Source organism: Planosporangium mesophilum (genome assembly GCF_016863255.1).
GTDB lineage: Bacteria > Actinomycetota > Actinomycetes > Mycobacteriales > Micromonosporaceae > Planosporangium > Planosporangium mesophilum.
In genome coordinates this window covers 1-57671 of record NZ_BOON01000001.1, presented here as the reverse complement: position 1 = coordinate 57671, position 57671 = coordinate 1, and the positions used below count along the sequence as shown (strand labels likewise).

Below are 57671 nucleotides of genomic sequence, written 5' to 3'. Positions count from 1 at the left end.
CTTCGCGGTGGCCGTGCACGAGTTCGTCGGCACCGAGCGGCTCGAGGCGATCCGGGTCAGCGAGGTCACGGTGACCAAGGTCGACGGCCGCCGGGTCGTGACCGAGGTGCCGGGTACCGAGCGCAACCTGCCCGCGGACCTGGTTCTGCTGGCGATCGGCTTCGAAGGTACCGAGGAAGGCCCGCTGCTGGACCAGCTCGGGCTGGCCCGCAACCGGCGGGGCGCGATCGACTGCGGGCCGGACTGGCAGACGGCCACCCCGGGCGTCTTCGTCGCCGGTGACATGCACAAGGGCGCGTCGCTGATCGTGTGGGCGATCGCCGAGGGGCGGTCCGCGGCCGCGGCGATCCACCGGTACCTGGGTGGCGAGGGCGACCTGCCTGCCCCCGTGAGCCCGGCGTCGGCGCCGCTCACCGTCGCCTGACCGTTCTCTTCGTGATCGTGGACACCTGGCGCCCGCCGCCAGGTGTCCACGATCACGATTCAGGTCACTAGGCGACCTGGATGGAGCGCTTGGCCAGGCCGAGCCAGAAGCCGTCGATCTCCTGCTGCGGCGGGGCCTCCGGGTCGTCGCCCGCGCCGAGCGTGACGAACATCGGCGCGAAGTGCTCGATCGTCGGGTGCGCGTACGGCATGCCCGGCGCCCGGTTACGGAAATCGATCAGCTCGTCGACCGCGCCGCGGGCGAGTACCTCGCCGGCCCACGCGTCGAACTCCGCCGACCAGCCCGGCGGGGTGGCGTCGACCCGCCAGTCCCGCAGGAACGGCAGGCCGTGGGTGAGGAACCCGCTGCCGACGATGAGTACGCCCTCGTCGCGCAGGGGCGCCAGTCGCCGACCCAGGTCCAGGAGCCGCTGCGGGTCCAGCGTCGGCATGGAGATCTGGAGTACCGGGATGTCGGCGTCCGGGTACATGACGGTGAGCGGCACGTACGCCCCGTGGTCGAGGCCCCGGTCGGGCTGCTCGGCCACCGGTTCGGTGTCGGCCACCAGGGCCTTGACCTTCGCGGCCAGCTCGGGCGCGCCGGGGGACCGGTACTGCGCGCGGTAGTACCGCTCCGGGAAGCCGCCGAAGTCGTAGACCAGGGGCACGCCGGTCGCGGTGGCGCCGATGGTCAGCGGGGCGGACTCCCAGTGCGCGGAGACGATCAGGATGGCGGTCGGACGGGGCAGCCGGCCGGCCCAGGCCGCCAGCTCGCGGGTCCAGGTCGGGTCGTCCACCAGTGGTGGAGCGCCGTGGCCGAGGTAGAGGGCGGGCATCCGCTCCATGGTCGTCCCCAATCTTATTGAACTCTCAACTACAAGGTACACGTCATTTGGTTGAGGGTTCAAGTGATTCGCGAGACTCGCCGGAATGTCGGGGGCGTTCCCTAGAATTAGTACATGCGTACGATGAAGCGAGGCGATGACGTGACCTGGAGCCGTTCCTGTCGGGAGTGGATTCCCAGTCGGAAGTGATCAGGTCGGCAGCTGGTCGAACATGCACCGGCCCAGCCGGGCGTGCGCCTCGACCAGCGGGTGGGTGGCGCCGTAGTTGTGGCCGTGCCCGGGCAGCTCGCTGAACAGGCAGAAGATGACCCGGGCCGTGCCGTCGGCGTCGAACATGACCCCCGCCTCGTGCCGGCCGTCGTCGAGGGCGCCGTACTTGCTGACCGTGCGCAGTCGCTCGGTCGACGACATGGTGCGGCGCACCCCGTCGGTGTAGCCCCGCAGGACGTCGAGCAGGAACCGGGTCGACGCCGGCGAGACCATGCCACCCGGGACGATGCCACCAGGGGCGATGCCGCCCGGGACCGTGCCGCCCGGGACGATGCCACCAGGGACCATGCCATCCGGAATCATGGCGCCGCCGACGAGTCCGCTCAGCAGCGCGTGCGTCTCGTGCGGGGTGGTGGTTCCGAGGAACATGCGGCGCGGGTCGTCCGGCAGGGGCTCCACCCGGGTGTGCGTGAAGCCCCTGGTCGAGAGGTACTCGTTGACCTCGACGCCGGTACAGACGAGGCCGCACAGGCGCACAGCGGTGTTGTCCGACAGCATCAGCATCGCCGCCAGCACGTTGGCGAGGGTGAGCCGGTCACCCCACACCGGCTGCCGGTGGTAGATGCCGTCGCCGTCCAGGACGTCCTCCGGCCTCAGCTCGACCCGCTGGTCCAGGCGCAGCACCCCGCGATCGATCTTGTCCAGGACAGCGCAGGCGATCGCCAGCTTGTTGATGCTCGCGGCGGGTACGACCTGGTCGGCGCGGTCATCGACGGCCGGCAGGTGCGTTCCGTCGGGGCCGGCCATGGTCACCAGCGCGTGCCAGGTACCCCCGACCCTGGCGACCTGACGGCGGTAGGCGCGCCGGATCCGACGGCGGGCCGCGTCGTACCCGTTCTCCCGAGTGATGCCGGTGCCCTTTCGTGAAATGTCGGCCGGTGGTGCAACGGAATCCGACATCCGGTCGAACTCCTGGGTCAATGACCCCCTACCGCCCGGCAACAGTTAGCCTCATCTTGTGACACGTCGCGCGAAGATCGTTTGTACGATCGGCCCCGCCACCTCCAGTCCTGAACGCCTGCGCGGTCTCGTGGACGCCGGCATGGACGTGGCGCGGCTCAACTTCAGCCACGGCACCCACGGTGACCACGAGAAGGTCTACCACCTGGTACGCGAGGCCGCCGAGGCCAGCGGCCGGGCGGTCGGGATCCTCGCCGACCTGCAGGGCCCGAAGATCCGGCTGGGCACGTTCAAGGAAGGTGCGGTCGAGTGGCGCACCGGCGAGACCGTGGTGATCACGTCCGAGGACTTGGAGGGTACCCACGACCGCGTCTCCTGCACCTACCGCAAGCTGCCCGCCGAGGTGAAGATCGGTGACCGGCTGCTGATCGACGACGGCAAGGTGGCCGTCGAGGTCATCGCCGTGGAGGGCACCGACATCCGGGTCCTCGTGATCGAGGGCGGCCAGGTCTCCAACCACAAGGGCGTCTCGCTGCCCAACGTGGCGGTGAGCGTACCGGCGCTGTCCGAGAAGGACATCCGCGACCTGCGCTTCGCGCTCAAGCTGGGCGTCGACCTGGTCGCGCTGTCGTTCGTGCGCTCGCCCGACGACATCAAGCTGGTACACGAGATCATGGACGAGGTCGGCGTCCGCCGGCCGGTGCTCGCCAAGATCGAGAAGCCGGAGGCGGTGGCGCAGCTCGAGGCGATCGTCGCCGCGTTCGACGGCATCATGGTGGCCCGTGGCGACCTGGGCGTGGAGCTGCCGCTGGAGCGGGTGCCGCTGGTGCAGAAGCGCGCGGTCCAGCTGTGCCGCGAGGAGGCCAAGCCGGTCATCGTGGCGACCCAGATGCTCGACTCCATGATCGAGAACTCGCGGCCCACCCGGGCGGAGGCGTCGGACGTCGCCAACGCGGTGCTCGACGGCGCGGACGCGCTCATGCTGTCCGGTGAGACCAGCGTCGGTCGGTACCCGGTGCTGACCGTGTCGACGATGGCCCGGATCATCGCCACCACCGAGGAGGGCATCCGGGAGGTGCCCCGGCTGCAGCATGATCCGCGTACCACCGGAGGCGCCCTGACGGCGGCGGCGGCGAGGATCGCGTCGTCGATCGGCGCCAAGGCGATGGTCGCGTTCACGGTCACCGGCGACACCGTGCGGCGGCTGGCCCGGCTGCACTGCTACCTGCCGCTGCTGGCGTTCACGCCGGAGCCGACGGTGCGCAACCAGCTCACGCTGTCGTGGGGGGTGCAGACACACCTGTCGCCGTTCGTCCAGCACACCGACGACATGTTCCGCCAGGTCGACCAGGCGCTGCTCGAGATGGACTTCGCGTACAAGGGAGACCACGTGGTGATCGTCGCCGGCAGCCCGCCCGGTACCCCCGGCTCCACGAACACGCTTCGCGTGCACCGCCTCGGCGACCTGGCGGACTCCGAGTGAGCGAACTCGTCACGGGCCAGCAGGCGGTCGACGAACTCCTCGAACTGCTGGATCTGCGCAAGCTGACCGACACCACGTTCGAGGGCACCAGCCCGAAGATCGGGCTCCAGCGGGTCTTCGGCGGCCAGGTGGCCGGCCAGGCGCTCGTCGCCGCCGGCCGTACCGTCGACCCGGAGCGCCGGGTGCACTCACTGCACGGGTACTTCGTGCGGCCGGGCGACCCGACCGTGCCGATCGTGTACTCGGTGGAGGACGTCCGCGACGGGCGTTCGTTCTCGGTACGCCGGTCGGTGGCCCTCCAGCACGACAAGCCCATCTTCTTCATGTCGGCCTCGTTCCACGTCGACGAGGACGGCCTCGAGCACCAGGGGCGGGCGCCGCTCGACGTGCCGGGCCCCGACCAGGTGCCGACGATGGCTGACCGGCTGGCCAAGTACCCGGAGCGGCTGGGCATGTGGCAGCTCATCCCGCGCCCGATCGACGTGCGGTACGTGAGCGAGCCCGGGTGGCTACCCCCCGGCGACCGCCCCTCCGAGGCGCACCAGCGGGTCTGGATGCGCTTCGACGGCAAGCTGCCCGACGACCCGCTGCTGCACGCCTGCGCGCTCACGTACGCGTCCGACCTGACGCTGCTGGACTCCGTACTGTCGATGCACGGTGCCGTGTGGGGGCCCGGCGGGTTCCAGGGCGCGAGCCTGGACCACGCGCTCTGGCTGCACCGGCCGGTCCGCGCGGACGAGTGGTTCCTCTACGACTGCTGGAGCCCGTCGGCGTCCGGCGGACGGGGTCTGGCCAGCGGCCGGATGTTCACTGTGGATGGCAGCCAGGTGGCGACCGTGGTACAGGAGGGGCTGCTGCGTCCGGTCGGTCGCTGACCGGCCATAATTTGACCATGCGACTGTCGGCCCGGGTTGATTACGCGCTACGTGCGGTGGCGGAGCTCGCCGCGGCGGCGAGCGGTCCGGACGGCGGTGACCGCCCGGTGACCGCCGAACGCCTCGCGCAGGCGCAGCAGATCCCGCCGAAGTTCCTGGAGAGCATCCTGCTGCAACTGCGCCGCGGTGGCGTGGTGACCGCCCAGCGCGGGCCCGAGGGCGGGTACCGGCTGGCCCGGCCGGCCGGTGAGATCTCGCTGGCCGAGATCATCCGGGTCATCGACGGGCCGCTTGCCAACGTGCGTGGCCAGCGGCCGGAGCACGTCGACTACAAGGGCGCCGCCGAGGCGTTGCAGGACGTGTGGATCGCACTGCGTGCCAGCGAGCGGCTGATCCTCGAGTCGGTCACGATCGCGGACGTCGCGAGCGGTGACCTCCCGGATCGGGTACGCGAACTCGCGGCCGACCCCAGCGCCTGGGTGTGACCGGCGCCGGTCTGCGCCGGCCCGGTCTGCGCGCCGGTACTGTCCGGGGCGGGCCTGGTCCCGCCGCAGGATGCGTTCTTGGTCCCCAGCTCTGACGGTGTAGGTGTGCCGTCAGAGCTGGGGTGAATCCGCCACCCGGCCGGTGCGAGGCAACCGAAAAGGGTGTTCCAGATCGCTAAAGAATGAATGTCGTTGACAGCGTGTGCTGCTCTCACCCAGTATCCCTATTAATACAGTCGGGATTATGGGGATCGGGATGACCAGATTGAGGATGCGCAACCTGGCCGGCGTGATCGCAGTCGCCGTGGCCCTGGCGGGCCTCGCGGCGTGTGGCGGCAAATCCGGCAGCGCCGCGCCGAGCGGGCCGGTCACGCTGCGCCTCGGGTACTTCCCGAACCTGACCCACGCCACCGCGGTCGTCGGCGTCAAGAAGAACTTCTTCGCCGAGCGGCTCGGCGGCAAGGTCAAGCTCGACACCAAGACGTTCAACGCCGGTCCGGAGGCCGTCGAGGCGCTCTTCAGCGGTGCCGTAGACGCCACGTACATCGGCCCCAACCCGACCGTGAACGCCTGGCAGAAGTCCAAGGGTCAGGCCGTCAGGGTGGTCGCCGGCGCCGCGTCCGGCGGAGCGGCCTTCGTCGTCAAGCCCGGGATCACCACGCCCGAGCAGCTCAAGGGCAAGAAGATCGCGTCGCCTCAGCTCGGCAACACCCAGGACGTGGCGCTGCGGTACTGGCTCAAGCAGCACGGGCTCAACACCACCAAGGAGGGCGGCGGCGACGTCGCGATCCTGCCGCAGGCCAACCCCGACACGGTGACGGCGTTCGGCACCGGGGCCATCGACGGCGCCTGGGTACCCGAGCCGTACGCGTCCCGGCTGGTGAAGGCCGGCGGCAAGGTCCTGGTGGACGAGCGTGACCTGTGGCCGGGTGGCCGGTTCGTCGTCACCAACCTGCTCGTCAGCACGAAGTTCCTCAAGGCCCACCCGGACGTCGTCAAGAACCTCATCGCCGGCCAGGTCGACGCGAACGACTTCATCAACGCCAACCCGGCCGAGGCGCAGCAGGTCGTCAACGCCGCGCTCGGTGAGCTGTCCGGCAAGGCGCCCGACCCCGCCCAGACCGCCGACGCGTGGAAGACGCTGACGTTCCTCAACGACCCGATCGCTCCGTCGCTGCGGGACGGTGCCAAACACGCCGAGGAGGTCGGCCTGCTCCAACCGGTGGACCTCACCGGGATCTACGACCTCGGGCCGCTCAACGCGGTGCTCAAGGCGAGAGGCGAACAGGAGGTGAGGGCATGACCTCGGTACTGCCGGCCGGCGGCGTCGCCGAACAGCCCACCGACCGGACGGCGGTGCGGCTGTCCGGCGTGTCCAAGGTGTACGGTCGCGGGCCGGCCGCCGTGCACGCGCTCGACAACGTCTCGCTCGACGTCGCACCCGGTGAGTTCGTCTGCCTCGTCGGTGCCTCCGGCTGCGGCAAGAGCACGCTGCTCTCCCTGGTCGCCGACCTCGACCGGCCCACCGCCGGGACGATCGAGGTCGCCGGCGGCGCCCGTCCCGGCCTGATGTTCCAGGAGCCGGCGCTGTTCCCGTGGCTGACCGTCGCGGGCAACGTGGGCCTGCCGATGCGGCTGCGCAAGGTGTCGCGCGCCGAGCGGGCCGAGCGGGTGGCCGAGCTGTTGCGTACGGTCCATCTCGACGAGTTCGGCCGGCGCCGGCCGCACCAGCTCTCCGGCGGCATGCGTCAGCGGGTGGCGATGGCCCGTACCCTCGCGCTTGATACGCCGGTCCTGCTGATGGACGAGCCGTTCGGCGCGCTGGACGCCATGACGCGCGACATCCTGCACGACGAGATCGAACGGATCTGGCAGCAACGGGGGCTGACCGTTCTGTTCGTCACCCACAATGTGCGCGAGGCGGCCCGCCTGGGCGACCGCATCGTGCTGCTGTCCAGCCGGCCCGGCCGGGTCGTCGCCGACTGGCGGGTGGACGTGCCGAGGCCCCGGCGTATCGACTCGCCCGAGATCGCGGCCATCGCGGCGCAGGTCACCGACCGGCTGCGGGAGGAGGTGCGCCGCCATGGCAGTTGATACGGGCAGAGCAGTTGAGGTGGGAGCCGACCGGACCATCGCGGGGCTCGACGCGCTCGACCTCGCGGCGACGGCGAGCGGTGAGTCGAGGCTCGCCAAGGTCTGGGCCTCGGCCTGGCCCAAGCTGCTGGCGCTTGCGTTCGTGCTCGGCGTCTGGCAGGTCGTGTACTGGTCGGGCTGGCGCGAGCCGTGGGTGCTGCCCGCGCCGCAGGAGGTGTTCGCCGACCTCGCCCGGGCCGTGACGACCGCTGACTTCTGGCGCGCGATCGCTACCACGCTGCGCCGGGGGCTGGTCGGGTTCGTCCTGGCCGCCGCGATCGGCTTGGTCCTCGGGGTGGCGGTGGCCCGGGTCAGGCCGCTGCGCGCCGCGCTGGGGTCGGCCATCACGGCGCTGCAGACCATGCCGTCGATCGCCTGGTTCCCGCTGGCGATCCTGCTGTTCCAGATCAGCGAGAACGCGATCCTGTTCGTGGTGGTCCTCGGCGCCGCCCCGTCGATCGCGAACGGGGTGATCTCCGGGGTCGACTACGTGCCGCCGCTGCTGCTGCGCGCCGGGCGCAACTTCGGCGCCCGGGGCCTGAGCCTGTACCGGTACGTGGTGGCCCCGGCCTCGCTGCCGGCGATCGTGTCCGGTCTCAAGCAGGGCTGGGCGTTCGCGTGGCGCTCCCTGCTGGCCGGTGAGCTGCTGGTGATCATCGCGCAGCGGCCGGCGCTCGGCGTACGCCTCCAGGGCCTGCGCGAGCAGAACGACGCGGCCGGCGTCATCAGTACGATGATCGTGATTTTCGTGATCGGGGTGCTGGCCGACGCCGTGTTCTCGTCGGCCGACCGGCGGCTGCGCCGGGCGTGGGGACTGGATCAGGCCTAGCCGGCGTCCAGGTCATCGGCGGCCGCCTGGATCAGCTTCCAGGCACCCGCCGCGTGGCGCTCCTGGGTGGAGGGTGCGCCCACGGCGAGGCGCAGCACGTACCGGCCGCCAACCCTGGTATGGGTCAGGAAGGCCTGTCCGGTCGCGTTCACCCGGCGCAACAGCTCCTCGTTGGCGGCGTCACTGTCGTTGGCGGCGTCACTGTCGTCCGAAGCGCCACTGTCGTCCGAAGCGTTACTGTCCCGCAGGCGGAAACACACCAGCGAGAACGGGTGCGGCGCGGCGATCTCGAAGCGCTCGTCCGCGCGTACCCACTCGGCGAAGCGCTGCGCGGTCGCCACGCCGGAGCGGATGTGCTCGCGTAGCCCCTCGGCGCCGTACCAGCGCAGTACGAACCACAGCTTCAGGGCGCGGAACCGCCGGCCCAGCGGCACCTGCCAGTCCCGGTAGTCGATCACCTCACCGGACTCGGTGGCGGCGTTGCGCAGGTACTCCGGCAGTACGGTCAAGGCTTGCACCAGTTCGGCGCGGTCGGCGACCCAGAACGCGTCGCAGTCGAAGCCGGTCAGCAGCCACTTGTGCGGGTCGAAGCAGTACGAGTCGGCGTACTCGAGGCCGGCGTGGGACCAGCGCAGTTCGGGGCAGACCGCGGCCGCCCCGGCGTACGCGGCGTCGATGTGCAGCCAGACGCCGTACTCACGGCAGATCTCCCCGATCTCGGGCAGCGGGTCGACGGCCGTGGTCGACGTGGTGCCGATCGTGGCGACCACCAGGGCCGGGATTCTGCCTTCCGCCCGGTCGGCGTCGAGGGCCGCGCGCAGGGCGTCCGGCCGCATCGCGTACGCCTCGTCCACCTCGACCAGGCGCACATTCCGATCGCCGATGCCGGCGATGCGGGCTGCCTTCTCGATCGAGGAGTGCGCCTGGGTGGAGGTGTAGACGGTGTACTCCCTGCGGACGCCCTCGGTGCGCCAGGCCCCGCCGCCGGCACGGTGCAGCGCGGCCAGGGTCGCGACCAGCGCCGCCGAGGACGCCGAGTCCTGGATGACCCCGCCGCCGCTGCTCGTCGACCGGAAGCGCTTCGGCAGGTCGAGCAGGTCGGCCAGCCAGTCCAGCACGACCGTCTCCACCTCGGTGGCGGCCGGGCCGGTCGACCAGAGCATGCCCTGGACGCCCAGCCCGGCGGAGACCAGGTCACCGAGCACCGACGGGCCGGAGGTGTTGGCCGGGAAGTACCCGAAGAACGCCGGGTGCTGCCAGTGGGCCATCCCGGGCGTGATCACCCGGTCGAGGTCGGCGAGAACGGCGGTGAAGTCCTCGCCGGTCTCCGGCGCCTGTTCGGGCAGGCGCGCCGCGACCTCGCCGGGCCGCACGTCCGGGGTGACCGGCAGGTTCTCCAGGTTCTCCCAGTACCGGGCGATCCAGTCGACCATCTCGTGCCCGTACCGGCGGAACTCCTCGGGCGTCATGTGGGCTGCCACGCGACGACCCTATCCGGAGCGGTGATCGTCCTGGTCAAGGGACTGATCTGCGCCCGCCGCCCGGCTGTGGTACGCAGGATTTATGTTCTCGCCGCTGGCAGGGCTGCTGCCGGACCTGACCGAGCTGTACCAGGACCTCCACCGGCATCCCGAGCTGTCGTTCGACGAGCACCGCACCGCGACCGAGTTGGGCCACCACCTGCGCGACCTCGGGTACGAGGTGACCGGCGGGGTGGGGCGCACCGGCGTGGTGGGCGTGCTGCGCAACGGCGAGGGCCCGACGGTCATGTTGCGGGCCGACATGGACGCGCTGCCGGTCACCGAGCGCACCGGGCTGCCGTACGCCTCCACCCGGCCGGGGGTGATGCACGCCTGCGGGCACGACATGCACTGCGCCTGGCTGGTCGGGGCGGGCGCGCTGCTGGCCCACGGCAGGGACCGCTGGACGGGAACCGTGCTGCTGGTACTGCAGCCGGCGGAGGAGACCGGCGCCGGCGCCGAGGCGATGATCGACGACGGGCTGTTCGAGCGGTTCGGGCGGCCCACGGTAGCGCTGGGCCAGCACGTCGGGCCGGCGCCGGCCGGGCGGGTGCTGTCGCGTCCGGGGATGATGATGGCGGCGAGCGACTCGCTGCGGGTACGCCTCTTCGGCCGGGGCGGGCATGGCGCCCGACCGGAGTCCACAGTAGACGCGGTGGTGATGGCGGCCGCGACCGTACTGCGGCTGCAGACGATCGTCTCCCGTGAGCTTCCCGCCACCGAGACCGCGGTCGTCACCGTCGGTGCGCTCCAGGCCGGTACGAAGGAGAACATCATCCCCGAGGACGCGGAACTGAGGGTCAGCGTCCGTACCTTCGAGCCGCGGGTACGCGAGCGGGTGCTGGCCGCGATCGAGCGGATCGTCAACGGCGAGGCCGCCGCGGCCGGGGCACCGAAGCCGCCGGAGATCGAGGCTGTGAACGGGTTCGACCCGGTGGTCAACGACGAGGCGGCCACGCTACGGGTCAGCGAGGCGTTCGTCGCGCACTTCGGCTCGGAGCGGGTGGTGAAGGCCCCGCTGATGATGGGCAGTGAGGACTTCGGCATGTACGGGGCCCGGGGCGGGTTCCCGTCGGTGTTCTGGTTCGTGGGTGGGTCCGACCCGCAGGCGTACGCGCGGGCGGAGCAGGTGGGGCGGGTCGACCGCGACATCCCCTCCAATCACTCCCCGAAGTTCGCACCGGTACTGGAACCGACGCTGTCCACCGGGGTGGAGACGCTGGTCGCCGCCGCTCTGGCGTGGCTTTCGCCGGGGACCGTCGAGCCACAAGGGACCACAGGTTAGGCCGGTCGGTGTTGGGTAGGCGGCTGGGACGGGTGGAGCGAGCGAAAGGTGGTGGGCGGCGTGAATGCTCGATTCTGGGGCCGGGTGGCGCTGGGGGCGGCCGTCGGCGCCGTCGGCTATCTGGCCGTCCGGTCCGTACGGGTTGCCGCGGACGGCGGCCGCCGCTCGTACCTGGGCGCCGTCACGATCTACCGGCCGCCCGCCGAGGTGTACGCGTTCTGGCGGGACCTGCCCAACCTCGGCCGATCGCTGGGGCGCGTGGTCCGCGTCGACGAGATCGACGACCAGCGCTCCCGCTGGGTGGTGGAGGGGCCCGGCAGCTCCGAGGTCGACTTCATCGTCGAGCTGCTGGCCGACGAGCCGCAGCGGCTCCTCGCCTGGCGGGCGGACGGCGCGCCGGTGCCGCACGAGGGCCGGGTCGAGTTCACCCCGGCGCCCGGTGACCGCGGTACCGAGGTGCGGCTCTACGTGACGTTCACGCCGTCGGGCGCGACGGCGGTCGGCCCGCTCAGCGGCGACCGGGTCGGCCGGCTGCTGTCGGACGCGCTGCGGCGGGTCAAGCAGATCATCGAGGCCGGTGAGGCCATCACGGCCGAGGGTCGCAGCAGCGGGCGGGACGCTTACGACCGGCTGCCCGCGCCCGACGACGCCGGCTCGGCGCGTCTGACGCCGCGTCCCGACCCGGAGCCGTCGCCGATGCCGTGGCCCGCGACGGGGGGACCGGCGTGAAGGCGCTGTGCTGGGAGGGCGTCAACAAGGTCGCCGTGCGGACCGTGCCCGACCCCCGCATCGAGAACGCCGGCGACGCCATCGTGAGGGTCACGGCCAGCAGCGTGTGCGGATCGGACCTGCACCTCATCGGCGGGTACGTGCCCGCGATGCGCGAAGGTGACATCCTCGGCCACGAGTTCGTGGGCGAGGTGGTGGAGCTCGGCCCCGGCGTCCGTACGCTCCGGACCGGCGAGCGGGTCGTCGTCGGGTCGACCATCGGCTGCGGCGGTTGCTGGTACTGCGACACCGGCCGGTGGTCGCTGTGCGACAACACCAACCCGAACGCCGAGCTGTCCGAACGGTTGTGGGGGCAGTCGCCGGCCGGCGTCTTCGGCTCCTCGCACCTGACCGGCGGGTTCGCCGGCAGCCACGCCGAGTACGTGCGGGTGCCCTTCGCCGACCATGGCGCGTACCGGGTACCGCTGGGCCTCGACGACGACGCGGTCGTCTACGCCTCGGACGCGGTGCCGACCGGCTGGATGGCCGCGGAGATGTGCGACATCTCCGACGGTGACGTGGTCGCGGTGTGGGGAGCCGGTGCCGTGGGGCAGCTGGCGGCCCGCTCTGCCCTGCTGCTCGGCGCGGAGCGGGTCGTCGTCATCGACCGGTACCCGGACCGGCTCGCCGCCGCCCGCGACAATGCCGGGGCGCACACTCTGGACTACCGGACCACCGACGTGCAGGGCGCACTGCGCGAGCTGACCGCCGGCCGCGGGCCGGACGCATGCATCGAGGCGGTCGGGATGGGGGCCGACTCCGACGGCCTCACGGGCGTGTACGACCGGGCCAGGCACCTGATGCGGCTACGGTCCGACCGGTCGGGGGCGGTACGCGAGGCGATCCTGGCCTGCCGCAAGGGCGGTACGGTCGCGATGGTCGGCGTCTTCGCCGGGGCGGTGGACGGGTTCCCGCTCGGTGCGGTCATGCACAAGGGCCTGACGCTGCGGTCGGGGCAGCAGCACTCCCAGCGGTACCTTCCGGTCGCGCTGGACCGGATGGCGCGCGGTGACATTCCGACCGGGTACCTGACCACGCACCGGATGCCGCTGGACGAGGGCCCGCGCGGCTACGACCTGTTCAAGCACAAGACCGACGGATGCCTGCGTGTCGTCTTCCATCCTCAAGGCTGAGACCGAACCGTCTCCAGGTTCATTCGACTGAGCCCTAGCCGCCGGCCTCACCGGGGGTAAACAGCTCGGTCACCTGGTGCAGGGCTTCGGCCGCCTCGTCCTGCGCGTACTCGCCCTCGGGGAGGCCGTCGACGACGGCGAGCTGGTCGGGTGGCAGCTCCGCGATGACGGCTGCCCGGTGGATCTCGTCACGGGACAGGCGCTCCGTCCCGTGGTACGTAAAAACGTGGTCGAGAAACACGTCCAGGCTCATGACTACGGGCTACCCGGTTGAAAGGGTGCGAAACGATCCGACCTTTCGGCGGTGAGCAAAAGAGAGCGCGGCCGGTTACGAAGCCCGGAGCCGGGGTAGCGCAGGCGCCGTGCCAGCCTCGACCGGTTTCAATCCCATCCTCCCCGTCCCCGTCGCCAACCCCGTCCGTGCCGTTCGCAAGATCGCAGTGCTGCGGGCCAATGCGCTGGGCGACTACCTGTTCACGCTGCCTGCGCTGTACTCGTTGAGGGCCGCCTATCCCCGCGCCGAGTTGACCCTGTTGGGGGCGCCGTGGCATGCCCGCATCCTGTCCGGGCGGCCCGGGCCGATCGACTACGTGGCGGTCGTGCCGGCCGTGTCCGGGGTCCGCGACGGCGACAGCGCCCCGGGTGAGCTCGACGCCTTCCGCCGCTGGGCGATGGGGGAGGAGTTCGACATCGCGCTTCAGATGCACGGCGGCGGCAAGTACAGCAACCCGCTGGTCAGCGCCCTCGGCGCGCGCGTGACGGCGGGGTTGCGGGCGGTGGACGCCGCGCCGCTGGACCGGTGGATCCCGTACGTGTACTACCAGCCGGAGGTCTTCCGGATGCTCGAGGTGGTGGGCCTGGTCGGCGCCCCGCCGGTGACCCACAGCCCGGTGTTCGAACTGACCGACGACGACCGGGCACAGGCCCGTGCGCTGGTCGGATCCCCGACCCGCCCGCGCGCCGTGCTGCACCCCGGCGCGAGCGACGCCCGGCGGCGCTGGCCGGCGGAGCGGTTCGCCGCCGTCGGTGACGCGCTCGCGGCCGCCGGCGTCGAGGTGCTGGTCACCGGCGTCGGGTCCGAACGGGAGACGGTCGACGAGGTGTGCGGCCGGATGCGTTACCCCGCCCGCCCGCTCGTCGACGCGCTGACCATCTCGGGCCTGGCCGGGCTGCTGGCCGACTCGGCGCTGCTCATCTCCAACGACACCGGTCCGCTGCACCTGGCCGCGGCGGTCGGTACCCGTACCGTCGGGTTGTTCTGGATCGGCAACATGATCAACGGAGCGTTGCCGGAGCGCGGGCGGCACCGGGCGCTGATCTCGTGGACGATCCACTGTCCGGAGTGTGGCCTCGACTGCACCCGCGACATCTACCCGGCACGCACCGGCGGTACCGGCTGCCGGCACTCGCCGTCGTTCGTCGCCGACATCCCCGCGGTCGAAGCGGAGGCCGAGGCGCTGGACCTGCTCAACGCCCACCGGCAGGAGCCGGTGCTCGTGGCGGCCCGTGGTCGCTGAAGTTCCGGTCAGCGGACAATCACAACTATCGATATAGCTTTCGGTGTACTTTCTCCTGACCCGATGCACTGCTCGTCCGGACAGGGTTCGTCCGGACAGAGTTGGTCCGGACAGAGTTCGTCCGGACGGAGTTGGTCCGGACAGGGCCCGTCCAGTCAGGAGGACGCCGATGAGACGATCCGCGAGGAGGGCGCTGGTCATTCCGGCGCTGGTCATCCAGGTACTTGTCGCGCCGGCGCTCACCGCGCCGCCGGCGTCGGCCGCGGTGAGCGCCGCCGCCCCGGTCACCTTCCCGACCCCGACCGGCCAGGAGAACGTCACCGCCACCCGGACCGTCAGTGGCACGTTCGACGGCGGCCTGAAGCGGTACGTCCCGGTCGGCCTCGGTGACGGTACGTCGAGTGAGAGTCAGAAGCCGGTCTTCACCCTCGCCGACGGTGCCACCCTGAAGAACGTGATCATCGGTGCGCCCGGCGCAGACGGCGTGCACTGCAAGGGCACCTGCACGCTCCAGAACGTCTGGTGGGAGGACGTCGGGGAGGACGCGGCCACCCTCGAAGGATCCGCGCCGGCGGGCTCGGTCATGACCGTGACCGGCGGCGGTGCCCGCAAGGCGTCCGACAAGGTCTTCCAGCACAACGGCCCCGGTGCGTACGTCATCACGAACTTCTTCGTCGACGACTTCGGCAAGCTGTACCGCTCCTGCGGCAACTGCAAGAGCAACTACCAGGGCCGGCGCGACGTCGTGGTGCGGAACGTGATCGCGCAGGCCGGCCGGAGTGCGCTCGTCGGCATCAACAGCAACTACGGCGACACCGCGCGGCTGTCGCAGATCACGATCTACGGCGATCCCGACCGCAAACTCGTGATCTGCCAGCGGTACACCGGCAACAACACGGGTGCCGAGCCGCCCAAGGCCGGCTCCGGACCGGACGGCACGCACTGCCTGTACACAGCGTCGGACATAACGTACAAGTAACTGGAAAGTTTATTGACTGTTCGAGTCCTCGATGTGAGCATTCCTGACTGAGCATTCCTAGGAACGCGGAGCGCTTGCAAGCGCTCCCACGGGGACTTCGGGGGTTACCGTCCATGGCCGGTCAGCGCAGTGACCACCTGCTGCGGCTCGCGGACGCCGTGCTGCAGCCGGGCTTCGTCGGTACCACCCCGCCCGACTGGGTGCGTCGGCGGCTGGCCGGCGGGCTCGGCGGGGTGGCGCTCTTCGGCCGCAACATCGTCGATCCGGCCCAGGTCGCGGCGCTGACCGAGGCGCTGCGCGCGGAGAACCCGTACGCGATCGTCGCCGTCGACGAGGAGGCCGGCGACGTCACCCGGCTGGAGTCGCGCACCGGCAGCTCGCGGCCGGGGAACCTGGCCCTCGGCGCGGTCGACGACCCCGAGCTGACCGAGGCGGTGGCGCGCGACCTCGGGTACGAGCTGGCGGCAGTCGGTGTCACGCTCAACTACGCGCCGGACGCCGACGTGAACTCCGACGCCGACAACCCGGTCATCGGGGTGCGCTCGTTCGGCTCCGACGCCGGCCTGGTGGCACGGCACACCGCGGCCTGGGTACGCGGCCTGCAGTCCGCCGGGGTGGCTGCCTGCGCCAAGCACTTTCCCGGTCACGGCAACACCAACGTCGACTCCCACCACGCCGCGCCGACCATCGGGGCGACCCGCGACGAGCTGTACGCCTGCGAACTGGTGCCGTTCCGGGCCGCCATCGAGGCGGGTGTACGGGCGATCATGAGCGCGCATCTGTTCGTACCCGCCGTCGACCCGGAGTTACCCGCCACGCTGAGCCGCCGGCTGCTGACCGAGGTGCTCCGTGGCGACCTGGGCTTCGACGGCCTGATCGTCACCGACGGGATCGAGATGGCCGCCGTCGCCGAGCCGTACGGGTTGACCGGCGCCGCGGTGCGCGCGCTCGCCGCCGGGGCGGACGCCGTCTGCGTGGGCGGCGAGACCGCCGACGAGGAGACGGCCGCCGCGCTGCGCGACGCGATCGTCGACGCGGTGTCGGCCGGTCTGCTCACCGAGGAGCGGCTGGCCGAGGCGGCCGAGCGGGTGGGGCGGCTGGGCCGCTGGGCGGCCGAATGCGCATCCCGGACGGCGAGCGGGGTGCCGGCGGAGCTCAACGGCCATGGCACCGGTGACGGCGACGGCCTGAACGGGCACGCGGCGCCGCTCGGGCTGGTCGCCGCCCGCCGGGCGCTGCGGCTCAGCGCCGACGGTACGGGAGGACCGCTGCCGCTGGCCGCGTTGCCTCTGGTCGCCGCGCCGCACGTGGTCGAGTTCGTGGCGCCGGGCAACCTGGCGATCGGCCCCGACACGCCGTGGGGGGTGGCCGAGCCGCTGGGCGGGCTGCTGCCGGGCACGACCGCGGTACGGGTGTCCGCCGCCGAGCTCGACGTCGCTGGCCCGAGCGGCGCCGGCCTGAGTGAGGTCGCCCTGGCGCCGGCCACCGGCCGGCCGCTGGTCCTGGTCGTCCGCGACGCGCACCGCCACCCGTGGATGGCGGGGGCGCTGCGGACGCTGCTCGCCGCCCGCCCCGACGCGATCGTGGTGGAGATGGGCGTACCGGCCGTCCGCCCCGGCCGGGTTCACCTGGCCACCTTCGGCGCGAGCCGCGCCAACGGACTGGCCGCCGCCGAGGTGCTCGCCGGGGTCGCCTGACCGGCGACGGCGTGAATCTTACGGAGCCCGATGCGGGTTCCACTCAGAATCGCGCCGGACCTGTCGATAGAGTGCGGCGTGACTGTTTTCCGGGTGGGGATCGGCGCGAGCGTTCTCGCCGACTCGACCATGGCCGGTCGGCAGGCGGCCGAATCGGCGCTGAGCGGGCTGGCCGGCGGTGAACCGGCGCTCGTCGTGGTCTTCGCGACCGCGAGCCACGACCTGCCGGTGCTGCTCGCCGCCGTCCGTCAGGTCACCGGGGACGCCCCGCTGGTGGGCGCCAGCAGCAGCGGCCAGTTCTCCGCCGGTACGCTGATCCCGCCCGGGCAGGGCGTGTCCGTGCTGGTCCTGGGCTCCGGCCGGTACCGCTTCGGAGTGGCGTCGGTGAGCGGGCTGCGCGCCAACGCGTTCGAGGCCGGCCGGGAACTGGCCCGGTCCTGTCTGGCCGCGGCGGGCCCCGAACGCGATCGCCACGCGGCCCTGATGGTCTTCTCCGACGGCCTGGCCGGCGACCCGCAGGGCCTGCTCAACGGCGTGTACCAGGTCACCGGCGCGGCCGTACCGGTGGTGGGCGGCGCCGCTGCCGCCGACCGGGACCTCAGCGAGACGCTGGTCTTCCACGACGGTCGCGTGCTCGGTGACGGCGCGGTCGGCGTGTGGATCGACTCGCCCCGCCCGCTGCGGGTCGTGTCCGGCCACGGCTGGCAGGCACACGGGCTGCCGCTGCTGGTCACGAACGTGGACGGCCCGGTCGTCCACGAGATCGGCGGTCGTCCGGCGCGCGCGGTGTACGAGCAGAACTTCCGGTACGACGACCCGATGCAGGAGCTGCCCACGGCGTGGTCCCAGGGCTACCACTCGGCGCACGCCTTCGGGCTGATCGAGCCGGACGGCAGCCAGCTCATCCGCGGCGCCTTCATCGACGAGGACGGGCTCATCCGTACCTTCACGCCGCTGCCCCCGTACAGCGCGGTCCAGATCATGACCGCCGGCCCGGACGACCTGCTCGACATCTCCGAGCCACTGATCGCGGACGCGCTCGACGGCGCCGACGCCACGGTCCTGCTCACCTTCAGCTGCGCGGCGCGGATGGACATCCTGCGCGAGCGCGGCGCCGAGGAGGCGGTACGGCTGCAGAAGGCGGCCGGCCCGGTGGCCACGTTCGGTTTCTACACGTACGGCGAGTTCGCCCGCACGACCGGCGTCTCCGGGTACCACAACGCCACCCTCACCGCCCTGGCGCTGTGAGGAACGCGGTGGCCGGCGGCGAGGTGACCGACGAGGTCGCACAGCTGAGGACGCAACTGGTCGCCGCGACCGCGGCGGTGAGTGACGCGTACCGGCACAACGCCCGCATAGTCCGGGTGTTGACCGTCCTCGGTCAACCGTCCACTCCGGAGCAACTGGTCGAGCAGACCCTGATCGTCCTGTCCCAGGTGTTCGGCGCCGACGTGGCCGGGATGGCCCGGGTGGTGGGCGACCGGCTGGTCCTGACCGGCTGCTGCGGCCTGGCCGAGACCCACCCGATCCTCGACACGGGCTGGGTACTGGGCGGTGCCGCGGCCGAAGCGGTGGCCGGCGGTCGGGCGGTGGCCCGCGCCGAGCCCGATCTGACCGATGTGGACATTCCTGCCGACCTGGCGGAGCTGCGGCTGCGCTCCGGGGTGTGGGTGCCGCTCACCGGCGGTCCGGACGCCGACGACCAGATGCTGTTCCTGTTCAGCCGCAGCGCCGCCCTGCTGGGGCCGACCGAGCTGCACCTGCTCGCGTCCGTGGCCGACCGGCTGCGGCTCGCGGTGGACGCCCGCGAGCGCAGCGTCGCGGCGGAGCGGCTGGCCACGTACGGGCATCAGCTCAGCGGTTACCTCGAGCTTCCCCAACTGCTCGCCCAGGCGGCCACCATGCTGGCGCGGCTGCTCGGAGCGGACAGCGCGCGGGTGGTGACGGTCGATGGCGGCCGGGCCCGGCTCGGGTCGTCCGCGCCGACGGCGCCCCACCGGCGCAGTCGCTGGTCCCGCCCGGTCAGCGAGCTTCCGGGATGGTCGGCGGCAACGCGCGGCGAGGCGTACCGCGGCATCGATCCCGGCGACGGCGACGGTGATGCCCGGGCGCTGCTGTGCGCGCCGGTGATGCGCGACGGTGCCCCGGCCGCCCTGCTGTACGCGTACCGTGACCGCCGCCGCCCGTTCCAGGGTGAGGCGGTCGAGACCGCGAGGATCTTCGCCAACCACCTGGCCGCGGCGATGACCAACGCCGAGCTGTACCGCGCCCTGCGCGACAGCGAGGCGTCGCTGCGCCATCAGGCCACCCACGACTCGCTGACCGGGCTGGCCAACCGTTCGCTGGCGGGGGAGCACCTGGAGCAGGCGCTCTCCGGTACCGACCCGCACCCGGTCGGGCTGCTCTTCTGCGATCTGGACAAGTTCAAGGAGGTCAACGACCGGCTCGGCCACGACGCCGGCGACGAGCTGCTGTGGCAGGTCGCCGACCGGCTGCGCGGCTGCGTCCGCGGCAGCGACGTGCTGGCCCGCTTCGGCGGGGACGAGTTCGTGGTCATCCTGGACTCCGCCGCCGACCTCGACGAGGTCAACGAGGTCGGCCGGCGGATCGTACGGGTCCTGGAGGCGCCGTTTCCGCTGCGCGGCGAGCGGGTCCAGATCTCGGCCAGCGTCGGTGGCGTCCTCGGTGTCCGTGGCCGTACCACCGCCGGTGCGATGCTGCGCGACGCCGACGCGGCGATGTACACGGCCAAGAACAGGGGACCCGGCCTGGTCGAGGTCTTCGACGAGGCGGCCTCGCACCGGTCGCTGGACCGCCTGGCGCTGCGCTCGGAGCTCAGCCACGCCGTCGAGCGCGACCAGCTTCGGCTCAGGTACCAGCCGATCGTCAACCTCGCGACGTCGGAGATCCTCGGCTTCGAGGCGCTGCTGCGCTGGCACCACCCGGTCCGTGGCGTCGTCCCGCCGGACGATTTCATCCCGCTGGCCGAGGAGACCGGCGCGATCATCGGAATCGGCGACTGGGTACTGGCACAGGCCTGCCGGCAGCTCGCTGTGTGGCAGCGGCTGCCCGGCCGCAGCCGGCTCGGCATGAACGTCAACCTGTCCGCGACCCAGCTGCAGCAGCCGGGCGTCGCGGTCCACACGCTCGGGGTCATCAAGGACGCGGGGGTGAGCCCGGGCGACATCTGCCTGGAGATCACCGAGCACAGCTCCATCCGTACCGACGTGACCGAGTTCGCCACGACGCTGCGGGGGGCCGGGGTGAACTTCGCCCTGGACGACTTCGGCATCTCGTACTCGAACCTCAGCCACCTCAAGCGGCTCCCGGTCGGCACGCTCAAGATCGACCGACTGTTCGTCGACGGCATGACCGCCAAGGACACCGACCTCGGCATCGTCCGCGCCATCCTGGCGATCGCCGACTCGATCGGGCTCGCCGTGGTGGCCGAGGGCATCGAGACGGCCGAGCAGCGGGCGGCGCTGCTGGCGCTGGGCTGCGAACGGGGCCAGGGCTACCTGCTGGGCCCGCCGCTGTCGGACGAGGAGGCCACCGCGCTGCTGCTCGGCGCCGGCCGGCGGTCGGTACCGGCCCGGCACTGAGGCGATAACCTGCCGCCATGGGGTCCACCGTTCCGCCCGCGCGCCACCTGCTGCGCGCCAAGGACCTCGCCGACCGTGACTTCGCCCGAAACGAACGGCGAGCCGGCTCAGCCGGCGCGGGCGGCCTGGACCGCCTCGACCAGGTGGGCGCGGGCGCGGGCGACCCGCGACCGGATCGTGCCCACCGGCACCTGTTCGATCTCGGCGGTCTCCTGGTACGACAGGCCGAGCACCTGGGTGAGCACGAACGCGCTGCGCCGGTCGTCGGGCAGCGACCGCAGCAGGTCGTCGGCGACGAGCAGGCCGGCCTGGTCGGGGACGTGGGTCGGGCGCGGCTCGGCGGCCAACCGGTCGCCGAGCCGCCGCAGCCGGGTCAGCGAACGGATGTGGTCGGCGCAGGCCCGCCGGGCGATGCCCAACAGCCAGGTACGGGCGCTGGAGCGCCCCGCGAAGTCGGGCAGTGCCCGGAACGCGCGCAGGTAGGTGTCCTGGGTCAGGTCGTCGGCGGCGTCCCGGTCGACCAGCGCGGCGACGAACCGCCAGACCTCAGCCTGGGTCGCCCGTACGAAGTCACCGGCCGCCGCCTGATCCCCGTCGCGGGCGGCCAGCAGGAACCGCGTCGCGGGGTCGGAGGGTACTCCGGTCCCGGCCTCCGGCTCAACGCTCACGACGACCGACTGTACGTGGCGTAGGCCCCGGTCAGCATCCTTGGCGGGAACTTTTCCGGCCGAGGGCGCGACTACCCGGTCATGACAGCCCACCCCGCCATCAGCTGTGACCAGGCGCGCCTGGCCTTGTCCGCACGCCTCGACGGCGAACCGCTCGGCATGCCGGCCGACCGACTGGGTTGGCACGTCGAGACCTGCCCGGCCTGCGCCGACTGGCTGAGCCGGGCCGAGCGGGTGACCCGGCTGGTACGGGTCCAGCCGGCCCGGGTACCGGATCTCACCGAGACGATCATGGCTGCGGTCGCGGCCGAGCAGGCGGGTCTCGCGGTCGACCGGGCGAGGACCCGGTCCACGGGCCGCCGTGCGGCCGGCGCCGGTCGCCAGGCGCTGACGCGCGTGCTGCAGACCGCGATCGCCGCGATCGCCGCGATGCAGTTGTTCGCGATCACCTCGGTCGTTCTGGGTGTCAGCACGGACCAGCACGCCGACCACGAGGCCGGCGCGTTCGCGGCGGCGGTGGCCGCCGCCTTCCTGCTGGCCGCCTTCCGGCCGCGGCTGGCCCGCGCGTACACCCCGATCGCGGTCGTGCTGGCCGTGTGCCTGACCGTGACCAGCCGGATGGGCATGGGCGACCACCCGGTGACGATGCTGCATGAGATCGGCGGCTACCTCGGAGCGATCGTCCAGGCCGGCCTGATCTTCGCGCTGGGGCGGCTGTACCCGTCGTCGGACAGTTCGCCCGACCGGCCCGTCACCACCAACCCCGCAGGCATGGCGGCATAGCGGCCGGCCGCCGACCTCCCGGACTCGGGTACGGAGCTCTCCTAAGCTCCGTACCCATGGCACGCACCGCCTTCGGCACGTTGTCCCGATCATGGGGCCGCTGCGTCCACCTCGGGGAAGTTGCGTCGGTCACGGGACTTTGACTTCGCCTCCGCTTCGGCTAATCTGACGACATCGCATCCACCGAATGGTGGATGCGGCAGAGATGTTCGGTGCACATCGTCAAGAAGCGGCGGTCGTCACCAGCGAAACCATCTTGCGCCGGCACTCAAGCAACGGGTGTCGAGCGACGTTAGCTCCCTGGTCGGGTGCTGCCTACGCGTGCTTCCCGCATGCGTGTCTCACAGGCATCAAGCGCCCGCCGCGACCTGGCACAAGAAGGATGACGCTGATGACTGCCTCCACGACCCGTAGTGCCCGCATCGAGGACGCCCGTGTCGACACTGCTCTCGTCGACACTGCCCACGTCGACGACTTCATCACGACGATCGAGGTCGACGCCCCCGCCACCAAGGCCGAGGCTCCGGCTGCCAGCCCCTCGCGTGCCGCCAAAGCGGCCGACGCTGCGGCCAAGGCCCTGATCGCGGCGCTGGCAGACCTTCCGGCGGACAGCCCGGACCGCCCCCGCGTGCGGCAGCGGCTGATCGAGGCGTACATGCCGCTGGCCGAGCACCTGGCCCGCCGCTTCCGCAACCGCGGTGAGCCGCTCGACGACCTGGTGCAGGTGGCCTGCCTGGCCCTGGTCAAGTCGGTGGACGGTTACGACCACTCCCGTGGCGCCGCGTTCACCAGCTACGCGATTCCGATGATCCTCGGCGAGCTCAAGCGCCACTTCCGGGACAAGGGCTGGAACGTCCGGGTGCCGCGCCGGCTGCAGGAGCTGCGGCTGGACATCGGCAAGGCGAGCGGTGCCCTGGCCCAGCAGCTCGGCCACTCGCCGACCGTGGCCGAGCTGGCCGAGCACCTCGGCGTCGGTGAGGACGACATCATCGAGGCCATGGAGTCGGGCCACGCCTACCGGGCGCTGTCCCTGCACGCGCCGGTCGCCGGCGACGAGTCCGGTACGGAGCTGGCCGACATGCTCGGCGACGTCGACCCGGACATGGAGAACGTGGAGAACCGTGAGGCCCTGCGGCCGCTGATCGCCCGGCTGCCGCAGCGCGAGCAGCGGATCATCGTGATGCGGTTCTTCGGCAACATGACCCAGTCGCAGATCGCGGCGCAGCTCGGCATCTCGCAGATGCACGTGTCGCGGCTGCTCGCGCACGCCATGGGTGTGCTGCGCGAGGGTCTCGTCGCCGACGCCCGTCGCGCCTGAGCATCACGCGCTTGAGCAACACGCGCCTGAGCATCAACTGAACAGGCGTTACCGAACGTGGTCGCCCGCCCGCTGCCCCCCGTCAGCGGGCGGGCGATCCGCGTCTGACTCGTTCAGGACGCCGGTAACCCGGCCGCCGACACGGTCTCGCGTCCACACCACCGCGCCGGGTCGCGGCGACGCCCTCTCCCGGTACCTGCCCGCAGCATCGCGCGCCGGTCCGACAGACCGCCCCGATTCACCGGATGCCGAGCAGGTCGCGGAGGCGCAGGTCGAGCGGGTACCTGAGCGGATGAGACTCCCGGCTCATCTCCTCGATCTCGCGCAGGATCGCGTGCAGGGGCGGGAACCAACGGGACGTGATCTTGTAGAAGAGCCAGCCCACCAGTAGTCCGATGAGTTCGGCGGCGGCAACGGCGCCGATGGTCATCACGTACACCAGCTCCTTCGCGTCGTCGGTCGCGGGGCGCTTCCGGCGTCGTTGGTGTCAGCTAACCGAATCGGGCCCGTTGGAACCGATGTCACCACCGGTTTTTTCAGAACCAGGAAACCCGATCGTTCCCGTTGCCTTCACGCTCCCCTGAGCGGGCCACCGAAGGAAACCGACAGTTGGCTGTACATGCCCCGCCCTGCCGCATGTGGCACGAAATACCGGGGAGGCATCCGGTCCGCCCCACATGGGGGAGGACGGATGGGGGAGGAAAGAATGACAGGATCACCTTGTGAGCCGCGTCATTCCGGAGGTGTGGTCGGGCACGGTCCGGCTACGCGCGCCATCGGTCTCGCGGTACTCACGCTCAGCTTGACGCTCACCACCGCCTGCACCCGGTCGGGCGGCGCGGACGCGAAGTCCGTGGGTAACGAGTCGCTCAACGGTGCGGGGAAAGGACAGAACGCGAAGCCCGCCCTCTCGGTCTGGCCGGGTACGAACGCCACGCAGGTCTCCGTCGCCGACGCGGTGACGGTGACCGCCGTGTCCGCGGTCCTCGACACGGTCACGTTGACCGACGCGGAGAACAAGCAGGTCCCGGGCGAGTTCGACAATGGCAAGCGCAGATGGCACAGCACCCAACCGCTCGCGTTCGACAGTCACTACACAATCACGGTGGCCGGCACCGGCTCCGGCGGGCAGCGCCTGACCCAGACCAACCCGTTCACCACCGTGAAACCGGCCAAGCTGGCGACCCCGGTGCTGCGGGCCAACAACAACATGCTCCTGGAGGAGCGCAAGACGTACGGCGTGGGCCAGCCCGTCGTGGTGAGCTTCGACGAGCCCGTCACCAACCGGGCGGAGGCCGAGAACGCCCTCCAGGTCACCACCGAACCCCGGGTCACCGGGGCCTGGCGCTGGATCAGCGACCGCGAGGTGCACTGGCGGCCGCCGGAGTACTGGAAGCCCGGTACGAAGGTGAGCATCAAGACCAATGTGTACGGTCGGCACCTCGGCGACGGCCTGTACGGGGGGAAGGACACCTCCGGCGCGTTCACCGTCGGGCCATCGAAGATCGCGATCGCCGACGACAAGACGTTCCAGATGGAGACGTTCATCGACGGCAAGATGGTCCGCAAGATTCCCGTCGCGATGGGACGGCACGAGCAGATCGGAGCCATCGACCTGCGTACCCGTAGCGGCCCGCACGTGGTGCTCGGCAACGAGCAGGTGACCCGGATGACGTCGTCCAGCTTCGGGCTCGGCGGCGCGGAGGCGTACGACTCGATGGTGGAGTACACCACCCACATCTCCTATGAGGGCGAGTACGTCCACGCCGCGCCGTGGAGCGTGGGACAGCAGGGCAACAGCGACGCCTCGCACGGCTGCATCAACATCAACACCGAGAACGCCATCTGGTTCATGGAGAACTTCGGCCCCGGCGACGTGGTGGATGTGCGCAACACCGGCCTCCCGCTGCCGTTGACCGACGGGCTCGGCGACTGGACGCTGAGCTGGGCGGACTGGATCAAGGGCTCCGCCACCGCGCGCTGAGTTTCACCGGACCGGGCCTGATCGGACCCGGCCGGGCGGACCGGGACGGTCGCGCTCATGAGGCAGCGCGACCGTCCCGACTCGACAGCATTGATTCCCCGGGCCACGTACGGTGACCTGCTCGGCGGGCACATGATCAATATGTAGCGCTGTCCCCTGGTCGGGCGGAAAAGCCGACCGATCGCATGTCAGCCCGAACGGCGGTGGCGGGCAGGATATCTCCGCGTGACTTCTCAGGCTTCCCCCGCGACCCAGCATCCGAAGTGGTGGTTTCGGCTCCTGGTCGCCGGGGTGGTCGCCATCCTCGGGTACTACCTGCTCTCGCTGTTCACTCCGCCCGCCGCGGTGATGGACCTGGTCGCCCTGGTGTTCCCGGTGCTGGCCACCGGCGGCATCCTCGCCGGCGTCCTCATCCACCGGCCGGCCCGCCGGCTGCCGTGGCTGCTGCTGGCGGCGGGGGAGGGCGCGAACCTGCTCGGCGACGTGATCGGCACGGTGCAGCGCAACGTGTTCCACGTCGACGTGTACCCCGGCCCGGCCGAGGCGCTGTACCTGCTCGCGTACCCGCTCCTCGGGGGTGCCCTGGTGATGTTCGTACGCCGGCGTACGCCCGGCTCGAACACCCCGGCGCTGATCGACGCGTCGATGCTGTCGCTCGCGGTCGGCCTGCTCTGGTGGCTCTACGTCATCAGCCCGTTGACCACCGCGCACGTCTCCATTCAGGAGAAGGCCGTGTCGGTGGCGTTCCCGGTGATGGACGTCCTGCTGCTCGCCGTCGCGACGCGGTTGACGGTGGGCGTCGGTGCCCGTACGCGCTCCTTCGGGCTGCTGCTTGCCAGCCTGCTCACGACCCTGCTCGCCGACATGGTGTACGCGCTGCTGACCTCGAAGAAGCTGTACGGCAACGACGACACCTGGATGGAGTGGACCTGGCTGCTGGCGTACCTGCTGATGGGCGCCGCCGCGCTGCATCCGTCCATGTACCTGCTCGATCGGCGCGCCGCCGTGGTGGTGCGCGGCGTCAGCCGGGGCCGGCTCACGGTCCTCGTCGCCGCCGGCCTGCTGCCGCTCGCCCTGCTGCTGGCGCGGTACGTGCTGGGCGCCAGGCTCGGCCTCGGCGTACCGGAGATTGCGGCGGTGGCCGCGGCGCTGTTCGTCCTCATGGTCCTCCGGCTGCGCGGGCTGACGGAGGTCCACGAGAAGCTGGCCATCCACGATGGACTGACCGGCACCTACAGCCGGCGGTTCCTGGACGAGGTGTTCCGCGGCGAGTGTGCCCGCGCCCGGTCCAACCGCACGGACGTGGCGTTCGCGCTGGTCGACGTCGACAACTTCACCCTCGTCAACGAGATGTACGGCAGCGTGTCCGGCGACATTCTGCTCGCCGAGGTGGCGATCCGGCTGCACCGTGGCGTGCGCCCCGGCGACGTGGTGGCGCGCGAGGGCGCGGACCGCTTCATGGTGCTGATGCCGAGTACGGGGCTCCGTGACGCCGCGCTGCTCACCGAGCGGCTGCGGACCGTTGTCAGCGAGGACCGGATCGTACTCGGGGACGGCGCGCCGGTGCGGGCGACGGTCTCCATCGGCCTGGCCATGATGTCCCGTGACGGGGACACCCCACAGGCCCTGATCCACGCCGCCGACCAGGCGCTCCACGTGGCGAAGCAGGCTGGCCGCAACCGGGTGTACGCCGGTCGCGGCCCGGTGAACACCGCCGTCTTCGCCGCTCCCAGCCACCCCTGAACACCCCTTCCCCGTGATCCTGAGGGATTTTCCACGTTCCAGCACGGAAAATCCCTCAGGATCATGAGCGGGGTCGGTCAGCGCTTGCGGTGGCGGCAGACGTCGCCCACGTCGATGCTCTCGCCACGTTTGACGATCACCTGACGGACCGCCGCGATCGAGCCGCCGGGCCGCTCACAGGTGAGCGTCCACGCCTCGGTCACGCCGGCCACCGGGGGCCTCGGCCCCTTGAAGCTCACCCCGGGCGAGGTCCAGTCGTCGACCGGCTGGTTCGGTACCTGCGCGTAGTTGACGATGATCGCGCGGTATGTGCCGGGTACCGGGTCGATCATGACCGCGTCCTCCACGTTGGTGCCACCCTGGGCGGACTGGGTGACGACGCGGCCCCGGGCGTCCACCACGTACAGATCCCAGTCGGTGTTCGGGTTGCTCCACTCGATGCGTACGTGCGCCTCGCCGTTGTCGGCGGTCGGCGGCCCCGCCACGGTGAACGGGACCTCCTCGTGGGCGCCTTCGAACGGGGAGCCGGTGTTCTCCGCCGGCACTCCCGCCGGGTTGGCCAGCGGCTGCGTGCCCTGCGGCGGGGCGCTCGGGAGGCGACCGTACCGGCCGGCCACGTACGGCCGGGTCGACGGGTTGAGGTGCCAGGCGAACGGGCCCGCCGGCGCCGTGAACGTGCTGTCGAGCACGTCGGAGTAGACCTGGGCCGGCCCGGTCGTCCCGTCCGGCGCGATCACCGGTGAGGTCGGCGTCTGGAACTCCTTGTGGACCCGCAGCGTCCAGCCGGCCGGCGCGCGACCGGTGATGGTCGAGTGGTGGGCGGCGTTGGCGGTCGACTCCAGCATCGCGAAGTACGCCTCCCGGTTGCCGCCCTTGCCGGCCCCGGCGGCGGGCGCCCGGCCCAGGTACTCGGCGACCACGCCCACCTCGAACGGCGGGTGGAACTCGACGTTGCCGATCTCGAACGTGTACCCGAGGCCGCCGGTCACCCAGTACGACCAGTCCTCGGTCGTGCCGGTGGTGTCGTAGAGCTGCCAACTGCGGATGTTGTCGTACCCGTTCTTGTCGGCCATCTCCTCGCCCAGCCGGTACATCAGCGGCTCGTCGATCGGGTCGCCGGTGGCCAGTACGCCCGGCGGGCGCAGCACGAGGTTGGAGTACGTGTGGTTGGTGATCAGGTTGGTCACCTGCCGGCCGGCGATGAACTCCCGGACCGCCCGCACCTCCGGCTCGGAGAACGGGGCCGGGCCGCGGTAGGTCTGGCTGTTCCAGCTGGTGCTGGCGCCCGGACCGCCCCAGAAGCCGCCGTAGTTGCGGTTCAGGTCGGTACCCCGGGCCGCGCCGGCCGGGTTGAGCGGGCACAGCCCCGAGCGCAGGTCCGGCGTGGGCGCGTCGGCCGGGCTGCAGTTCTTGCGCTTGTACTCGTAGTCAAGCGCAGCGGCGTCGCCCCGCTCGGTCGCCTCGCGTGACACCGAGAACCCGTCGGGGTTGACGATCGGGACCACGATGTTGCGGGTAGCCGAGACCAGCCGGGTCGTGCGCTGGTCCCGCCCGAAGCCGTTGACCAGGTCGTGCGCCCACTCCATGGCGCTCTCGCCGGACGGCCACTCCCGGGCGTGGTGTACGCCCAGGTTCAGGAAGATCGGCTTGCCGTCGGCGGTGTTCGCCGCGTTCGGCGTGATCTCGATACCGTCGATGTCGCGGCCCTCGAGCGACCGCTGGGACAGCGTGACCGGCTTGACCAGGTCCGGGTGCCGGCGGGCGAGGTCCTTCATCTCGTAGTCGTAGTCGGCAAGCCGCCGGTACGCGGTACGCCCACTGGGCAGGTCCGACCGCGTGGCCGAGGCGGCGTAGCGCCGGTCGGCGTCCTGCGCCCGGGCGATGTACCCGGCGAGGTCGTCGATCTTCACGGTGTACTTGAAGCCCGCGTCGCGCAGCCGCTGCGCGTCGGCCGCGCCGTGCAGCACCACGTCGACGGTCGTGTCCGTGGCGGCTTCGGTGAGGTCGAAGTCGTGGCCGGCGAGCTTGGTCTTGTCGGCGCGCGCCGGGGTTTCGACCGCGACGAGCTGGGTCTTCTCGCTGGCCGTCGCGGGCTGCGCGACGAACGTGACCGACACGTTGACGGTACGGGCGTCGCCGGTGAACCGGCAGCCCTGTACCCGCAGCTTGTCGCCGGCCTTGACGAACCCGTCGGCCACCTCGTAACTGCGGAACCCGGCGGAGGCGGCGACCACCCGGCCGGTGGTCTTGTCGAAGACGGCGATGTCCCAGTCGTCGTCACGCCCGCGATCGCCGATCGGGTCGAGGCGGGCCCGGACCAGTCCGGTCGAGGCCGCGGTGATGTCGAATCCGTCGACGCTCAGCTGCCGGTCGGCCGGTCCCTGATGGCACTTGCGCGCCTGCGCCAGCCAGGCGGTGAGCGTCGACTTCCCGGCCGCGGACGCGTTCCGGGGCGGCGCACCCAGGACCGCGACCGTCGCCCCGCCCGCCGCCACGGCGACCAGCAGCGCGGTACCCGCGGCCGTCCTGCCACGTCTCCTCACTGTGTGCTCCCTCCCGTCGCGGGAGCGGCACGAGGCTCCCGGTCAGGGCAGGGACGCTATCACTGGTATCGATGGGTCGGACCCTCCCGGCGACCCTTCGCCGCTCGCCGATCCTGGGAAGGGCGCGGCCCTCAGGGCTCCACGGGCTCGCCGGTGTCGGCGTCCTCGATGGTGATCGCCTCCACCGGGCACGAGGCGACCGCGTCGAGGATCGCCTCGTCCGGCTCGATCTCGTCGGAGAGCGGGCGGGACCGGTTGTCGGAGCCGAGCGCGAAGTGGCCCGGCGCGACTCCCACGCAGCTACCCGAGCCGATACAGGCGCCGTCGACGCGTACCCGCCACATTGCGCCTCCCTCACCAGGTGACCGGCAGCGCTTCGAGGCTGCGCAGGGTCATGCCCGACTTGAACCTCAGCTCGGAGTCGGGCACGGTGACCCGCACGCCGGGCAGCCGGCGCAGCAGGCCGCGCAGCGCCTCCTGTAGCTCCATCCGGGCGAGCTGGGCACCGAGACAGTGGTGTACGCCCGCGCCGAAGCCCAGATGCGGGTTGTCCGCGCGTGACAGGTCGAGCCGGTCGGGCTGATCGAACGCGCGCGGATCGCGGTTGGCAGCCAGCAGGGCCGGGAGCACGGCGGCCCCGGCGGGCAGCCGTACGCCACCCAGCTCGACCTCCTCGAGCGTGACCCGAAGGAGGCCCCCGCCGCCCTGCCCGAGCTGTACGAAGCGCATCAGCTCCTCCACGGCGCGCGGGATGTCGTCGGGAGTGGTGCGCAGCCGGGCCAGCTCGTCGGGGTACCGCAGCAGGGTCAGCAGGAACATGTTGATCTGGTTGGCGGTGGTCTCGTGGCCGGCGATGAGCAGGCCGAGGCCGAGCTGGACCAGCTCGTGCTCGGAGAGCTTGTCGTCGCGGTCGCGGGCGGCGATCAGCGCCGTCATCAGGTCGTCGGCCGGCTCGGCCCGCTTGGCGGCGATGAGCCGGGCGAAGTACCGCGAGAGCTCCTCGATCGCCTCCTTCGACTTCGCGGGGTCGGCCCTCCAGTCGTTCATCACCGCGTCCGACCAGGCATGGAAGACGTGCCGGTCGGTGGCCGGGACGCCGAGCAGCTCACAGATCACCTGGACCGGCAGCGGGAGGGAGAAGTTCTCGACCAGGTCGACGGGGCGGGGGAGGGTCTCGACCCTGTCGAGCAGTTCGTCGACCAGCTTCGCCACCCGCGGGCGCAGCTCCTCGACGCGCCGCGCGGTGAACGCGCTCGCGACCAGCCTGCGCAGCCGGGTGTGCTCGGGTGGATCCATGCCGAGGATCGAGTCGTCCGCAGCGGCGAGCCCCAGCTTCGGCGTGTCCGGGCCGCTCGCCGCCTTGCGGCTGAACCGCGGGTCGATCATCACCTGGCGGGCCTCGGCATGCCCGGTCACCAGCCAGGCAGTCTTGCCGTCGGGCAGCGTGACCTGGGTTACCGGCCGGCGGTCGCGCAGTTCGGCGTACTCCGGCGACGGTTCGTACAGCGACGACGGCGGCGGGAACGGGAATGCGATCGGCTCTTCTGTGGGGGCGGTTTCCTGCAGGGCCATGCGCAGTACCTCCGAGAAGCGGCGTCCGTGCAACAGTGGCGCATCACGAATCTATCGACGTCCACGTATCCGGTCGACGGGCGCCGGCCGTCCGCGCAGAGTCTGCACAAAGCAGAGGCCTGCACAAACAGGCCTGCGCGAATGGGCGGCGGCGCGGCCGGTACCCTCATCTCATTGTGGCGTCGATCAGGCACTTACCGCACATTCGTACGTTCCACCCCCGACGCGGCCGGATGGGGGAGCGGCACCGTGCCGCCCTGGACCGCCTCTGGCCGCTGTACGGGGTGCCGGTCACCGGTGAACCGCTCGACCTCGCTGTGCTCTTCGGGCGCCGCGCCCCGCTGGTACTGGAGATCGGCTCCGGGATGGGGGACGCCACGGCCGACATGGCGGCCGCCGACCCGGACCGCGACTACCTCGCCGTCGACGTACACACGCCCGGCGTCGCCAACCTGCTCGCCCTCGTCGAGGAGCGGGGACTGGCCAATGTTCGGGTCGCCTTCGGTGACGCGCTCGACCTCCTCGGCCACCAGCTCGCGCCGGACAGCCTCGCCGCCATCCACGTCTTCTTCCCCGACCCGTGGCCGAAGGCCCGCCACCACAAGCGGCGCCTGATCCAGCCCCGCCACGTCGAGCTGCTGCGCTCGCGGCTGGTGCCCGGTGGCACGCTGCACTGCGCCACCGACTCGGCCGACTACGCGGAGGCCATGCTGGAGACGCTGACCGCCGACCCGGGGCTGACCAACGCCCACCGCGGGTACGCTCCGCGACCGTCCTACCGGCCGCTGACCAAGTTCGAGGAGCGGGGGGTACGGGCCGGTCGCGACGTCTTCGACCTGATCTTCACCCGCTCGCCGGCGCTCGTGTCAAGATCCTGACGGCCGCCCGCCCTCGCCCCACGATTCCGACAGTTTCGCCGAAACTGCGCGGATTCTGATGGGCTCACTGCCCAAGATCGCAAATCGGAGCGCGTTCGTGGCACGATTGATCGGCCATGACGCTCATTGACCAGCTACCGCGTACCGCCGACCCCGACGCCGTCTTCGAAGCCTTCGCCGGCTGGGCCAAGGAGCAGGGCCTGGACCTGTACCCCCACCAGGAAGAAGCGCTCATCGAGATCGTTTCGGGGGCCAACGTCATCCTCAACACCCCGACCGGGTCGGGGAAGAGCCTGGTGGCGGCCGGTGCGCACTTCGCCGCCCTGGCAGACGACCGGACCACCTTCTACACCGCCCCGATCAAGGCGCTGGTGTCGGAGAAGTTCTTCGCCCTGATCGACATGTTCGGCGCGAAGAACGTCGGCATGCTGACCGGTGACGCCAGCGTCAACGAGGACGCACCGATCATCTGCTGTACCGCGGAGATCCTGGCCAACATCGCGCTGCGCGACGGCGCCGAGGCCGACGTCGGCCAGGTCGTCATGGACGAGTTCCACTTCTACGCCGACCCCGAGCGGGGCTGGGCGTGGCAGGTACCGCTGATCGAGCTGCCCCGGGCGCAGTTCATCCTGATGTCGGCCACGCTCGGCGATGTCAGCTTCTTCAAGGACGACCTGGCCCGGCGCACCGGCCGGTCCACCGCCGTCGTCGCGGACGCCGAGCGCCCGGTACCGCTGATGTTCTCGTACGTCACCACGCCGCTGCACGAGACGCTCGAGGAGCTGCTCACCACCCACCAGGCCCCGGTGTACGTCGTGCACTTCACGCAGGCCGCCGCGCTGGAGCGGGCGCAGGCGCTGATGAGCGTGAACGTCTGTACCCGTGCCGAGAAGGACGCGATCGCCGCCGCGATCGGGAACTTCCGCTTCAGCTCCGGCTTCGGCAAGACGCTGTCGCGGCTGGTCCGCCACGGCATCGGCGTCCACCACGCCGGCATGCTGCCCAAGTACCGGCGCCTGGTGGAGACCCTGGCCCAGGCCGGGCTGCTGAAGGTCATCTGTGGCACCGACACCCTCGGCGTCGGCATCAACGTGCCGATCCGCACCGTCATGTTCACCGGTCTGTCCAAATACGACGGTACGAGGACGCGACTGCTCCAGGCCCGCGAGTTCCACCAGATCGCCGGCCGGGCCGGGCGGGCCGGGTTCGACACGATGGGGTACGTCGTCGCGCAGGCCCCCGAGCACGTCATCGAGAACGAGAAGGCCCTCGCGAAGGCCGGCGACGACCCGAAGAAGCGCCGCAAGGTGGTACGCAAGAAGCCGCCCGAGGGCACGATCGGCTGGGGCAAGCCCACCTTCGAGCGCCTCATCGAGGCCAAGCCCGAGCCGCTCAAGTCCAGCTTTGCCGTCAGCCACGCGATGCTGCTCAACGTCATCGGCCGGGGCAATACGGGCGGTGGCGGCGCGTTCAGCGCCATGCGGCACCTGCTCGAGGACAACCACGAGGACCGGCCGGCCCAGCGCCGCCACATCCGGCGCGCCATCGCCATCTACCGGGCGCTGCTCGCCGCCGGAGTGGTCGAGTCGGTCGACGGCGAGGTGCGGCTGACCGAGGACCTGCAGATCGACTTCGCGCTCAACCAGCCGCTGTCGCCGCTCGCCCTGGCCGCCATCGAACTGCTCGACCGGGAGTCACCGACATACGCCCTGGACGTGCTGTCGGTCATCGAGTCCACACTGGAGAGTCCGCGCCAGATCCTGTCGGCCCAGCAGCACAAGGCGCGCGGCGAGGCGGTCGCGGCGATGAAGGCCGAGGGTATCGAGTACGAGCAGCGCCTGGAGCTGCTCGAGGAGGTCACCCACCCCAAGCCGCTGGCGGAGCTGCTCGACGCCGCGTACGAGATGTACCGGCAGGGCCACCCCTGGGTCGCCGACCACGAGCTGGCGCCCAAGACGGTGGTCCGGGACATGTACGAGCGGGCGATGACCTTCACCGAGTACGTCAGCTTCTACGGGCTGTCCCGCTCGGAGGGGCTCGTCCTGCGCTACCTCGCCGACGCCTACAAGGCGCTGCGCCAGACCGTGCCCGGGGACGCCAAGACCGAGGAGCTCGTCGACCTGGAAGAGTGGCTCGGCGAGCTGGTCCGGCAGGTCGACTCCAGCCTCATCGACGAGTGGGAACGGCTGCGTAATCCGACCGACGACCCGTCAGCGGTGGCGGCGGCGACCGAGCCACCGGCGGTCACCCGCAACGTCCGGGCGTTCCGGGTACTGGTCCGCAACGCGCTGTTCCGCCGGGTCGAACTGGCCGCGCTGCGCCGTTACGATCTCCTCGGCGAGCTGGACGCCGGGGACGGCTGGGATGCCTCCGAGTGGGAGGCGGCGCTGGAGCCGTACTTCGACGAGTACGACGACCTCGGCACCGGCCCTGCGGCCCGCGGCCCGGCGCTGCTGATGATCGACCAGCAGCGGGACCGCTGGGTGGTACGCCAGATCTTCGACGACCCGGCGGAGGATCACGACTGGGGGATCAGCGCCGAGGTCGACCTGGCGGCGTCGGACGAGGCCGGTGCGGCGGTGGTACGGGTGACCGCCGTCGGGCCGGCCTGACGATACCGCCGCTCTTCGCGGTACATTTCTTCACGGTACATTGTGGACACCGTGTGCGTTGTGCTGTTCGGCGTCGTGTCATTGGCAATTGACGCCGTCTTCAGTAATTGACACCCGTCTTCCCAATTTAGGCTTATCGGCTTTTGTGCTGGAGCCTTGACCACATCGATCATCGCTGTCATGGTCGTGCCACGGCAGTCATGGTCGCTGTTGCACTGGGGAGATCCATGAACATGATGAACGCCGTTCCACCCGGCGAATGTCACGGCAGATCGTCCAATTTGGACACGCGGACGTGCGGCGTTCGCCTTCCTCCCTCGCTTCAGGCTGCCGTCCCCCGTCCCCGCCGCCGCTCGGCGCCGGGGACGCCTGCCACGCGGATCGACTGACGCCCTTCGCTCCGGAGAGCGTCGCCGCGTCGAGACTCCGTGGCGGCTCGTGCAACCAGTTCGTACAACCAATCCGGGCCCGGTGCCCACGGCCTGGCTTGCCGTGGTCACAACGGGATTCGGGCGGCGCGCGGTCCGAGGACATGCGCATTACTGGGGAGAATCTATGTTTAGTGCAGGGAAGTCTCGTGGGCGGCGCCCGCGGTTAGCCCGCCCGAGGCGGGTGTTGGCGGGCATGGGGGCGGTCGCCGTCCTGGTCGCGCTGGTGGCGTTGGTGGTGCCGGTGGGTCCGGCTCAGGCCGCTCCGCTGGCGGTGGACCCGAACGACGGTCCCGAGGTTGTGGTCAAGTCGGTGGCGCCGGGGCGTCTGGACCTGTTCACGGTGGGTGCGGACCGGGCGCTGCACCACCGGGCGTTCCGCGACGGGCGGTGGTCGGGCTGGGAGGACCTGGGCGGGCAGTTGGCCTCGACGCCCGCGGTGGGCTCGCTCGGGCCGGATCAATTCGACGTGTTCGCCCGCGGTACCGACGACATGCTCTGGCACACCTGGATCAGCGGCGGTGCCTGGCAGCCGTGGGCCAAGCTGCCCGGCTCGGTGGCCATCGACACCGCGCCGTCGGTGGCATCGTGGGGTGCCGGTCACATGGAGGTCGTCGCGCGGAGCAAGGCCGACGGCACGGTGTGGCACACCACGCTCGGCTCGTCCGGCTGGTCCACCATGGCGCAACTGACCCCTGGGAAGGTGACCACCGCGCCGGTGGTCGCGGTGTGTAACGTCAACTGTGCCGATGTCTTCGCCAGCTACACCGACGGCCGGCTGTACCACAGCTATCTCGTGAGCGGCTCCTGGCAACCGTGGAAGCTGCTGCCCGCCTCGACCACGGTCGCCTCGGCGGTGTCGGTCGGCTCGTGGTCAACCAACCACTACGACGTCTTCGTGCGCGGTACGGACAACGCGGTGTGGCACTCTTGGATGGACACCGCCGGCGCCTGGTACAACATGAGCAGCCTGGGCGGATCGGTCAACTCGGCGCCGTCGGTGACGTCGTGGGCCGCCGGCCGCTTCGACGTCGTCGCGCGGGGCACCGACAACGCGCTCTGGCACGTCTCGCACAACAACGGTGCGTGGCAGCCGGGGTCGAGCATCGGTGGCACGCTGAACTCCGCCCCGGCGGTGGCGTCGATGGGAGCCGGCCGCGTGGACGTGTTCTCGACCGGATCGCGCTCCGACGTGTTGCAGGCGACGTTCCAGAACAGCGCCTGGTCGGGGCCGGCGCACGCGTTCTCCCGGTGGCAGTCGATACCGGTCCAGCGGTACTCACGGTCGTCGGTGATGCAGTTGGCGCCGACGAACGGCGCCCGGGTGGGGATGGTCGAGTACTCCTATGTGGACAACCTCGGGCGGCTGCGGTACGCGCAGGGCGATCCCGACTCGACGGCGTTCACGGCCTGGTCGACGCTGTCGCCGGCCGCGGACGCGTACACGGGTCCGCCGGCGTTGACCCAGCAGCCGGACGGCCGGTTGCAGGTGGCCGGACACAAGACCGACGGTGACGTGGGGACGGTGACTCAGCAGGATCCGAGCATCCCGTCGTGGGCGGGTTGGAAGGACGCCGGTGGCTGGGTGACGTCGGACGTCACCAGCGGAACCCTGCCGGACGGCCGGATCGTGCTGTTCGCCGTGGACGGTGACGGTGTGCTGTTCGCCAACCAGCAGACCGCCGTCAACGGCGGGTACGGCATCTGGGCCGCTGTGGGCAGCCTGCGGGTTGCCGGGGCGCCGGCGGTCGCGCCGAGCCAGACGGGGCTGCAGTTGTTCGCGCGGGACACCTCGGGGATGCTGCGTACCGCGGGCTACGAGGTGTCGGGGTCGCTGTCGGACTGGTTGAACCTGGGCGCGTCCGGGTCGACGGGCGCGCCGTCGGTGGTGGTGTATCCGGGGTACCGGCTGCGGCTGTTCGTTCGGGCCGCAGACGGCTCGATCGCGACGATGATCCAGGACAACGGCGGGGCGTGGCCGGCGTCCTGGCAGTCGACGGGTGCGTTCACCGCGGCGGGCGCGCCGGTGGCGATCCTGGACCCGGTACTGGGCCGCACGGCGGTGGTGGCCCGAGGTACCGACAACGAGATCTACGTGTTGTGGGAGACCGGGCAGGACACCAGCGAGTGGGGGACGTGGGGGCGGGCGCTCAACCCGTCCGATCCGACGTTCTCCGATCCGGCAGCCACCGATCCGACGGTCGCGCCGGTGACCAACGCGAGCGGGGAAACCTGGTACATCGTGTTCCGCAACACCAACGACACCACCCGCGTCTACGAACGCAAGCTGTCCGCTCCGGCCGCGGCGGCGGCGGGGACGGCCCCGTCGGCGACCAGTCGGACGCCGTTCTTCAACGGCCGGTCGATGCCCAAGCCGCCGGCCTGAGCCGCCCGTGTGCCGGGCTCCCGGTCCGGTCATCGCCGTGGTGACGGCGACGGCCGGACCGGGGACCGGAGCCGGACGACGGCTGCCGCGCACGTCCTGCCGTACAAGGCTGACGGCGCGAGGTCTGCCGCGCGGGCCGGCCGCACAACGTTTGCCACGCAACGTACAGGCATGTTCGCTGTGGTACTGGGGAGATCCATGAACAGGCTAGACGTCCCTTCGTTCCTGCGTCCTCCCAAGTGGACGCGTCCACCATGGACTGTGCGCTGGACCGCCTTCGCGCTCGCGGCGGTGCTGCTGGCGAGCTCGTCCGGTGACGGCATGCGTGCCATGCCGGCCGGCGGTACTTCCACTCCCCGGCACCGCGCGACGCCGGCTCCGGCCCAGCGCTGGGGTTCGGCCGCCGGCCAGGGGCACCTGACCGGCTCCCCGGGCAACCGGACCGTGCCCGTGTCGCTGCGGGGCCAGTACCCGCCACACAAGCTGAACGACACGCCGGCAGCCGCACACAATACGGCGACGGTGGCGAAGACGACCGGAAACCAGCCACACGGATTCGACCAGGCGGCATCCCGGGAGGACGTGGCCGCGCGAGGCGTCTACGAGCGCACGTACGACAACCCGGACGGCACCCGGACCACTCAGTTCTCCGCCACGCCGCTCAACGTCAGGCAGCCCGACGGTAGCTGGAAGCCCGTCGACTCCGCGCTGTCGCCGCTGCCCGGAGGCGGCTGGCACAGCGGCGACGGCGGGTCCGAGGTGCGGCTGGCGGCCAGCGCCGACGCCACGGAGCTCGCACGGGTCGGCGTCGGGTCCGGCCAGGCCGTCGGGTTCGGGCTCGATGGCGCCGCATCCGCCGGCGGGCGGGCGGACGGTGACACCGTGACGTACCCGAACGTGCTCGACCAGGTGGACCTGCGGCTGCAGGCTGGCCCGGGCCAGGTGAAGGAGACACTGGTCCTGCGCTCGCCGCAGGCCCCGCACTCGTACCGGTTCCCGCTCCACCTCTCCGGCCTGTCGGCGAAGGTGGCCGGCGGCCAGGTCGTGCTGACCGACGCGTCAGGCCGGCAGCGGGCGGCGATCCCGGCCGGGTACCTCATGGACTCAGGGACGGCGGAGGCGGGCCCGGCCACGTCGACGGGCGTGACGTACCAGCTCGTGACCGAGGGCGGCCGGCCGGCGCTCCAGGTGACCCTGGACTCCGCCTGGCTGCGCGACCCGGCCCGGGTGTACCCGGTGATGCTGGACCCGACCGTCGGCCCGCCGGTCGACTCGAGTACCCCCGACGGCAGCATGCTCGTACACGGCAGCAGCTCGATCGCGAACCCGTCCGACCTGATGGTCGGCAATGTCGGTGGGGTGCCGGCGGCCTCGTACCTGAAGTTCGACGGTCTGGTCAACCGGCTGCGCAACCACACCATCTTCGGCGCGCAGCTACAGGTCGTGAACTACGACGGGCCGAGCTGCCGGGCGCGACCGGTCAGCGTCCATCCGGTGACCGCGGCGTGGACGCCCGGCACGGGGTACTCCTACCCTGGCCCGGGGGTCGGGGGCGCCCTGGCCGAGCGGTCGTTCGCGCACGGCTACATCGCGCAGGGGCAGTCCCGGTCGTCGTGTCCGGCCGCGGGCGAGCTGTTCGACCTGGGCGGGGCCGGCGCCTCGCTGGTGCAGCGCTGGGTCGACGGCACCCAGGCCAACTACGGCCTGTCGCTGCGCGCCTCCACCACCGACGCGCTGGCGTGGAAGACGTTCGCCGGCAGCCGCACCGCCAACGCCCCCTCGCTGTTCGTCACGCACAGCCCGTACAACGCGAGCTACGAGATCCCCAACCCGGTACCCGACCCGCCGGTGCTGCAGAACCAGGCCGGCAAGGTCAAGGTCACGGTGACGAACCTGAGCGCCGACGCCTGGGCCCCGAGCGACTACTACCTCGCCTACCGCGCGTACAACGTGGACAAGGGCGAGCCGGCGGGCCAGCAGCGCGCCGCGAACCTGACCGCCTCGGTGCCGCGCGGTGGCAAGGTCACGTTCGACGCCACGATCTCGGCGATGCCGCCGGGCAGGTACTTCATCGACTTCACCATGGTGCGCACCGGCGGCGCGGTCTTCACCGACCACCAGGTGCCGCCGGGCCGGATCGTGCTTCAGGTCTTCGACATCCCGCCGGTGGTGCAGGAGCTGTACCCGCCGAACGGGTACCAGACGCCGACCCTGACCCCGCAATTGTGGGCGCGCGCGCTCGACATCGACGCGCCGCCCGGATCGAGCCTGCAGTTCAAGTACGAGGTCTGCGACCGCGATGCGGGCGGCAACCCGGTCGGCTGCACCAACTCGGGGTACCTCGCCAGTCAGGCGTGGACGGTCCCGGCCGGCCGGCTGGCCTGGTCCAAGACCTACCTGTGGCGGGTCTTCGCCAAGGACACCGGCAACGAGGTGCCCTCGCCGTACTCGGCGCTGATCGCCGCGGTACCGCAGCCCGAGATCACCTCCCGGATCGCGGCGGCGCCCTACGGAACCAAGGACAAGGAGTTCGACCCCCAGGTCGGCAACTTCAGCACCGCGGCGGTCGACGCCGCGCCCACCACGGCCGGACCCGACCTGTCGCTGGTGCGCACCTACAACAGCCTCGATCCGCGCCGCGACGCCGCCTTCGGCGCGGGCTGGACGAGCCGGTACGACATGCGGCTGCTCGCCGATGACGACGGGTCCGGAAACGTCGTGATCACCTACCAGGACGGGCAGCAGGTGCGGTTCGGCCGCAACCCCGACGGCAGCTACGCCGCCCCGCCGGGGCGGGTCGCCTCCCTGACGTTCGACGGCTCGTACTGGAAGCTGCTCGACAAGTCGGCGACCACGTACCAGTTCTCCGCCTCCGGCCGGCTGATGAAGGTCACCGACGCGGACGGCCGGTCGGTGGTGTACAGCTACGACTCCGCCACCGGCAAGCTGGCCAAGGCGCAGGTCTCCAACAGCCAGACCAACACCGCCGGCCGGTCGCTGACGTTCAACTGGTCGGGCGGGCACATCGGCAGCATCACCACCGACCCGGTCGGCGGCGCGCCGCTGGCCTGGACGTACATGTACACCGGTGACCTGCTCACGAAGGTCTGCGCGCCGGACAGCGCCTGCACGAAGTACGACTACACCGCCGGTTCGCACTACCGCAGCGCGGTGACCGACTCCAAGCCCGAGTCGTACTGGCGGCTGGGCGAGTCGCAGGGGACGGGCGCCGGTAGCGACGTCGCGGTCAACCTCGGCAAGGACGCCGGCACCTACAAGAACGTCACGCTCGGCGCGGCCGGCGCGCTCGCCGGTGCGGGCAACACCGCGGCGACGTTCAACGGCAGTTCGTCCTATCTGGAGCTACCGAAGGGCCTGCTGAAGAAGAGCCGCGACGCGGCCGTCGAGCTGTGGTTCAAGACGCCGCTGACCAGCACCGGTGGGCCGCTGCTGGGTTACCAGGACGCCGCGCTGGGCAAAGCGTCCACCACCGGCGTGCCGATCCTGTACGTCGGCACCGACGGCAAGGTACGCGGCCAGTTCGCCACCGGAGCCATCGCACCGGTGGTGTCCTCCGGACCGGTCAACGACGGGAAGTGGCACCACGTCGTGTTGTCGGTGACCGGCTCGACCCAGACGCTGTACGTCGACGGGGCCAGGTCCGGCGAGGTGACCGGCGGCACGGTCGACAGCTCCCTGCTGACGTTCAACCAGATCGGCGCGGCGTACGCCAGCACGCCCGCCTCCTGGCCGAACTGGGGCAGCACCGCCCAGCGGTACTTCAACGGCGTCATCGACGAGGTCGCGGTGTACTCGCACCCGCTCGGGCCGGTGGCGGCGAGCGCGCACTACCGGCTGGGTACGGCCGCCGCCGACGAGATGACCAAGGTGACGCTGCCCAGCGGCCGGGTGGCCGCCGAGGTGTCGTACGACGGAAACCTGGACCGGGTCCAGCGCTACACCGACCGCAACGGCGGCACCTGGAAGATCGGCGCGCCGGCGGTGTACGGCGGCGACAGCGACCTGCGCCGCAGCGTGCAGGTGCTCGACCCGGCCAACCGGCCCAACCTGTACGAGTACGACGCGATCGCCGGGCGGATGCTGCGCTCGGGTACCCCGCTGGGGCTGGAGATCCGGGACGAGGACCGCCCCGGCTCGACCCCGTCGCCGACCCCGTCACCATCACCGACGCCGACGTGCAGCAAGCCCGACCCCAACGACCCCTCGTTCTGCACGGTGATCCCGGGAGACTCGGGCGGTCCGGTCTTCGTCAACCACCCCTTGAACGGGATGGCGATCCGCAGCTTCTCCTACAACGAGCAGGGCTTCCAGGACGTCGTCACCAACGAGAACGGCGACCAGGTGACGCAGACCTTCGACGATCGCGGCAACGTGACGTCGCGCAAGACCTGCCGCGACGCCAGCAGCAACGAGTGCTACACCACGTACTGGACCTACCCGGCCGCGTCGGCCAACCCGTTCGACCCGCGTAACCAGCTGCCGACCGAGCAGCGGGACGGGCGTTCGGCCAGCGCCACCGACAACACCTACCGGACCCGCTACACCTACACGCCGACCGGCAAGCTCGACACCCAGACCAACCCGGACGGCAGCTTCATCAGGCACACGTACACCAACGGCGCGAACGCGTCGGGCATCAACGGTGGCCTCACGCCGGCCGGCCTGCCGCTCACCACCACCGACGCCCGCAACCGGGTCACCAGCTACGCCTATTACTCCAACGGCGATCTGGGCCGGGTGACGAAGCCGACCGGCCTCGTCGTCGAGAGTACGTACGACGAGCTGGGGCGCAGTATCTCCAAGAAGGAGAGCTCCGACAGCTTCCCGGCCGGTGTGGTGACCACCTTCACGTACGACTACGCGTCCCGGCTGAAGACCGTCACCGAACCGGCGACCACCGACGCCGTCACCGGAGTACGCCACCAGCGCAGAGTCACCAACACCTACGACGAAGACGGCAACCTGGTCCAGGTCGACGTGAGCGATCTGCTCGGCGGCGACCCGACCAGGACCACGACGATGGAGTACGACAGCCACGGGCACCAGCGCCGGGTGGTCGACGCCGAAGGTCAGGAGACGACGTACGAGTACGACCTGTTCGGCAACAAGACGTCCATCGTGGACGCCAACGAGAACCGGTACGACTACGCGTACACCGCGCGCAACTCCGTCGCCGAGATCCGGCTGCGTTCGTGGAACGGGGATCCGAAGGGCTCGGGCGACCCGACCCCCGGCGCCGACTACCTGGTGCTGCACTCCTACTCGTACGACTACGCCGGGCGTCTGGCCAGCGACACCGACGCCATGGGCCGCCGGATCGAGTACCAGTACTACGACGACGACCTGCTCAAGAGCTCGGTCCTGAAGAAGTTGCACAACCCGGACGGCACGACCCGTGACTACGTCATCGAAACGGACACCTACGACGGGGCGGGTAACCGGATCAAGCAGGTGGCCGGAAACGGCAAGCTCACCACCTCGCAGGCGGTCGGCAGGAACGGGGAGGTCGTGTCCACCGTCACCGATCCCGGCGGCCTGGCGCGCACCACCAGCTTCGAGTACGACCTCAACGGGAACGTCACCAAATCCACCACGACGGGCAAGTCCTCCAACGTTCCCGGCTTCGACGCGGGCGGCAGCGAGGTCGTCAGCTACGCCTACGGCGACGACGGACTGGTCAGGACCCGGACGGTGCTCGGCGACGGCACCAGCCAGGTCACCTCGTACGCGTACGACCAGCGGGGGCTGCTCACCTCCACCACCGACGCGCGGGGCACGGCGACCGGTGCCGACCCGGCGGCGTACACGTCGACCTTCAGCTACGACGAGGCGGGGCGCCTGGTCACGGCGATCGGGCCGCCGGTCGCGGCGGAGAGCGGCGGCGGGGCGCCGCAGACGGTGCGGCCGACCCAGGTGACCGGCTACAACGCCTTCGACGAGGCGGTCGCGAGCAAGGACGAGCTGGGCAACGTCACCCGCACCGGGTACGACAAGCTCGGCCGCCCGGTGACCGTGACTGAGCCCACGTACACCCCGCCAGGCGGCAGCCCGGTCATCCCGGTCACCAGGTCCAGCTACGACGGGCTCGGTAACCTGGTCGAGACCGTCGACCCGCTGGGCAACAGCACCCGCTACGGGTACGACCGGCTCAACCGGATGGTGAGCCGGGACGAGCCGGGCACCACCAACGACGAGCGGGCGGTGTGGCGGTACACGTACACCCGCACCGGCGAACTCCTGTCGGTCACCGACCCGACCGGCGCGCGGGTCGAGACGACCTACGACGACCTCGACCGCAAGGTGACCCTCACCCAGGTGGAGCGCAAGCCCGTCGCCGACACCTTCACCACGAAGTTCGGCTACGACGACGCCAACAACCTGACCAGCATGGTGACGCCCGGCGGTGAGACCACCGTCAACGTGTACGACGCGGTCGGAGAGCTGATCAAGGCCACCGACCCGGCCGGAGTCAGCACCGAAATGGGCTACGACTTCGCCGGCCGCAACGTGCGCACCGTGGACGCGCTCGGGCGGGCGTCCGTCACCTCCCACGACGGTTTCGGCCGCGTCTCCAGCGAATCGGATCTCGCGCCCGACGGCACCGTGCTGCGCAGCCAGCGCTACGGCTATGACCCGGTCGGCAACCTGGCCTCGTCGACCGATCCGCTGAACCACACCACCAGCTACACCTACGACGCGGCGAACCAGCTCGTCAAGCAGGTGGAGCCGGTCAGCGACGGCAGGTCGATCACCACGACGTTCGGCTACGACGCGGCCGGTAACCGCACCCGCTACAGCGACGGCCGCGGCAACTCGACCATCTTCGGGGTCAACAGCCTCGGCCTGCCCGAATCCGTGATCGAACCGTCGACGGCGCCGCAGCCGAACGCCGCGGACCGGACCTGGACGGTCGGGTACGACGCGGCCGGGCAGGCGGTCACCCTCGCCGCGCCCGGCGGTGTCACCCGGCAGCGCGCGTACGACGCGGCCGGCCGGTTGACCGGCGAGACCGGCAGCGGCGCCGAGTCGGCGACCGCCGCGCGGAGCCTGGGTTACGACCTGGCCGGCCGGCTGACGAAGGTCAGCACGCCGAGCGGTACGAACACGTACGCCTACAACGACCGTGGCGCGCTGCTCACCGCCGCCGGACCGGCCGGGTCGGGCACCTTCTCCTACGACCAGGACGGCCGGCTCACCTCCCGGGCCGACGCCGCCGGCACGACCAGCTACACGTACAGCAGGGGGCGGTTGGCGACGCTGACCGACGCGCTCACCAGCACCAAGCAGACCGTCGGGTACGACGCGGCCGGCCAGTTCAAGACCGTCGACTACGGCGCCGGCCGGGTGCGCACGTACGAGTACGACAACCTGGGACGGGTCGCCTCGGACACCCTGCGCAACGCCGCCGGACAGACGGTCGCGTCCGTCGGGTACGGCTACGACCTCGGCAACCATCTGACGCGCAAGACGACGGCCGGCGTCGCCGGAGCGGGTGACAACACCTACGGCTACGACTTCGCGGGCCGGCTCACCTCCTGGACCGGGCCGGGCGGCAGCACGGCGTACGGCTGGGACGACTCCGGCAACCGGGTGCAGGCTGGCCCGAAGACCGCCCGGTACGACGAGCGCAACCGCCTGCTCTCCGACGGCGACTACACCTACGCGTACACGGCCCGGGGCACTCTCGCGTCGCGGACCAGCTCGGGGCTGACCGAGCGGTACTCGTTCGACGCGTTCGACCGGCTGGTCTCCGGTGCCGGGCAGAACTACACCTACGACGGCCTGGACCGGGTCGCCAGCCGGAACGGGACCCCGTTCAGCTACGCCGACGCCACCGACAACCCGGTCTCCGACGGCACCGAGACGTATGCCCGTGGACCGGCCGACGACCTGCTGGCCGTCTCGACGGGCAAGACGAAGAGGCTGACCCTGGCCGACCAGCACGGCGACGTCGTGGCCGCCCTCGACCCGGCCGACGCGAGCCCGACCACGCCGGCCGAGTCGACCACGTACGACCCGTTCGGCCAGGTCACCGCGCGCAGCGGCGACACCGGCCGGATCGGTTTCCAGGGCGACTGGACCGATCCGGGCACCGGCCAGGTCGACATGGGCGCCCGGTGGTACGACCCCGGCTCCGCCACCTTCGTCTCGCGGGACTCGGTCGACTACACCGGCGGGGAGTCCATCCTGGCCAACCGGTACACGTACGCCGGTGGCGACCCGCTGGACGCCAGCGACCCGGACGGGCACTGGCCCAAGTGGCTCAAGAAGGTCGGCAACGCGATCGTCTCCGGCGCCAAGGCCGTCGGCAACGCCATCGTGGCGGGCGCCTCGGCGGTCTGGTCCGGCCTCAAGGCGGCCGGGAACGCCCTGCTGGACGGCGCCCGGTGGCTGATCGACAAGGCCGCCAGCGCCATCAGCACCGCCGTCCACTGGGTCTCCAACCAGGTGCAACAGATCCGGGACAAGGGCTTCACCAACTGGGCCAAGGACAAGGCCGAGCAGGTCCGGGCCGCGGCGGTGGCCAAGGCAAAACAGATCACCGCGCAGGCCAAGCAGGCGGTCTCGTACGCCATCAAGCACAGCCCGCTGCCTGCGCTGGCGGCCGCCGTCAAGCCGCTGTACACCGGGCTCAAGACGGTGGTCTCCGCGGCCGCGCACCTGCCCGCCGCGGTGGTGTCCACCGTCCGCGACGTCGTCAACGACGGCTACAAGTCGGTACAGAACCTCTACAACAAGGCGGTCGAGGCCGCCGGCCCGCTGCTGGACACCCTCTCCAAGGCCGCCAGCGCCGTCGGGGACTTCGTGGAGACCCACGCGGCGACCATCGCGGGGTTCGCCGCGGGGGCCATCGTCGGCCTCGGCTGCGGCGCCCTGATCGGCTGGACCGGCGTCGGCGCGGTCGCCTGTGGCGCGCTCGCGGGCGCGGTCGGCTCGATCGTCCACGACATGGTCGAGGGCGGTCACGGCTGGAAGGAGATGCTCGGCAACGCCGTTACCCAGGGCGCGATCGGCGGCTTGACCGGTGGGCTGGGCTCGATCGGGGGCCAGGCCCTCGGCGCCGGCGTACGGGCCCTGAGCGGCGGTGCCAGGGCCGCGATCAGCGAGGGCGTCTCCGCCGCGCGCGCCGAACTCGGCAGCATGGTCAGCGGCAAGCTGAGCGGGGGCCTGCTCAGCGGAGCGGGCCGGTCCGGCGGCGCGAGCGCAGCCAGGGCCGGCGAGGGCTGCCTGGAGAGCAACAGCTTCGCCCCGGGCACGGCGGTGCTGATGGCAGATGGCAGCCAGAAGCCGATCGATCAGGTGGAGATCGGCGACCAGGTGCTGGCCACCGACCCGTCGACGGGTGAGAGCGAGGCCCGCCCGGTCGTGGACACCATCGTCGGGCAGGGCGACAAGAACCTGGTCGAGGTCACCGTCGACACCGATGGAACCGGTGGTGACGGGACCGGGGTCATCGTGGCGACCGACCACCACCCGTTCTGGGTCGAGGATCTGGACAGGTGGGTCGACGCCACCGAGCTGCGGGTCGGCTCGCTGCTGCGGACGTCGGCGGGGACGTACGTCCAGGTCACGGCCGTCAACCGGTGGACCGCTCACGACCAGCGCGTCTACAACCTGACCGTCGACGGTGACCACACGTACTACGTCGTCGCGGCGAACACGTCGGTACTGGTCCACAACTGCGGCAAGAGCTACACCGGCGCGCACCGCACGGACGACCCGGGCTACGAAGGTACCCACCGCGCGGACGAAGGCGACTACTCGCCCCGGCACGCAGCTCCTGAAAGAGGCCGTCACGGCCGGCTCAACGCTATTGACAAGATCAGACCGGATCTGGTGAGCGCCCAGGGCGGTGTGGAGCCGGGGGGCAAACTCGGTGAGACGCTCGATAACCTGGCGACGGGACTGGGCTCGGACAAACCATCATGGGCAGCACCCGTGCTAAAGGTTGCCGGTTACGTCCTCGAGATGGGTCAACGAGTCATCGTGGGCCGGCGCGGGAAGAGATGATCGAGGCGAGCATGGTGATGGTCTGGGTCCCCTCCATCGGTAGCGGGGTGACGGGCACGCTCGCCGCCTGTTACCGCACTGCGGCCAAAACGGGCGCCCAGACCGTGGGAACGGATGTGGTGCTCCGCGAATGCCTCGATCGCCTGGCGCGTTCCCAACCGAGCGTCGCCGAGGCTGTCCGTGCGCTACGGCGCGCGGACGGTGATCGGCCCCACGACGGCGGCTGGGCCAGCCCGGACCTCGATCCGGGCGTCGCCGCCTCGCACGAGGTGGATCTGGGCGCGGCGGCGGCGCTGCACGAAGCCGCCTGGCAATCCTGGGGCGCGCGCGGTGGGAAGGATTCCGACCAGGGGTCGCGCCCGATGCCGGAGTGGAGCGGCGCGGTACGGGCCGCCGTGCGGCTGGCGGTTGCCGACGCCCATGCTGAAGGGGTGGCGTACGTCAACGTCGCGCGTCTGCTGGTCGCGCTGCTCGGCATCGAAGGCAGCCGTGCCCGGGAGCTGATGGATCGAGGCGGGGTCGACGCGCGCGAGCTGGTCCGGCGGTTGAGACAGGATGGAGCCCTGCGCACCTATGTTCGGCCGTGGACGCCGACCCTGGATCTGCTGCGAGCCGTCGGACTCGTCAGCGGCGCTTCGTGGCCGGTACGGGTCATTGCCGCCGTAGTGCGTGCGCACATAGTCAGACGCACCGATGCGGGGCCCATCCTGCACGCGCTGGACGCCGAGGCGAACCGGCAAGCGGTCCGGCTCGGCCATCAGTGCGTCACGCCCGCGCATCTGGTGCTCGCGGTGTCCTCACTGGAGGATCAGCTTGCGGTACGCGGTGCCACCCTTCGGGCGGACCTTGCACCGCACAACGAAGCCGTAAGGATCCTGCGCAACCGGGTGGCGTACCGGGACCTCGCGGTCGAGGCGGCCGATCTGGCGGGCGACAGCGGCCGCGATCTCGCACCGGAGAGCCCGCGTACCGGGCGCCGCGGGCCTCCCTGGACCGTCGACGCGGTCCGGGCACGGGACCGGGCGAAGGCCATCACTTCCCGAGTGGGCCACGCCCATGTCGGTACCGATCATCTCATCGCCGCGGTCCTCGAGGCGCCGGACGATGACCTCTATTCGATCTTCCGGCTGTCCGGAGTAGAACTGCGGGTGGTACGGGACGCTGTCAACGCGGCCTTGGCCGGCAGATGACCTGCGATGCGGACGGTGACGCCGAAGCGGTGGACTCTCATCGGGCCCGTACCGCGACCGCTGCCGGCCGGGGCATCGGTCGGGCCGGCAGCGGGGAATCAACCGGGCATCCGGTCAACGGTTGTCTCTGATGCCGGCTGCGTTGCGTGTTATGGAAACCCTCGACCTCAAGGCTGTTGCCGGTCCCCAGCCACTGGAGCTCGGGGTGGCCGCTGATGAAGGATTTTGATGACTGATCTGATCGACTTTTACCGGCACGAGCGTGGGTTTGTCCTCTCCAGGAGTCGCGATGCTCACTATCGGGACCTCGGCTCGTGGTTGACGTCGGACATCCAGGCGTATGCGCCGGACTGTCTCGACGTGTTGTCGTGCGTGGAGGACGTCCGGTTCGGTCGGTCTGCTCTTGACGAGTGGGAGGGGAACTCGTGCTATACCCGGTTCACGCCCTTCGGTGTCACAGTGGAGAGCCTCAGCCCGGAGGGTGGGTCGACGACGTACACCCCTGACGAGGCGCACTCGGTAATGCTCCAGTACTGGCAGTTCCTGACGCCGACCGGGGAGAAGAAGAATCGGGCGCTGGCGAGCTGGGAGGGCGGGAACGAGCGGGAGCACCCGTGCCGACCTCATTTGTGGTGAGCCGCGGCTGTACTGACCAGACGCCCTCGGCCGGGGATAGGCTCGCAAATTGGATCCAGACAAATGGGCCTGGGCCGGTAACGGTCTGAACATCGAAGGCTTCTACAACAGGCAGGGCAAACACTGGGAGTCGGGCCGCGAGTGGGGGAGTGGCTAGGTGAGCGAGCCGATCGAGTTCTTTCGGGATGAAGACGGCTTCATCTTGCCCCCGACGAGTAACCCGCATTTCCGGGGCATCGGCTCGTGGCTGGCATCGGACATTCAGACCTACGCGCCGGACTCTCTCGATGTTCTGGCCCGCGTGGAGGATGTCCGATCGGGCCGGTCGAGTTTCGGGGAGTGGGAGGGCAATTCAGGCTGCACCCGGTTCACCCCGACCGATGTCACCGTGGAGAGCCTCGGCCCGCGAGGTGGGGAGACGACGTACACCCATGAGGAGGCGCACTCGGCGATGCTGGGGTACTGGCATTTCCTCACGCCGACCGAGGAGAGCAAGAAGCGGGCGCTCGCGACGTGGGAGGGTGAGAACGAGCGGGAACACCCGTGCCGGCCTCATTTGTGGCGAGCGTTGGGCGAGCCATACGCCGCCGACGGCCTCCCGTTCGAGGAGGCCGGTGGTGATAGGTGCGGTGACATTCGACCTCGCGGCTGATCTGCGGCTGTCGGCAGCGGAGATCGTCGACCTGCTGGTAGAGGCGGAAGGCGAGGCGCCGCCCGGAACCCGCCGGCATTGAGGGAGTCCATCAGATGCGTTGGCGACGTCGCGACCGGCGGAGCGCACCGTCGCCCACCTAGGTCATGGCCCAGTGGCTTCTCGCGATGGTGCGCGACAACCAGGAGGAGATGACCAGACTCCGTGACGATCCCGACCCGGAGCGGGGCTCGGCGGTGATGGATGCCGCCTTTGTGCTGGCTGTTCATCAGCGTTTCGCGGCCGGCCACGACGTGCGCGACATCGGCCGTTTCGTCGCCGCCCTGCGGGAGCCGTACCCCGTTGAGAAGTTCCGGCAGATCGACGCGGAGGCAGAGATTCGCGCGGCTCTCGGCGAGGGGGTCAACCTTGACGGTATCGATGTGGACACACGTACCTTCATCCGTATCATGACGTTCTGGGAGGTGGTCCGGCAGGAATCCATGTCGGACCGGGATGTCGCGGCGTTGCTCGTCGAAGCCGAACGACTGGCTTACCGTCCGTTGTCAGACGGCTGACCTGAGTCACGGATGTCGTGGCCGTTCTGGCCGCAAGGCTGCTCTTCCGTCCTCAAAGGGTAAGGACACCACCACAGGGCTGCGGCGGTGAGAATGTCTACTGTGGCAAAGGAATGGTTCGTTCGCGCGGGTGACCATGCCGGTTCCGCCAGGTGAGGTGTTCGGTCGGGTAGGCGCCACGACCCAGTGGGCGCTGACCGGCGCCTGCCGACTGGTCGATCGACGCCACCCGCGGAGTGTGGGTACGGACCATCTCCTTGTCGCCTTGGCCTTACGGTCGGGAGGGCTGAGGATGGCGCTGGGGTCGAGGATGCGGGATCTACGCAGAGGTCTCGGCAGGACTGGACAGCAACCGGAGCCTTCCCCGCCACCAGTGACTGCCGACACCGTCTCAGATTGCGATCTGGAGGTGGACGGCGGCCTACGCGAGGCGTACTGGCAGGTCTTCGGAGTGCCTCACGGGGAAGGCCCGGTGGCGACTACCTGGAGCCCGGATGCCCGGCAGGCCTTGCGGCGGGCGCTGGTGGCGGCGGGGAATGACGGCGGATACTGGGCCGGTAGGCGCTACCTGTTCGACGCCATCCTTGCCGACCCGGGCAACCGCGCCCACGCCCTGTTGAGCCGATGCCGGGTTGATCCGTCGATGGTTCGGACGGCGACTCGTGCGGACGAGAACGTGTCGGCCGAGGACCAACCCCGGTTGCCCGTAGTCGAAAGCCTGCAGACCTTCGGAGTTGTTCCGGCTCGGAACGCGACCCGCCCCTCGCGTCTGTTGGCGCGCATACTGACCGCCGGAGCAAGTCGCCTTGCTGACGCGGATCCCGTCCTGTACGTCATGGAGATGGAGGCGATCCGGCAGGCCGTTCGGCTGGGCAACTCACGCGTCACGACGGCTCACCTTGTGCTGGCTACCTTGGTGCTCCACGAAGAATTGGTGACGGCTGGGCCTTGGGAGCCGGAGACGGTGGGCGCGCTTGGTAGTGCGGGGGCGATCCTGGCCGCACGTGGTGTCACGTCGTTCTCCGTCGGGCGTCATCTCGCGACGCTGTCCTCCTTCGGTGACGCGGCCCCGAAGCAGCGTCACCGGGCCTGGAGGACGAATCCGAAGCATCCGAAGTGGACAGTGGCTGCGGCGCAGGCGGCGGAGGCGACTCGGAACGCTTCTCCTCAGGGCCAGGAGGACGTCTCCGCCGGTACCGCGCGTCTATTCGTGAGCGCACTGGCCGACGCCGATGACGATGCGGTGCGAATGCTGCACCGGCTGAGTATTGATCCCGCCGCGGTGGTGAAGGAGGCGGAACGGTTGATAGCGCCCCAGTGACCGACGGCGCTGGGCTTGGACACCGCTACGGGATCGATCTCCGACGCGATCACTCTCCCCAGGCGCCCACCCCCAGCGAGTACCGCAGCGCGAACAGCAGAAGCACGACGCCGACGACCAGCCACGCGATGTGTACCCGGTGCCGATGCGCCTCGTACGCGTGCCACCACGCCACCGCCGCCTCGGCCACCGGGCCGACCTCGATGCGGGCCTTCGGACGCAGGTACGGCGCCAGTCGGGTCGCCGCGTTCGACCTGGCCGGGGGTACCGTCGGGTCCGCAGGCGTCTCAGGTGAGGCCGGCGCGTTCGGCCAGTCGATGACGTCGCTCGTCGACACCCAGATCTCGACCAGTGGTTCGAACTCCACCGCCGAGCGCCACCGCTCGGAGCGGCGTTGGAAGGCCTGTTGAAGGTACTCGTCGGCGGCGCCCGGCCGGCGCAGGAGGGTACGGGACAGCTCCAGCCGGCCCCACCTCGCCGCCACGTCCGTCAACACATCCGGGTAGAGCAGGTCGGCGTCGCGTTCGTCGCCCACGACACGGGCGGCGTCGTGGCGCAGCGGAGTCAGATGCCGGGCCACGAACGCGACGTACTCCGGCGGCGCCTCGCGCGCCATGTGCGGCAACACCTGGAGCACGCTTCCTCCTCGGGTCGTGCCGGTCCGGGCGTCATGACAAGCGTGCAATACGTACGGGCGGGATGTCTCGCCGAGGAGTCCGCGAAACGACCCCCGCCTGCCGGAGACCGCCCGCGAAAACGCTATGGACGAGCTGACGGCATCGCGTTCTGACGGCATCGTGGCCTTGACGGTTTGCTGCGCCGCCGCAGCGGGCACACCTGCGGCATGAGCTCCCCCGACCCGACCGGCGCGGTCGTCACCCCGTGCGAGGACGGCCCGCTCCTGCTACGTGGCAACTTCACCCTCGTCACCCAGGACGGGGAGACGATCGAGCCGGGGAGGGCGACGGTTGCGCTGTGCCGCTGCGGCAAGTCGGCGATCAAACCGTTCTGCGACGGTACGCACAAGGTCATCGGGTTCCGGGCGCCGAGCAGTCGCGCGGGGTCCTGAGTAGTCAGGCGTACACAGCAGTCAGGCGTACGCGTCCACCCGCAGCGAACTGTCGGCCCGCTCCCAGCACGCGAGCAGGTGGCCGGCGAAGAGCCGGTCGAGCGCCAGGGCGCTGGCCGCCCCGAACAGGACGTCCGGTATCCGCTCGGGGTGGGCCAGGCAGAAGGCGCCGCACATGTCGCGTGCGGCGATCTGCTCGTGTACGGCGTCGGCCTCGACGTGCTCGTCGTAGAACCGGGTGGCCGTCGCGTTTCCGCCGAGCCGCCGCAGGCCATTGCCGTACCGGCGGTTGGGCAGCGACGAGGTCATCTCGAACGCGGCGAGGTGGCCCAGCAGCGCGCCGCGGTGACGCCGGTGCAGGCCGAACAGCGACATCACGTTGTTGGTCGCGAGCGTGATCGCCGGTACCACGTCCACATAGGCGCCGTAGCCGGTGTCCAGGCCGAGCTCCCGCATGGTGGTACGGAACAGCTCAGCGTGCATCCGGTCGGGCCGGCCGCCGCCGTACTCGTCGATCTGGATCTCCACCAGCGCCGCCTTCGGGCCGCCGTCCAGCCGGGGAATCGCCCAGGTGTGCGGGTCGGCCTCCTTGAGGTGGTAGACCGAGCGGTGCGTGACGAATTCGCGGAACTGGTCCATCGTGGCGTGGCGGTACAGGTACTTCGCCAGGGACGGCCCGTCGTCGGCCGAGGTGAGCTCGACCAGCGCGCGCGGTACGGCGTCCGGTGGCACCGGCGGGACCGGGCCGACGACCGCACGGAGGTCGCGTTCGAAGCGCTCCTCCACGGCGGCGCGCAGCGCCAGCAGCGAGGGGTTCCACTCCCAGCGCTCGTCGACCCCGTCCCAGCCCCGGTAGTGCAGTTCGTAGCAGATGAACAGCGTCAACTGCAGGTCGTCGTCGTACACGGCGCCGTCGTCGGCCAGGGCCGCGGCCAGCCCGTCGGGCAGCGGGTGTGGTTCGCGTCGCAGCGCATCCGTCAGTTCTTGCGACACCGGGCCGCGCGACCGTGGCAGTCTCATGGTCCCGCAGCGTTCCCTGGCGGGGACTTCAGCAAACGTGTGTCGATCGACCCCCCAGAGGCCGACCGGCTGCTGGTCCCGCCGTGACGCCCAGCCGAGCTGACCTGCGCCTGCCGGCGATAGGCTGGGAACTGATCATCATTCGGCCTCGGGGAGGACCCATGCCAGAGCGACTGGACGGCACAGTAGCGCTGGTCACCGGCGCGTCGAGCGGGATCGGGGAGGGCGCCGCGCTCGCGCTGGCCGAGCAGGGCGCCACGGTCGCGCTCGCGGCCCGCCGGGCGGAGCGGCTGGAGGCCCTCGCCTCCAAGATCCGTGAAGGCGGCGGCTCGGTGCTCACGCTCACCGTCGACGTCACCGAGGAAGAGCAGGCCCGCGAGGCCGTGAAGCGGACGGTGGCCGAGTTCGGCCGGCTGGACACGCTGGTCAACAACGCCGGCGTGATGCTGCTCGGGCCGGTGGTCGACGCGCCGGTACGGGAGTGGGAGCGCATGGTGCAGGTCAACCTGCTCGGCCTGCTGTACTGCGCCCACGCGGCCCTGCCGCACCTGCTGAGCGCCGCCGAGGACGGGCCGCGGCGGGTCGCCGACATGGTCAACGTCAGCTCGGTCGCCGGGCGGCGGGCACGCCGGGGATTCGGGGTCTACAACGCGACCAAGCATGCGGTCGGCGCGTTCAGCGAGTCACTGCGTCAGGAGGTCACCGGCCGGCACGTACGGGTGTCGCTGGTCGAGCCCGGCGCGGTCGAGACCGAGCTCTTCGGCCACAACCGCCCGGAGATCCAGGACCTGCTGAGCGAGCGGTACGTCGGGATGGAGCGGCTGCAGGCAGGTGACATCGCCGACGCGATCACCTACATCGTCACCCGGCCGCGGCACGTGGCGATCAACGAGATGCTGATCCGCCCCACCGAGCAGGAGGCATGAGGCCCGGGTACCGCAGACCCTGGTACCGCAGACTCGGGTACCGCAGACCCTGGTACCGCAGACCCGGGTACCCGCGTCAGCGGCGGGGTCGGAGCGGATGAACGCCGCCGCTGGCGGCGGGGGTGCTCGACCGCGGTGACGGTGCGCTCCCGGCGCGCTCGTCAGGGCCGCCGGACTCGGATCTGTCGAACTCCGATCTGTCGGATTCGGATCGGTCGAGCTCGGACCTGTCAAACGAGGCGAACCGCCCGTACCGTACATCCGTGCGGTTGTCGTTGCCGCCGTCGTTGGTCGTCACGAACACGGCCCGGAACGTGTCGTCGTCGGCCGCGAGCCCCTGGTAGTCGCCGAGGAAGTAACCGCCCGCGACCGGTGCCCGGAGGCCGTCGAAGACGGGTGCGATCTGTCGTTCATCGCCGAAGCGGGCTCCGCCGCGCGGGGAGACCGTCAGCCAGGTACCGGTGGGCAGCGTCGCGGTGTTCCCCGGCTTGAGGGTACGCAGGTCGTAGTAGGTGACCCCGACGTCGCCGGAGTCGGTGACCGCGACGGTGGGCGTGAAAGCGGGGGTACCGGTGTCGCGGTTGACCCGGACCGGCGTACTCCAGGTGCGACCGCCGTCTCCACTGTGGACGAGCTGAATCTGGTTGTACGCGCCGCCGGTGAAGTCCGATCCCTCATAGGCCACGTACAGCTCACCGGTCGCGGGGTCGATCGCGGGCGACGGCAGGCCGGCGCCGGTGCGCAGCGCCGCGCCGGTGTTGGGGTCGGTGTCGAGCACGCCGGTGTCGCGGGCGACCACGGCCGGCCGACTCCAGGTGCGGCCGGCGTCGGCGGAGCGTACGACCTCGAACCGGCTGAACACCACGTTGCTTGCGGTCTCGTCGGTGTACTGAATGGACGTATAGAAGTCGTACAGCACGCCGGTACGCGGATCGCCCACGATGACGTTGCCGATCGTCTGCTGGTACGGCGCCATCTCCACGATGACCCGCGGTGCGCTCCAGGTACGGCCGAAGTCCCGGGTGACCGACAGGTACGTCGGCCCGTTGACGAACCGGGTGCCGTCGGGACTGGTCGTGAACCGGTCCCACACCTGGTACGCCGAGCCGGCGCGGACCGGGTCGGCGGTCACCGAGTTCTTGTCGTTGAAGTACGCGATCTCGGTGTCCCTGATGACCTCGGTGGTGTTGCGCCACGTCCGCCCACCGTCGTACGACGTGACGGCGACGACCGCGTTGCGCGGACTGCTGCCGTCGAAGCTGAGGGCGCTGCCGTACACGGTTCCGTCCGGACCGATGCTGATCCACGGATCGGAGGCTCGCTCGTAGTGCAGCCCACCCGGCGCGCAGCGCGAGACCGGCCAGGTGAAGCGGCGGAACGACCGCCCACCGTCGCTGGAGTACGCGCCCGCGAGGCCGTGGGCACCGCCGTCGCTCCACCGGTCCTGCTGCCAGGCCGCGACGACCTGCGCGGGGCGCCGGCGGTTGACGGCGATCGAGGGCTCGACCTCGGCGCCGGGGTAGAGCACCGAGGTCGGAGTAGCGCCGATGGTGCAGCCGGCATAGGGATCACCCTGGGACAGCCGGGTGGGTTGTGCTGTGGCGGGCGCTGCTGTGCTGGGCGCTGCTGTGCTGGGGGCTGCTGTGCTGGGGGCTGCGGTACTGGGCGCTGCGGTGCTGGGGGCTGCGGTGGCGGGGACCGGGGCGAGGGTGGCAGCCAGGGTGAGAGCCATGGTGAGAGTCATGGTGCCGAACGCCTTGGGTGTGCGCATGTACCCTCCCTCGGTCAGGAGCGTCACCGATCGCGCTGTTGCATGTACGCATCCTAATCGACGTTAGTTGATGTGTTTGGCGATTTCGGGGTCTTCCCGGATGGCGGCGCTTGCGCCCGCGCGTCACTCTGGAGTTCGGTGGCGGAGGAGGACCTATGAACACGGCACGCTTGCTGGCTTGGCTCGTCCTGCCGGTGGTGGCCCTGGTGGCGCTCGGCACGCTGGCCATCTGGTTGCTCAAGGCGCTGTTCGGCCTGGTGTTCTACCTGATCGCGGGCGCCCTCGTGGTGGGGGGTGGGCTCTACCTCTACCGGCGGGTCAAGCGGTCGGTTGAGCCCGGCAGTCGCAACCGGCGGCGCATCGAGGCGGCGTCCGAGACGTATCGGATGCGCAACCGCTGACGGCGCCTTTCTGACGCGGAAAGAATCTCGCGTACGGGCGTCCGATAGGCGGAATACGGGCGCGGGGCCGGTTCGGAGAGGCCGGTCCCGCGGCGCCCGGAGCCCGGCGATGCGACCGACAGCCGTCCCGATTCCGATGGGTCCCGATCGGCGGGGTCCGAGTCGGCGGGGTCCCGTTCGGTAGGGCCTGAATCGGGCGCCTGCCGATCGGCACAGCCCGATGCCCCAGCACAGTCCGATGCCCCGGCACAGCCCGATGCCCCAGCGCAGCCTGACGACGACTCGGAGCGGCCGGATGCCTCGGCCCGGCCCGATGGTCCCGACGAGTGCTACCGGCCCAGCCGGGATGCGCCTCGACCGGTTGTTCGCATTGCTATGGAAGCCAGGCACACGCAGGATCGCCTCCTTGCCGGTTGGTGAGCCCTACGCGGCCGGGT

General features: G+C 70.7%; 43 protein-coding genes (1 of these 43 running past the window's edge). 31 read left to right on the top strand and 12 right to left on the bottom strand.

Going from position 1 to position 57671, the window contains the following annotated elements:
• Nucleotides 1-424, top strand: partial view of a glutamate synthase subunit beta gene (locus Pme01_RS00215; protein WP_168113248.1) — the final stretch only. 1079 nt of this gene lie to the left of the window's left edge; only the last 424 of its 1503 coding nucleotides appear in the window; its start codon lies beyond the left edge, outside the window; the stop codon is at nucleotides 422-424.
• A 67-nt stretch (nucleotides 425-491) separates the two neighbouring features.
• Here Pme01_RS00215 and Pme01_RS00210 read toward each other — a convergent pair whose 3' ends face one another.
• Together Pme01_RS00210 and Pme01_RS00205 are read right to left on the bottom strand one after the other, a co-directional pair.
• Nucleotides 492-1259: a dioxygenase family protein gene (locus Pme01_RS00210; RefSeq protein ID WP_168113249.1), complete on the bottom strand. Its 768-nt coding sequence runs from the start codon at nucleotides 1257-1259 to the stop codon at nucleotides 492-494.
• A gap of 198 nt (nucleotides 1260-1457) precedes the next feature.
• Nucleotides 1458-2438, bottom strand: coding sequence for a serine hydrolase (locus tag Pme01_RS00205; RefSeq protein WP_168113250.1), 981 nt, complete (start codon nucleotides 2436-2438; stop codon nucleotides 1458-1460).
• Nucleotides 2439-2496: 58 nt separating this feature from the next.
• Here Pme01_RS00205 and pyk point away from each other — a divergent pair, with 58 nt between their 5' ends.
• The 6 genes from pyk to Pme01_RS00175 all read left to right on the top strand — a co-directional run bounded on the left by pyk (nucleotide 2497) and on the right by Pme01_RS00175 (nucleotide 8243).
• On the top strand, nucleotides 2497-3921 hold the full coding sequence (gene pyk / locus Pme01_RS00200) for a pyruvate kinase (RefSeq protein WP_168113251.1): 1425 nt from the start codon (nucleotides 2497-2499) through the stop codon (nucleotides 3919-3921).
• Nucleotides 3918-4796 (top strand): acyl-CoA thioesterase, encoded by an 879-nt coding sequence (locus tag Pme01_RS00195; RefSeq protein WP_168113252.1) that lies wholly within the window; start codon nucleotides 3918-3920, stop codon nucleotides 4794-4796. Before pyk ends, Pme01_RS00195 begins: the two co-directional genes overlap by 4 nt.
• 17 nt (nucleotides 4797-4813) lie before the next feature.
• Complete coding sequence (locus Pme01_RS00190) at nucleotides 4814-5281, top strand: RrF2 family transcriptional regulator (RefSeq protein WP_168113253.1); 468 nt, start codon at nucleotides 4814-4816, stop codon at nucleotides 5279-5281.
• A gap of 256 nt (nucleotides 5282-5537) precedes the next feature.
• Nucleotides 5538-6584 carry an ABC transporter substrate-binding protein gene (locus tag Pme01_RS00185; RefSeq protein WP_203935353.1) on the top strand — a complete coding sequence of 349 codons (1047 nt, stop codon included), beginning with the start codon at nucleotides 5538-5540 and terminating at the stop codon, nucleotides 6582-6584.
• On the top strand, nucleotides 6581-7375 hold the full coding sequence (locus tag Pme01_RS00180) for an ABC transporter ATP-binding protein (RefSeq protein ID WP_168113255.1): 795 nt from the start codon (nucleotides 6581-6583) through the stop codon (nucleotides 7373-7375). The genes Pme01_RS00185 and Pme01_RS00180 overlap by 4 nt, the downstream gene beginning before the upstream one ends.
• Complete coding sequence (locus tag Pme01_RS00175) at nucleotides 7365-8243, top strand: ABC transporter permease (RefSeq protein ID WP_168113256.1); 879 nt, start codon at nucleotides 7365-7367, stop codon at nucleotides 8241-8243. Before Pme01_RS00180 ends, Pme01_RS00175 begins: the two co-directional genes overlap by 11 nt.
• Here Pme01_RS00175 and Pme01_RS00170 read toward each other — a convergent pair.
• Complete coding sequence (locus tag Pme01_RS00170) at nucleotides 8240-9724, bottom strand: aminotransferase class V-fold PLP-dependent enzyme (protein WP_239087921.1); 1485 nt, start codon at nucleotides 9722-9724, stop codon at nucleotides 8240-8242. The two genes, Pme01_RS00175 and Pme01_RS00170, sit on opposite strands and share 4 nt — an antisense overlap.
• Before the next feature lie 82 nt (nucleotides 9725-9806).
• On the opposite strand from Pme01_RS00170, the gene Pme01_RS00165 reads away from it, so the two are divergent.
• Genes Pme01_RS00165 through Pme01_RS00155 form a run of 3 tightly spaced genes read left to right on the top strand, consistent with a single transcriptional unit; the run spans nucleotide 9807 to nucleotide 12949 of the window.
• Nucleotides 9807-11048: an amidohydrolase gene (locus Pme01_RS00165; protein ID WP_168113257.1), complete on the top strand. Its 1242-nt coding sequence runs from the start codon at nucleotides 9807-9809 to the stop codon at nucleotides 11046-11048.
• Nucleotides 11049-11108: 60 nt separating this feature from the next.
• The gene (locus Pme01_RS00160) at nucleotides 11109-11777 is read left to right on the top strand and encodes an SRPBCC family protein (protein ID WP_168113258.1); all 669 of its coding nucleotides are present in this window, start codon (nucleotides 11109-11111) and stop codon (nucleotides 11775-11777) included.
• The gene (locus Pme01_RS00155; protein WP_168113459.1) at nucleotides 11774-12949 is read left to right on the top strand and encodes a zinc-dependent alcohol dehydrogenase; all 1176 of its coding nucleotides are present in this window, start codon (nucleotides 11774-11776) and stop codon (nucleotides 12947-12949) included. Before Pme01_RS00160 ends, Pme01_RS00155 begins: the two co-directional genes overlap by 4 nt.
• 34 nt (nucleotides 12950-12983) lie before the next feature.
• Here the strand turns inward: Pme01_RS00155 and Pme01_RS00150 are convergent, their stop codons facing one another.
• Complete coding sequence (locus Pme01_RS00150) at nucleotides 12984-13202, bottom strand: hypothetical protein (protein ID WP_168113259.1); 219 nt, start codon at nucleotides 13200-13202, stop codon at nucleotides 12984-12986.
• A gap of 109 nt (nucleotides 13203-13311) precedes the next feature.
• On the opposite strand from Pme01_RS00150, the gene Pme01_RS00145 reads away from it, so the two are divergent.
• The 5 genes from Pme01_RS00145 (at nucleotide 13312) to Pme01_RS00125 (ending at nucleotide 20744) form a co-directional block, all read left to right on the top strand.
• Nucleotides 13312-14466, top strand: coding sequence for a glycosyltransferase family 9 protein (locus tag Pme01_RS00145; protein ID WP_373315421.1), 1155 nt, complete (start codon nucleotides 13312-13314; stop codon nucleotides 14464-14466).
• Nucleotides 14467-14635: 169 nt separating this feature from the next.
• The gene (locus Pme01_RS00140) at nucleotides 14636-15445 is read left to right on the top strand and encodes a pectate lyase (RefSeq protein WP_168113260.1); all 810 of its coding nucleotides are present in this window, start codon (nucleotides 14636-14638) and stop codon (nucleotides 15443-15445) included.
• A gap of 113 nt (nucleotides 15446-15558) precedes the next feature.
• Nucleotides 15559-17142 carry a glycoside hydrolase family 3 protein gene (locus Pme01_RS00135; RefSeq protein ID WP_168113261.1) on the top strand — a complete coding sequence of 528 codons (1584 nt, stop codon included), beginning with the start codon at nucleotides 15559-15561 and terminating at the stop codon, nucleotides 17140-17142.
• 78 nt (nucleotides 17143-17220) lie between these two features.
• On the top strand, nucleotides 17221-18390 hold the full coding sequence (locus tag Pme01_RS00130) for an FIST signal transduction protein (protein ID WP_168113262.1): 1170 nt from the start codon (nucleotides 17221-17223) through the stop codon (nucleotides 18388-18390).
• Nucleotides 18387-20744: a putative bifunctional diguanylate cyclase/phosphodiesterase gene (locus Pme01_RS00125; protein WP_168113263.1), complete on the top strand. Its 2358-nt coding sequence runs from the start codon at nucleotides 18387-18389 to the stop codon at nucleotides 20742-20744. The genes Pme01_RS00130 and Pme01_RS00125 overlap by 4 nt, the downstream gene beginning before the upstream one ends.
• Before the next feature lie 107 nt (nucleotides 20745-20851).
• On the opposite strand, the gene Pme01_RS00120 is transcribed toward Pme01_RS00125, so the two are convergent.
• Nucleotides 20852-21412 carry a sigma-70 family RNA polymerase sigma factor gene (locus Pme01_RS00120; protein ID WP_239087920.1) on the bottom strand — a complete coding sequence of 187 codons (561 nt, stop codon included), beginning with the start codon at nucleotides 21410-21412 and terminating at the stop codon, nucleotides 20852-20854.
• Between the two features lie 81 nt (nucleotides 21413-21493).
• On the opposite strand from Pme01_RS00120, the gene Pme01_RS00115 reads away from it, so the two are divergent.
• Both Pme01_RS00115 and Pme01_RS00110 read left to right on the top strand, forming a co-directional pair.
• Nucleotides 21494-22195: a zf-HC2 domain-containing protein gene (locus Pme01_RS00115; protein ID WP_168113264.1), complete on the top strand. Its 702-nt coding sequence runs from the start codon at nucleotides 21494-21496 to the stop codon at nucleotides 22193-22195.
• A 478-nt stretch (nucleotides 22196-22673) separates the two neighbouring features.
• A complete protein-coding gene (locus tag Pme01_RS00110; RefSeq protein WP_203935360.1) occupies nucleotides 22674-23513 on the top strand; it encodes an RNA polymerase sigma factor SigF in 840 nt (279 codons plus the stop codon).
• A 238-nt stretch (nucleotides 23514-23751) separates the two neighbouring features.
• On the opposite strand, the gene Pme01_RS00105 is transcribed toward Pme01_RS00110, so the two are convergent.
• A complete protein-coding gene (locus Pme01_RS00105) occupies nucleotides 23752-23943 on the bottom strand; it encodes a hypothetical protein (protein WP_168113266.1) in 192 nt (63 codons plus the stop codon).
• 372 nt (nucleotides 23944-24315) lie between these two features.
• Here Pme01_RS00105 and Pme01_RS00100 point away from each other — a divergent pair, with 372 nt between their 5' ends.
• Together Pme01_RS00100 and Pme01_RS00095 are read left to right on the top strand one after the other, a co-directional pair.
• A complete protein-coding gene (locus Pme01_RS00100; protein WP_168113267.1) occupies nucleotides 24316-25497 on the top strand; it encodes a L,D-transpeptidase in 1182 nt (393 codons plus the stop codon).
• Between the two features lie 225 nt (nucleotides 25498-25722).
• Complete coding sequence (locus Pme01_RS00095) at nucleotides 25723-27240, top strand: GGDEF domain-containing protein (RefSeq protein WP_168113268.1); 1518 nt, start codon at nucleotides 25723-25725, stop codon at nucleotides 27238-27240.
• 77 nt (nucleotides 27241-27317) lie between these two features.
• On the opposite strand, the gene Pme01_RS00090 is transcribed toward Pme01_RS00095, so the two are convergent.
• The 3 genes from Pme01_RS00090 to Pme01_RS00080 all read right to left on the bottom strand — a co-directional run bounded on the left by Pme01_RS00090 (nucleotide 27318) and on the right by Pme01_RS00080 (nucleotide 31355).
• A complete protein-coding gene (locus Pme01_RS00090; protein ID WP_203935352.1) occupies nucleotides 27318-29783 on the bottom strand; it encodes a M14 family metallopeptidase in 2466 nt (821 codons plus the stop codon).
• Between the two features lie 131 nt (nucleotides 29784-29914).
• The gene (locus tag Pme01_RS00085; RefSeq protein WP_168113269.1) at nucleotides 29915-30127 is read right to left on the bottom strand and encodes a ferredoxin; all 213 of its coding nucleotides are present in this window, start codon (nucleotides 30125-30127) and stop codon (nucleotides 29915-29917) included.
• A 10-nt stretch (nucleotides 30128-30137) separates the two neighbouring features.
• A complete protein-coding gene (locus Pme01_RS00080) occupies nucleotides 30138-31355 on the bottom strand; it encodes a cytochrome P450 (protein WP_168113270.1) in 1218 nt (405 codons plus the stop codon).
• A gap of 233 nt (nucleotides 31356-31588) precedes the next feature.
• Between Pme01_RS00080 and trmB the strand changes: the two genes are divergently transcribed.
• The 9 genes from trmB to Pme01_RS00035 all read left to right on the top strand — a co-directional run bounded on the left by trmB (nucleotide 31589) and on the right by Pme01_RS00035 (nucleotide 52047).
• Complete coding sequence (trmB, locus tag Pme01_RS00075) at nucleotides 31589-32233, top strand: tRNA (guanosine(46)-N7)-methyltransferase TrmB (RefSeq protein WP_239087919.1); 645 nt, start codon at nucleotides 31589-31591, stop codon at nucleotides 32231-32233.
• Between the two features lie 116 nt (nucleotides 32234-32349).
• A complete protein-coding gene (locus Pme01_RS00070; protein WP_168113272.1) occupies nucleotides 32350-34845 on the top strand; it encodes a DEAD/DEAH box helicase in 2496 nt (831 codons plus the stop codon).
• A 624-nt stretch (nucleotides 34846-35469) separates the two neighbouring features.
• The gene (locus Pme01_RS00065; RefSeq protein WP_168113273.1) at nucleotides 35470-37659 is read left to right on the top strand and encodes a DUF8189 domain-containing protein; all 2190 of its coding nucleotides are present in this window, start codon (nucleotides 35470-35472) and stop codon (nucleotides 37657-37659) included.
• A gap of 261 nt (nucleotides 37660-37920) precedes the next feature.
• Entirely contained in the window at nucleotides 37921-47691 is a 9771-nt protein-coding gene (locus tag Pme01_RS00060; protein ID WP_203935351.1) for a polymorphic toxin-type HINT domain-containing protein, read from the top strand.
• Nucleotides 47688-48881 carry a Clp protease N-terminal domain-containing protein gene (locus Pme01_RS00055; protein WP_168113274.1) on the top strand — a complete coding sequence of 398 codons (1194 nt, stop codon included), beginning with the start codon at nucleotides 47688-47690 and terminating at the stop codon, nucleotides 48879-48881. Before Pme01_RS00060 ends, Pme01_RS00055 begins: the two co-directional genes overlap by 4 nt.
• A 228-nt stretch (nucleotides 48882-49109) precedes the next feature.
• Nucleotides 49110-49517, top strand: a complete 408-nt coding sequence (locus Pme01_RS00050; RefSeq protein ID WP_168113275.1) for a hypothetical protein — start codon at nucleotides 49110-49112, stop codon at nucleotides 49515-49517.
• A 157-nt stretch (nucleotides 49518-49674) separates the two neighbouring features.
• The gene (locus tag Pme01_RS00045) at nucleotides 49675-50169 is read left to right on the top strand and encodes a hypothetical protein (RefSeq protein ID WP_168113276.1); all 495 of its coding nucleotides are present in this window, start codon (nucleotides 49675-49677) and stop codon (nucleotides 50167-50169) included.
• 146 nt (nucleotides 50170-50315) lie between these two features.
• On the top strand, nucleotides 50316-50726 hold the full coding sequence (locus Pme01_RS00040; RefSeq protein ID WP_168113277.1) for a hypothetical protein: 411 nt from the start codon (nucleotides 50316-50318) through the stop codon (nucleotides 50724-50726).
• 472 nt (nucleotides 50727-51198) lie between these two features.
• On the top strand, nucleotides 51199-52047 hold the full coding sequence (locus tag Pme01_RS00035) for a Clp protease N-terminal domain-containing protein (protein ID WP_168113278.1): 849 nt from the start codon (nucleotides 51199-51201) through the stop codon (nucleotides 52045-52047).
• Nucleotides 52048-52096: 49 nt separating this feature from the next.
• On the opposite strand, the gene Pme01_RS00030 is transcribed toward Pme01_RS00035, so the two are convergent.
• Nucleotides 52097-52684 (bottom strand): hypothetical protein, encoded by a 588-nt coding sequence (locus Pme01_RS00030; RefSeq protein ID WP_168113279.1) that lies wholly within the window; start codon nucleotides 52682-52684, stop codon nucleotides 52097-52099.
• A 207-nt stretch (nucleotides 52685-52891) separates the two neighbouring features.
• On the opposite strand from Pme01_RS00030, the gene Pme01_RS00025 reads away from it, so the two are divergent.
• Entirely contained in the window at nucleotides 52892-53116 is a 225-nt protein-coding gene (locus Pme01_RS00025) for a CDGSH iron-sulfur domain-containing protein (RefSeq protein WP_168113280.1), read from the top strand.
• Nucleotides 53117-53137: 21 nt separating this feature from the next.
• Here Pme01_RS00025 and Pme01_RS00020 read toward each other — a convergent pair whose 3' ends face one another.
• Complete coding sequence (locus tag Pme01_RS00020) at nucleotides 53138-54136, bottom strand: iron-containing redox enzyme family protein (protein ID WP_168113281.1); 999 nt, start codon at nucleotides 54134-54136, stop codon at nucleotides 53138-53140.
• Between the two features lie 161 nt (nucleotides 54137-54297).
• On the opposite strand from Pme01_RS00020, the gene Pme01_RS00015 reads away from it, so the two are divergent.
• Complete coding sequence (locus Pme01_RS00015; RefSeq protein WP_168113282.1) at nucleotides 54298-55062, top strand: SDR family NAD(P)-dependent oxidoreductase; 765 nt, start codon at nucleotides 54298-54300, stop codon at nucleotides 55060-55062.
• Nucleotides 55063-55138: 76 nt separating this feature from the next.
• Here Pme01_RS00015 and Pme01_RS00010 read toward each other — a convergent pair whose 3' ends face one another.
• Entirely contained in the window at nucleotides 55139-56833 is a 1695-nt protein-coding gene (locus tag Pme01_RS00010) for a sialidase/neuraminidase family protein (protein ID WP_203935350.1), read from the bottom strand.
• Between the two features lie 155 nt (nucleotides 56834-56988).
• Here Pme01_RS00010 and Pme01_RS00005 point away from each other — a divergent pair, with 155 nt between their 5' ends.
• Nucleotides 56989-57234, top strand: a complete 246-nt coding sequence (locus tag Pme01_RS00005) for a DUF5326 family protein (protein WP_168113283.1) — start codon at nucleotides 56989-56991, stop codon at nucleotides 57232-57234.
• The last annotated feature ends 437 nt before the right edge of the window (nucleotides 57235-57671 follow it).

Bases quoted from the DNA above. Each gene is read 5' to 3' on its own strand.
- Pme01_RS00210 (WP_168113249.1), bottom strand. From the start codon at position 1,259: ATGCCCGCCCTCTACCTCGGCCACGGCGCTCCACCACTGGTGGACGAC.
- Pme01_RS00205 (WP_168113250.1), bottom strand. From the start codon at position 2,438: ATGTCGGATTCCGTTGCACCACCGGCCGACATTTCACGAAAGGGCACC.
- Pme01_RS00190 (WP_168113253.1), top strand. From the start codon at position 4,814: ATGCGACTGTCGGCCCGGGTTGATTACGCGCTACGTGCGGTGGCGGAG.
- Pme01_RS00185 (WP_203935353.1), top strand. From the start codon at position 5,538: ATGACCAGATTGAGGATGCGCAACCTGGCCGGCGTGATCGCAGTCGCC.
- Pme01_RS00180 (WP_168113255.1), top strand. From the start codon at position 6,581: ATGACCTCGGTACTGCCGGCCGGCGGCGTCGCCGAACAGCCCACCGAC.
- Pme01_RS00175 (WP_168113256.1), top strand. From the start codon at position 7,365: ATGGCAGTTGATACGGGCAGAGCAGTTGAGGTGGGAGCCGACCGGACC.
- Pme01_RS00165 (WP_168113257.1), top strand. From the start codon at position 9,807: ATGTTCTCGCCGCTGGCAGGGCTGCTGCCGGACCTGACCGAGCTGTAC.
- Pme01_RS00150 (WP_168113259.1), bottom strand. From the start codon at position 13,202: ATGAGCCTGGACGTGTTTCTCGACCACGTTTTTACGTACCACGGGACG.
- Pme01_RS00140 (WP_168113260.1), top strand. From the start codon at position 14,636: ATGAGACGATCCGCGAGGAGGGCGCTGGTCATTCCGGCGCTGGTCATC.
- Pme01_RS00135 (WP_168113261.1), top strand. From the start codon at position 15,559: ATGGCCGGTCAGCGCAGTGACCACCTGCTGCGGCTCGCGGACGCCGTG.
- Pme01_RS00115 (WP_168113264.1), top strand. From the start codon at position 21,494: ATGACAGCCCACCCCGCCATCAGCTGTGACCAGGCGCGCCTGGCCTTG.
- Pme01_RS00105 (WP_168113266.1), bottom strand. From the start codon at position 23,943: ATGACCATCGGCGCCGTTGCCGCCGCCGAACTCATCGGACTACTGGTG.
- Pme01_RS00085 (WP_168113269.1), bottom strand. From the start codon at position 30,127: ATGTGGCGGGTACGCGTCGACGGCGCCTGTATCGGCTCGGGTAGCTGC.
- Pme01_RS00080 (WP_168113270.1), bottom strand. From the start codon at position 31,355: ATGGCCCTGCAGGAAACCGCCCCCACAGAAGAGCCGATCGCATTCCCG.
- trmB (WP_239087919.1), top strand. From the start codon at position 31,589: ATGGGGGAGCGGCACCGTGCCGCCCTGGACCGCCTCTGGCCGCTGTAC.
- Pme01_RS00070 (WP_168113272.1), top strand. From the start codon at position 32,350: ATGACGCTCATTGACCAGCTACCGCGTACCGCCGACCCCGACGCCGTC.
- Pme01_RS00065 (WP_168113273.1), top strand. From the start codon at position 35,470: ATGGGGGCGGTCGCCGTCCTGGTCGCGCTGGTGGCGTTGGTGGTGCCG.
- Pme01_RS00055 (WP_168113274.1), top strand. From the start codon at position 47,688: ATGATCGAGGCGAGCATGGTGATGGTCTGGGTCCCCTCCATCGGTAGC.
- Pme01_RS00050 (WP_168113275.1), top strand. From the start codon at position 49,110: ATGACTGATCTGATCGACTTTTACCGGCACGAGCGTGGGTTTGTCCTC.
- Pme01_RS00040 (WP_168113277.1), top strand. From the start codon at position 50,316: ATGGCCCAGTGGCTTCTCGCGATGGTGCGCGACAACCAGGAGGAGATG.
- Pme01_RS00025 (WP_168113280.1), top strand. From the start codon at position 52,892: ATGAGCTCCCCCGACCCGACCGGCGCGGTCGTCACCCCGTGCGAGGAC.
- Pme01_RS00020 (WP_168113281.1), bottom strand. From the start codon at position 54,136: ATGAGACTGCCACGGTCGCGCGGCCCGGTGTCGCAAGAACTGACGGAT.
- Pme01_RS00015 (WP_168113282.1), top strand. From the start codon at position 54,298: ATGCCAGAGCGACTGGACGGCACAGTAGCGCTGGTCACCGGCGCGTCG.
- Pme01_RS00010 (WP_203935350.1), bottom strand. From the start codon at position 56,833: ATGCGCACACCCAAGGCGTTCGGCACCATGACTCTCACCATGGCTCTC.
- Pme01_RS00005 (WP_168113283.1), top strand. From the start codon at position 56,989: ATGAACACGGCACGCTTGCTGGCTTGGCTCGTCCTGCCGGTGGTGGCC.